The following is a 55,798-nucleotide window of genomic DNA, read 5'->3' on the forward strand; positions in this document are numbered from 1 at the left end:
AGCGTGCAGAGCAATGACGAGTTCGGCGAGCTGGCCGGCTCCTTCAACCAGTTCGTCGAGCGTATCCACGGCTCGATTCGCGAGGTGTCCTCGGCCACCGGCCAGCTCAACGAAGTGGCCAAGCTGGTGGTCAGCGCCTCCAACTCGTCGATGGCCAACTCGGATGAGCAGGCCACCCGTACCAACAGCGTGGCCGCCGCGATCAACGAACTCGGCGCCGCCGCCCAGGAGATCGCGCGCAACGCCGCCGATGCCTCGCACCAGGCCTCCGATGCCCGCGAGCTGGCGGAAGAAGGCAGCCAGGTTCTGCAGAAGACCATCTCGGCGATGAACGAGCTGTCGGAGAAGATCAGTGCCTCCAGCTCCAACATCGAGGCGCTGAACAGCAAGACGGTCAACATCGGCCAGATCCTCGAGGTGATCAAGAGCATCTCCGAGCAGACCAACCTGCTGGCGCTCAACGCGGCCATCGAGGCGGCCCGCGCCGGCGAGGCCGGACGCGGCTTCGCCGTGGTGGCGGACGAGGTGCGCAACCTGGCCCACCGCACCCAGGAGTCGGCGCAGGAAATCCAGAAGATGATCGAGGAGCTGCAGGTGGATGCCCGCGAATCGGTCACTACCATGACCGAGAGCCAGCGCTACAGCGAACAGAGCGTGGAGATCGCCAACAAGGCCGGCGAGCGCCTGGGCAGCGTGACCCTGCGCATCGGCGAGATCGACGGCATGAACCAGTCGGTGGCCACCGCCACCGAGGAGCAGACCGCCGTGGTCGAGGCGCTGAACATGGACATCACCGAGATCAACACCCTCAACCAGGAAGGCGTGGAAAACCTGCAGGCGACCCTGCGCGCCTGTGGCGACCTGGAGCAACAGGCCGCGCGCCTGCAGCAGCTGGTCGGCAGCTTCCGCATCTGAGTACGCCAGGCTCGGCCGGGCCAAAGCCCGGCCGGCAGCACCTTGGCTACCTTCTAGCGTGCACGCTTATCACCGTGCGAGCAGAGAGTGTTTGACATAACGGACTGGCTGTTTGACATAATTGACATCCAATTCCAAAGTCCGGCCCGCCGCAGGCGCTCGCCGGACAACTATCAGCGTTAGCGGGGACAAGATGATCGAGGTAACCGAGGTTTCCATTGCCGAGCTGCGCGCCGCGCTCGAATCCGGTCGCACCACGGCGGTAGAGCTGGTCAAGGCCTACCTGGCGAGGATCGATGCCTACGACGGCCCGAACACGTCCACCAAGCTCAACGCCGTGGTGGTGCGTAATCCCGAGGCGCTGGCCGAGGCCGAGGCTTCCGATGCCCGCCGCGCCCGTGGCGAGACCCTCGGCCCGCTGGACGGCATCCCCTACACCGCCAAGGACAGCTACCTGGTCAAGGGCCTCACCGCCGCCTCCGGCAGCCCGGCCTTCAAGGACCTGGTCGCCCAGCGCGACGCCTTCACCATCGAGCGCCTGCGCGCCGGTGGCGCCATCTGCCTGGGCAAGACCAACATGCCGCCCATGGCCAACGGCGGCATGCAGCGCGGTGTCTACGGCCGTGCCGAGAGCCCGTACAACGCCAGCTATCTGACCGCGCCGTTCGCCTCCGGCTCGTCCAACGGCGCCGGCACTGCCACTGCCGCCAGCTTCTCCGCCTTCGGCCTGGCCGAGGAAACCTGGTCCAGCGGTCGTGGCCCGGCCTCGAACAACGGCCTGTGCGCCTACACCCCGTCGCGTGGGGTGATCTCGGTGCGCGGCAACTGGCCGCTGACCCCGACCATGGATGTGGTGGTGCCCTACGCGCGGACCATGGCCGACCTGCTGGAAGTGCTCGAAGTGGTGGTTGCCGAGGACCCGGACAAACGTGGCGACCTGTGGCGCCTGCAGCCCTGGGTACCGATCCCGGCGGTCGCGGAAGTGCGCCCGGCCAGTTACCTGGCCCTGGCCAGCGGCGCGGCCGCGCTCAAGGGCAAGCGCTTGGGCGTGCCGCGCATGTTCATCAACAAGGACGAACTGGCTGGTACCAGCGAGAAGCCCGGCATCGGTGGCCCGACCGGCCAGCGCATCAATACCCGCGCCGCGGTGATCGACCTCTGGGAGGCCTCGCGCAAGGCCCTGGAAGCGGCTGGCGCCGAAGTGGTCGAGGTCGAGTTCCCGCTGGTGTCCAACTGCGAGGGCGACCGTCCGGGCGCCTCCACCGTGTTCAACCGTGGCATCGTCAGCCCGGAATTCCTGCATGACGAGCTGTGGGAGCTGTCCGGCTGGGCCTTCGACGACTTCCTCCGTGCCAATGGCGACCCCAAGCTGAACCAGCTGGCTGATGTCGATGGCCCGCAGATCTTCCCGCACGACCCGGGCACTTTGCCGAACCGCGAGGACGACCTTGCCGCGGGCATGGACGAGTACGTCAACATGGCCAAGCGCGGCATCAAGGCCTGGGACCAGATCGCTACCGTGCCCGACGGCCTGCGTGGCCTGGAAAAGACTCGCAAGCTCGACCTCGAGGACTGGATGGACCAGCAGGGCCTCGACGCCGTGCTGTTCCCCACCGTCGCTGACGTTGGCCCGGCCGATGCCGATGTGAATCTGCAGTCCGCCGACATCGCCTGGAGCAACGGTATCTGGGTGGCCAACGGCAACCTCGCCATCCGCCACCTGGGCGTGCCCACCGTCACCGTGCCGATGGGCGTGATGGCCGACATCGGCATGCCGGTGGGCCTGACCTTCGCCGGCCGTGCCTACGACGACGCCAAGCTGCTGAGCCTGGCGGCGGGCTACGAGGCCACCGGCAGCAAGCGCCTGGTGCCGCCGCGCACGCCGCCGCTGGCACGCGGCTGATCACGCGGGGAGGGCGCCTCGCCGCTGATCTCAGGCATGGCGAGGCGTCGCTGGCGCATGGGTTGCTGAAGCATGGATAGCCTGCTGCTGATCGTGGTGCTGGGTGCCGCGCTGGCGGGCTTCGTCCAGGGGCTGTCCGGTTCCAACTTCGGCCTGGTGGCCATGGCCGTCTGGGCCTGGGCGCTGGAGCCGACGTTGACCGGGCCGCTGGTGGTGTGCGGTTCGCTGACCGGGCAACTGCTGGCCGCCGGCGCGCTGCGGCGCATCTTCACTGCGCGGCATCTGCTGCCCATGGTCGCTGGCGGCCTGCTCGGCGCGCCGCTTGGCGTGCTGTTGCTGCATCAGGTCGACCCCACGCTGTTCCGCTTCGGCGTAGGTCTGCTGCTGGCCATCTGGTGCCCGCTCATGCTGCTGTCCGCCGAGCTGCCGCGCATCAGTCGCGGTGGTCCTGCGGCCGATGCGGGCGTCGGTGTGCTGGGCGGCATCATGGGTGGTCTCGGCGGGCTGACCGGTCCGGCGCCGGCGCTGTGGGCCACGCTCAAGGGTTGGGACCGTGATACCCAGCGTGCGGTGATCCAGGGCTTCAACCTGGCGCTGCAGGCGCTGGTGATGGTCACCTACCTGGTGTCCGGCACCATCACCCACGAAGCGCTCGGACTGTTCCCCGTAGTGATCGCCGCGACCCTGATTCCCACCCTGCTTGGCGTGCGCCTGTACCACCGCATCAGCGACCAGGCGTTCCGCCGTGTGGTGCTCGGCCTGCTGGCGATTTCCGGGCTGATCCTCGTCCTGCTGTCGTTGCCGCAGCTGCTCTAGGCAGCGCCATTGCTGGCTTGCAGGTGCCTGCGACCACCTGCCACTGCGACGGACCGGGTGGGCTGCTCTAGGCTCTGTGCACCTGGCCGCCGATGGTCGGCGCCACAGAATGCTCCAGGAGGTTCGATGAGCCGTTCAATCATCGAGGCGCAGCGCCTGCTGCAGGCGCGCATGGATGCTTTCACCGCTCTCAAGTCGTTCCTGCAGGAACATGGGCCTATCGACAACGCGGCCAAGCAGGCCGAGCTGGATCGCCTGCGCCGCCGCGCAGAGGCGGCGGTCCAGGCCTTCGAGGAGTCGTCCGCCGCCTAACGCTCGGCCCCGTCTGCCACGTTGCTCAGGTAGGCCCGGCGGATGCGCTCCACTTCACCGCTCTCCATCATCCTGCGCAGCGTCGCGTTCAGCGCCGGCAAGCGCTCGGCGTGGCGCTCCTGCAGCTTGATCACCAGCGGTGCCTCGCTGAGCTGGGCGCTGCGGGTGAAGCGCGCCGGATCGAGCTGGCGGGCGCTGAGCAGGTTGACGAACACGTCGTCGACCATGGCAATCGCGTCCACCCGTTCCCGCAATAGCAGGTCGAGTAGCACGGCGTCGTCCGAGGTCTCCACTTCCTTCAGGCGACCGCTGGCCATGGCCTCGCCGAGCAGCGGGTAGCTGTAGCCGCGCACGGTGCCGATGCGCAGCCCGTGCAGCCGCTCCAGCGGTTGCTGGCGCTCGGGATGTTCGGCGCGGAAGTAGAGGTACTCGCGCACCGTGAGGTAGGGCTGCGAGTAGACGAAGCGCTGGTCCGCCTGCGGGCCATTCCACAGCGGCGAGTCGGCGTAGTTGAGATCGAGGCTGCCGTTGTCCAGCAGCAGGTTGAGGCGGCGGGTGGGGTAGAACAGGAACTCCAGCTGCAGGTCGTTCTGCCTGGCCACCTGGCTGGCGATGTCGACGGCGATGCCACGGGCGTTGCCCTGGGCATCCTCGTAGCTGAAGGGCGGCCATAGCGTGCCGCCACTGCGCAGTGATTGCGCGTTACCTGCCGTACACCAGCACCCCAGCAACAGAGCGCAGCCATACAGCCAGCTGCGAAGTGTCATGACCATCTCGATCTTCCTGAAAAGCGGTCTCCAGTCTGGCGCATCGGTGTGGCAACGCGATGACCATCGGACATGAGCCTGCACTCGGATCGACGTGGCCGAAAGGCGAGCCCAGCAGGCTGTTGGCAGCCTGGAAAGGGCCGTTCCAGAACGAAATGGTGTTACGCGGCCTGGACTTTTTCCTTGCTGGCGCGGATGTCGAAGGCGCCGCCGGTGAAGGCGCCGTCCACCGTCACCTTGCCCTTGCCGGGCAGCAGCGGGAACACCAGTTCGGCGAAGCGATAGGCCTCTTCCAGGTGCGGGTAGCCGGACAGCACGAAGCTGTCGACGCCCAGCTCGGCGTACTCCAGCAGGCGAGCGGCCACGGTCTCGGGATCACCGACCAGGGCGGTACCGGCGCCGCCGCGCACCAGGCCGACGCCGGCCCACAGGTTGGGTGCGACTTCCAGCTTGTTGCGGTCGCCGCCATGCAGCTCGGCCATGCGCCGCTGGCCGACCGAATCCATCTTCGCGTAGTTGGCCTGGGCGGCGGCGATGGTGGCGTCGTCGAGGTGGCTGATCAGCTCATCGGCGGCGGCCCAGGCGGCCTCGTTGGTCTCGCGCACGATCACGTGCAGACGCACGCCGAAGCGCACGGTGCGGCCATGCTTGGCGGCGCGCTCGCGCACGTCGGCGATCTTCTCGGCGACGGCGGCGGGCGGTTCGCCCCAGGTCAGATAGGCGTCCACGTGCTTGGCCGCCAGTTCGTGGGCAGCAGGGGAGGAACCACCGAAGTACAGAGGCGGGTAGGGCTGCTGCACCGGCGGGAAGAAGTTCTGCGCGCCCTCGACCTTGAGGTGCTTGCCCTCGAAGTCGACGGTCTCGCCCTGCAGCAGGCGGCGCCAGATGGTGAGGAACTCGTCGGAGGCCTCGTAGCGCTCGTCATGCTTGAGGAATACGCCATCGGCGGCCAGTTCGGTGGCATCGCCGCCGGGCACCACGTTGAGCAGCAGGCGGCCATTGCTGGCCTGGTCCAGGCTGGCGGCCTGGCGCGCCGACGCAGTGGGGTTGCCCAGCGAGGTGCGCAAGGCCACCAGCAGCTTGATGCGCTGAGTGACCGGCACCAGGCTGGCGGCGGTCACCCAGGGATCCAGGCAGCTGGCGCCGGTGGGAATCAGCAGGCCGTCGTAACCGAGCTGGTCGGCGGCCACGGCGATCTGCCGCATGTAGGCGTTGGTCGCCGGCCGGCCGCTGGCCGAGTGGCCCAGGTAGCGGGTGTCGCCGGAGGTCGGCAGGAACCAGAAGATATCCAGACTCATTGTGTTGTCCTCGTTGCCATCGTCGATAGAAGGGGCGAAGTGCCCCGTAGGTGCACGCGTGGCATTGCTTGTTGTCGGTGTACTAGGCGGCGCGGTTCAGGCCGCCGCCGTCACGCTCTGTTGTTGGTCCAGGTTGGTGAGCAGCTCGATCATCGCCCTGGCCGCTGGCGACAGGCGGAAGCCGGTGCGGGTGACGATGCCGCAGCGCGCGCTGAGGCTGTCCACGTTGGTGGGCAGGTTGCGCAGGTACAGCTGCACCAGTTCGCCGCGCGCCAGCGGCTCGCTCAGGGCTTCGTGGGTGGCCACGCCAACGGCGTCGCTGCGGCGCACCAGCTCTTCCAGCAGGGGGAAGTGCTCGCACTCCAGCTGCGGATCGAAGCTGGTCTTGCCGCTCAGGTTGGCGAGCATCTTGCGCACGCCCATGGGGATGCGCGTGGCGGCCAGCGGGTAGTCGAACAGGTCGTTGGTCGACAGGCTCTCCTTGGCCAGCAGCGGGTGCCCGGGGCGGCAGAAGAACAGGCCGGGGCGCGGGCGCAGGGCCTGGGTCTGTACGCTGGGGTCGGATTCGAAGTGGCGGATGTCGGCGATGAAGAACTCGATCTCGTCGCGGCCCAGGCTGCGGCTCAGGCTCTCCCAGTTGTTCACCTCGAAGCGTGCGCGGATGCGCGGGTAGCGCTGCATGAACTGCAGCAGCGCCTCGGGCACCAGGCGCGCGGCCAGGGCCGGGCCGCAGCCGAAGCGCAGCTCGCCGGCGTCGAGCTTGGTCATCTGGTTGATCTCGTGGCTCAGGTTGCTGGCGCCGCGCACCAGCGCCAGCGCGTGCTGCAGCACCACCTGGCCTTCGGGGGTGGGGCGCAGGTCCTTGCTCGCGCGGTCCACCAGTACGCAGCCCAGCTCATGCTCCAGGCCCTGGATGCTGCGGCTGAAGGCCGGCTGGGTGATGCCCATGGCATCGGCTGCGCGCACGAAGCTGCGGTGCTCGTGGAGGGCGAGGAAGTAGCGGAGTTGGCGCAGATCCATGATGCGTTCCCGGCATTGAAAATATAGGCAGAAGGCATTTGTGACTTCCGTGGTGCAGGTTTTAAATGCAGGCTCTTATTCCGTCAATCTAAGTAAATTCATAAAATTAGATCCAAAAGGAATATAGATATGGCCGAGCAACCTGGGGGGAGAACCATGCAGATGCCGATTTCGCCGCGGTCCGCGCTTCGCTGTCGCTGACCCGCTCCTGAGCCGCCGCGCCGGCTCGCCTTCACCGTCAACACCGTTTCAGTCCATCGCGCTCGCCGCGCGATGCGGCCCGCTGCTGCCCGAATTCGGCAGCGCGCCACAGCCCAAGGAATACATCGATGAGTCATGCACGAACGTCGCAAGCCAGCACGCTGCAAGCCGTGGCCCGCCCGCTGTCACTGCAGCGGCTGGCCGCCCCCGAATACGCCCTGACCCTGCTGCTGGCGCTGGGCAGCCTGGCCGCGCCAGGCCAGGCCCATGCCGAGGAGGCCGCCGCCACGCCGGAAGCCGAGCAGGAGCAGGCCCTGAGCACCGTTACCGTCACCGCCGCCCGCCGCCGCGAGGAGAACGTGCAGGACGTGCCGACGCCGATCACCACGCTGAGCGGCGCCACCCTGGAGCAGCAGAAGGTCTACAAGGTGCAGGACCTGCAGCAGGTCCTGCCAAGCGTCAACGTCGCCTACATCCATGCGCGCCAGTCCAGCGTGGCGGTGCGCGGCATCGGCAACAACCCGGCCAGCGACGGCCTGGAAGGCAGCGCCGGGATCTACCTCGACAACATCTACCTCGGCCGCCCCGGCATGGCCGTGTTCGACCTGCTCGACGTCGAGCAGCTAGAGCTGCTGCGCGGCCCGCAAGGCACCCTGTTCGGCAAGAACACCACGGCCGGGGTGATCAACATCAGCACCCGCAAGCCGACCTTCACCCCCGAGCGCAACATCGAGATCACCGGCGGCGAGCGCGGCCTGTTCCAGGGCAAGGGCACCGTCTCCGGGCCGCTGACCGAGACTCTGGCCGGGCGTCTGTCGGCCTATCGTACTCGTGACGACGGCTACATCGACAACCAGCACGACGACCGCACCTTCGTCGGCGGCGAGCGCGAGGGCGCGCGCGGCCAGCTGCTGTTCGAGCCGAACGACGACTTCAGCCTGCGCTGGATCACCGACTACAACCAAGAGAACTCCAGCAACGGCGTGTGGGCCCTGTACGGCATCACCGACCGCTTCCGCGAGCGCGCCGCGCTGATCGGCGCCAACCCGCAGTACGACGTGAAGAAGCGCGAAGTGAACATCGACGGCGTGCAGTCGGTGAACGTCTTCCAGGGCGGCACCTCGCTGGAGGCCAACTGGAACCTGGATGGCGGCTACACCTTCACCTCCATCAGCGGCTACCGCTACTGGCACTTCATCCCGCGCAACGATGCCGACCTCACCGACGTCGAGGCCTTCACCCACAGTGGCGTGGAAGTGCACGACCGGCAGTTCTCCCAGGAATTCCGCCTGGCATCGCCCACCGGCGGCAGCTTCGACTACGTGCTCGGCGCCTACCTGTTCAACCAGAACCTGGGCAACAAGACCGTGCAGGACTTCGGCCCCTACGCCGACCTGTTCCTGACCGGTGCCAACAACGGCATTTTCAACAACGTGCGTACCCAGACCAACGGCAAGATCGAGACCGACAGCTTCGCCCTGTTCGCCCAGGGCAACTGGCACCTCACCGATCGCCTCGACTTCACCGCTGGCATCCGTGGCACCTACGAGGAGAAGACCGCGCGCCTGCATCGCTTCGCCCCCGAAGGCGGCGCGGACCTGTCCGGCATCCCGCCGCTCAACGCAGCGCGCGAGCGCCAGATGGGCGCCCTCGATACCGGCGACTTCGGCCTGCACAACGCCTCGCCGTCCGGCCTGCTCAGCTTGAGCTACCGCTTCACCGACGACCTGCTCGGCTACGCCACGCTGTCCCATGGCGAGAAGTCCGGCGGGGTCAACCTGACGGCGCCGGTGTTTGGCTACGGTTCCGACTCGTTGGTGGTTGGCCCCGAACGCGCCAACGACGCCGAGCTGGGCTTCAAGAGCACGCTGAACGACGGCCGCCTGCTGTTCAACGCCAACGTCTTCTGGACTGGCATCCACGGCTACCAGGCCACCACGCTGACCACCAACGCCAGCTCGCCGACCCCGGTGTCGGTGCTGGCCAATGCCGGCAGCGTGCGTTCGCGTGGCGTGGAGTTCGAGGCCACCTACCTGCCGATCCGCGGCCTGACCCTGAACTTCAACGGCTCGTACAACGACGTCACCTACCTGAGCTTCAAGGACGCGCCGTGCCCGGGCGAGGTCAGCACGGTCAACCCGACCGCCAAGTGCGACCTGACCGGCGAGCGCGTGGTCGGCGCCTCGAAATGGATCGGCAACGTCAACGGCGAGTACGCCTGGCAACTCGACGGCGGCCTGCGCCCCTACGTCAACGCTGGCTACTCCTACCGCTCCGAGGCCGAGGGCACGCTGGATAACTCCGACCTCTCGAAGATCGACGGCTACGGCCTGCTCAACCTGGCCGCCGGTGTGCGCGCCGACCTGGGCGAGGGCGAACTGGACACCTCGATCTGGGTACGCAACGCCACCGACGAGGACTACTACCTGACCGCCTTCGCCATGACCAACGGCGCTTACACCGCCTCCGTGGGCCAGCCGCGCACCGCCGGCGTGACCCTGCGTTACGACTTCTGATCGGGCGCGAATGACCGCGCTACGAACAACCGGCTGCCGTATAGCCAAACCTCAAGGAGAAACACCATGAGCAATGCCGCACTCGCCGTACAACCCATCGTACAACTCGACATCCACCCGGTCGCCGGCCGCATCGGTGCCGAGGTGCGCAACATCAGCCTGTCCGCCGAACTGGACTCTGCCACCGTGGAGGCCATCCAGGCCGCCCTGGTGGAACACAAGGTGCTGTTCTTCCGCGCCCAGAACCATCTCGACGACCAGGCCCAGGAGGCCTTCGCCAAGCTGCTCGGCGAACCGATCGCGCACCCCACCGTGCCGGTGCGCGAAGGCACTCACTACCTGCTCGAACTGGACGGCGCCCAGGGCCAGCGCGCCAACTCCTGGCACACCGACGTGACCTTCGTCGACGCCTATCCCAAGGCCTCGATCCTGCGTTCGGTAGTGGCGGCCAAGGCCGGTGGCGACACCGTCTGGGCCAACACCGAGGCGGCCTACCAGGACCTCTCGCCGGAGCTGCGCGAGCTGGCCGACAAGCTCTGGGCGGTACACAGCAACGAGTACGACTACGCCGGCGTGCGCCCCAACGTCGAGCTGGCCAAGCTGGAGGAGTACCGCAAGGTGTTCGCCTCCACCGTCTACGAGACCGAGCACCCGCTGGTGCGCGTGCACCCGGTGAGCGGCCAGCGCAGCCTGCTGCTCGGCCACTTCGTCAAACGCATCAAGGGCCTGTCGCGCGACGACTCGCAGCGTCTGTTCGAAGTCTTCCAGGGCCACGTCACGCGTCTGGAGAACACCGTGCGCTGGCGCTGGACCGAGGGCGACGTGGCCATCTGGGACAACCGCGCGACCCAGCACTACGCCGTCGACGACTACGGCCAGCAGGACCGCATCGTGCGCCGCGTGACCCTGGCCGGCGACGTGCCGGTGAGCATCGATGGCCGTCGCAGCCAAACCACCCGCAAAGGTTGAGGAAAACTCCATGAGCAGCAACGTTACCGCCCTGCGCCAGCCCGTCGACGGCCTGCACATCCAGCCCCTGGCCGCACCGCTGGGCGCCGAGGTGCATGGCCTCGATGGCCGCATCGACCCGACGCCGGAGCAGATCCTCGCCCTCAAGCAGGCCCTGCGTGATCACCACATCCTGATCTTCAAGGGCCAGCAGCTGGAGGACGAGCAGTTCCTGCGCTTCACCTCCTGGTTCGGCTCGGTGTTCCAGCCGCATCCGGACTTCGCCGTGCTGTCCTCCGGGGCCGACGGCAAGGCGCCGGACATCGTCAAGGTGGCCAATACCGGCGACGGCGAGCTGGGCAACTTCGCCCTGCCGGCGCACACTGACCACCAGTGGACGCCGACGCCGTCGGCCGGCTCGCTGCTCTACGCCCTGGAAGTGCCGGAGCAGGGCGGCGAGACCAGCTGGACCAACCTGGCACTGGCCTATAGCGCGCTGGATGAGGACACCCGTCGCGAGATCGATGGCCTCAGGCTGATCAATTACAACCCCTTCGTGCGCATCAAGAACGGCGGCTACGGCGGTGGCGGCTTCGTCACCTACCGCACCCCGGACATCGAGCCGATCCAGGGCACCGAGCACCCGCTGGTGCGCGTGCATCCGGAGAGCGGCAAGCGCCTGCTCTACCTTAGCGTGCACACCGAGGTGGAAATCCCCGGCTACGACCCGGAGCAGGGCGCCGCGCTGATCGGCCGCCTGCGCGAGCACCTGCAGGACCCGCGCTTCTACTACACCCACAAGTGGGAAGTGGGCGACATCGTGTACTGGGACAACCAGGCCACCCTGCATGCGCGCAATGCCTTCCCGGCCACCCAGCGCCGCCGTCTGAAACGCATCAGCCTGGCCGGCAGCCGGCCGTTCTAAACCGCTGCGAATCCCCGGCCGCCTGCTGGTGGCCGGGGAGGAGGGCGGCACGCCATTCGAGAGAACACAACCCATGACTTCCCTGTACATTTCCCCCGGCGCCTGCTCGCTGGCCTCGCACATCGCCGTGCACGAGCTGGGTCTGCCAATCCAGGTCGAGAAGGTTGCCCTGCGCACGCCGGACTCGCCAATCCACGCGATCAATCCGCTGGGCCGGGTGCCGGCCCTGCAGCTGGACGACGGCACGCTGATCACCGAGAACAGCGCGATCCTGCCGTACCTGGCCGACCAGGTGCCCGGCACACCGCTGTTCGCCGCGGCCGGCACTGCCGAGCGCGCACAGATCCAGAGCTGGCTCGGCTACCTGGCGGCGGAGGTGCACACCGCCTCGTTCCGCCCGCTCAACCGCCCCGAACGCTACTCGGCGGACGAGTCTGCGCACCCGGGCATCCGCGCCCAGGCCGTGCAGCAGCTGTACAAGGCCTTCGAACACATCGACACGCACCTGCAGGATCGCCAGTGGCTGGTCGGTGAGCGCTTCACCCTGGCCGACGTCTACCTCGGCGTGTTCGCCAGCTGGCTACTGCGCATCGGCAAGCCGTTCGACCAGCTCACTGCCGTGGCGCGCGTGGGCGAGCAATGGGCAGCACGTCCGGGCGTGCAGCAGGCGCTGCGGGCCGAAGGCCTGCTCTGAGGCGCGTGTGAGCGAGGTGCATACCATCGCCACCTGGGCCCAGGCCGTGAGCCGGGCCCTGGATGCCGAAGGCTTCGCCAGCACCGACTTGCTGCGCGAGGCCGGCATCGATCCAGCCTGGCTCGCCGATGGCGAGCGGCGCATACCGGTGGCGATGATGAGCCGCCTGTGGCGTGCCGCGCGGCGGGTCAGCGGCGATGACTGCTTCGGCCTGCGCGTGGCGCGGCACTGTTTCCCTACCGACTTCCACGGTCTGCTGTTCGCCATCCAGAGCAGCGTGACCATCGCCGAGGCATTGCAGCGCGTGGTGCGCTATTCGGCAGTAGTAACCACCTCGGCCAATCTCGAACTGATCGAGCAGGGCAGCCGCTACCGGCTGTTCTACCGGCCCATGCCCGGCGTGCAGGCAGAGCAGATCGCCACCGAGGCGCTGATCGCCTGCGCGGTGCGCCTGACCCGGCAAAGCTGGGCGGAGATGGAGTTCATCACCGCGGTGGAGCTGGCCCGTCCTCGCCCGGCCGACGTACGCCCCTGGGAGAACCTGCTCGGCTGCCCGGTGCGTTTCGATGCGCCATGCAACGCCATCGAATATGCCGCCCAGCCACTGGCCCAGGTGCTGCGCACCGGCAACCGCGAGGTGGCCAGCGGCCTCGACCGGGTGATGAACGCCTACCTGCAGCGCCTGTCGCCGCCGGATCTGGCCGGGCGCGTGCGCGATGCCATCGTGCGCCAGCTGCCGCATGGCGAGGTGCAGCAGGGCGTGGTGGCCGAGGCCCTGGGCATGAGCGTGCGCAACCTGCATCGGCACCTGCAGAAGCAGGCCACCAGCTTCAAGGAACTGCTCGACGACAGCCGCCGGCGCCTGGCCTTCGACTACCTGCGCGAAGCCGAATGCTCGGTGAACGAGGTATGCTACCGCCTCGGTTTCAACGAGCCGAGCAGCTTCAACCGCGCCTTCCGCCGCTGGACCGGAGAGACTCCCGGGCAGTGGCGCCGGCATGCCCTACAGCCGGCCACGCGCCTGCCCGGGGTACGTCGCGAGCAGCAGCGCGCGGCACTGGAGCTGGCCGTCTAGCACGGTATTTGTCCGCCGCGGACTATGGCTTGTCCGCCGAGGCCCATCCTCGCCCCCTGGCGCTCCCTAGCATCGGTATCAAGGCGAACCTGCGATTCGCCATCCCTCTGCCCGTGCCTAGGAGTACCCATGCACCCCATCGCCCATGGCCCGGCTGTCGCCGGCGCATTGTTGAAACCCTTGAGCCTGGCCCTGCTGCTGGCCTTGCCGCAAATGCTGCAGGCTGCCGAGAGCGAGGCTACGCAGGCAGCTGTCGATAGCGCCGAGGCCGCCGTGCCGACCCTCGACAAGATCACCGTCACCGCGCGTCGCCGCGCCGAGGATGCGCAGACGGTGCCGACGCCGATCACTGCCCTCAGCGGCGCCGACCTGGAGAGCCAGAAGGTCTACCGCATCCAGGACCTGCAGCAGGCGCTGCCCAGCGTCAACGTGGCGTACGTGCACGCTCGTGTCTCCAGCCTGGCGGTGCGTGGCATCGGCAACAACCCGGCCAGCGACGGCCTGGAAGGCAGCGCCGGGGTCTATCTGGACAATGTCTACCTGGGCCGCCCGGGTATGGCCGCCTTCGATCTGCTCGATATCGAGCAGCTGGAGCTGCTGCGCGGCCCGCAGGGCACCCTGTTCGGCAAGAACACCACTGCCGGCGTGCTCAACATCAGCACGCGCAAGCCGACCTTCACCCCCGAACGCACCCTGGAAGTCTCCGGTGGCGAGCGTGGTTACTTCCAGGGCAAGGGCTCGGTGTCCGGCGGGCTGACCGAGACCCTGGCCGGGCGCCTGGGCTTCTATCGCACCCGCGAGGACGGCTACCTGGAGAACGACCACGACGACCGCACCTTGCTCGGTGGCGAGCGCGAAGGCCTGCGTGGGCAGCTGCTGTTCCAGCCCGACGATGACTTCAGCCTGCGCTGGATCAGCGACTACAACGAGGAGAACTCCACTTCCGGCAGCTCGGTGATCTACGGCGGCGCGCAGAAATTCTGGGACCGCGCCAGCCTGGTCGGCGCCACGCCGCAGATCGGCCGCAGCAACATCGACGCGCGGCAGAACGTCAGCGTGCACCAGAACGGCCACTCGCTGGAGGCCAACTGGAACCTCGATGGCGGCTACACCCTGACCTCGATCAGCGCCTACCGCTACTGGCACTTCAACCCGGCCAACGACGCCGACCAGCTCGACGTGCCGGTGATCGACGACCTCGGCTACGAGGTGCACGACCGCCAGTTCTCCCAGGAGATACGCCTGGCGTCGCCCAGCGGTGGCGCCTTCGACTACGTGGTCGGCGCCTATGCCTTCAAGCAGGACCTGGGCAACCGCATCTTCACCGACCTCGGCCCGCTAGCCGACCTCAACCTGATCGGCTTCAACCTCGATGCGCTGAACAACGTCAGCACCAAGACCAACGGCAAGGTCGACACCAACAGCTTCGCCCTGTTCGCCCAGGGCACCTGGCACCTGACCGACAAACTCGACTTCACCGCCGGTGTGCGTGGCACCTATGAGGAGAAGCAGGCGCGCGTGCAGCGCTTCGCACCGACCGGCGGCGCACCGGTCGGCGGCCTGGCCGCGACCGTCCGCGAGGGGCAGGTCGGCGCCTACGACTCCGGCGACCTCAGCCTGTACAACGCTGCGCCCTCGATGCTGCTGAGCCTGAGCTACCAGTTCAATCCGGACCTGCTCGGCTATGCCTCGCTGTCGCACGGCGAGAAGTCCGGCGGGGTCAACCTGGCCGTGGGGTCCGCCCCGGCTGCCGGCGCCGACTCGCTGCTGGTCGGCCCGGAGCGCGCCAACGACGCCGAACTGGGCCTGAAGAGCGCCTGGCTGGACAACCGCCTGCAGGTCAACGGCAATATCTTCTGGACCGGCATCCACGGCTACCAGGCCACCACCTGGTACCAGCCGCCGGGCTCGCTGACCGGCTATCAGGTGCTGGCCAACGCCGGCAAGCTGCGTTCGCGCGGCCTGGAGTTCGAGGCCACCGCGCTGCCGCTGCGAGGCCTGACCCTGCGCTTCAACGGTTCCTACAACGATGTCACCTACCTGCGCTTCCAAGACGCGCCGTGCCCGGCGGAAGTCGCCACGCTGCCCGGTGCCCCGGCCACCTGCGACCTGTCCGGCGAACGCGTGGCGGGCGCCTCCAAGTGGATCGCCAACCTCAGCGGCGAGTACGCCTGGCAGCTGGAGAATCGCCTGCAGCCGTACGTGGCCGCCGGTTACTCCTACCGCTCCGAGGCCGAAGGCACGCTGGACAATTCCGACCTGTCGAAGATCGACGGCTACGGCCTGGTCAACTTCGCCGCCGGCCTGCGCACGGACCTCGGCGATGGCCAGCTGGATGCCTCGCTGTGGGTCAAGAACGCCACCGACAAGGAGTACTACCTGGCAGTTGGCTCCGCCGGCAACGGTCTGTACACCGGCTCGCTGGGCCAGCCGCGCACCGCCGGCGTCAGCCTGCGCTACGACTTCTGAGGTGGCCCATGAGTGATAGAAAGATTCGCCTGGGTGCCTTCCTGATGAGCAGCGGCCACCACCTGGCCGCCTGGCGCCACCCGCGCGCCTGGGCCGGTGGCGGCCTGGACTTCGAGCACTTCAAGCGCGTGGCGCAGAGCGCCGAACGTGGCAAGTTCGACGCCATCTTCTTCGCCGACAACCTGGCGCTGATGGGCCAGGCTGAGCTGTCCAGCCTGACCACCAGCGGCGACGTGTTCGACCCGCTGATCCTGCTCGCCGGCCTGGCGACGGTGACGCAACACATTGGCCTGATCAGCACGGTGTCGACCACCTTCAACGACCCGTACCTGCTGGCTCGTCGCTTCGCCTCGCTGGATCACCTTTCCGGCGGGCGCAGCGGCTGGAACCTGGTGACCTCGGCCATCGACCTGGAGGCGCAGAACTTCGGCCAGGAACGCATCGACGAACACGCCGACCGCTATGCTCGCGCCGAGGAGTTCATCGATATCGCCACCGGCCTGTGGGACAGCTTCGACGACGACGCCTTCGTGCGTGACAAGGCCAGCGGGCGTTTCTTCGACCCGGCCAAGGTGCATGTGCTCGATCACCGTGGCGAGCACTATCCGCGGGTGCGCGGCCCGCTGAACATCCCGCGCTCGCCGCAGGGCTACCCGGTGCTGGTGCAGGCCGGCTCGTCCGAGCCGGGCAAGGAGCTGGCCGCGCGCACCGCCGAAGTGGTGTTCACCGCCCAGCAGACCCTGGCCGGCGCCCAGACCTTCTACGCCGACCTCAAGGGGCGGCTGGGCAAGTACGGGCGCACGGCGGACGAGCTGAAGATCATGCCGGGCATCTCGCCGGTGCTCGGCGCGACGCAGGGCGAGGCGGAGGACAAGTTCGCCGAGCTGCAGGACCTGATCGATCCGCGCGTCGGCCTCGGCCTGCTGGCGGGCATGGCTGGCGGCTTCGACCTGTCGCAGTTCCCGCTGGACGGGCCGCTGCCGGAACTGCCGGAAAGCAACGCGATGAAGAGCCGCCAGGCGCTGTTCATCGACCTGGCGCGGCGCGAGAACCTGACCATCCGCCAGCTGTACCTGAAGATCGCCGGCGCGCGCGGGCACAACACGGTGATCGGCACGCCTCTGCAGGTCGCCGATGTGCTCGAAGAGTGGTTCACCCAGGGCGCGGCGGACGGCTTCAACGTGATGCCGCCGTTCCTGCCGGAGGGCCTCGACCAGTTCGTCGATCTGGTTGTGCCGGAGCTGCAGCGCCGCGGGCTGTTCCGCCGCGAGTACGAGGGCCAGACCCTGCGCGACAACCTCGGCCTGGCGCGGCCGCTCAGTCGCTACGCCGCAGGCGTCAGGGACACGGCATCGGCCTAACAGGGCAGCAACCCGCGGAGAGGACTGCGGGTTGTCTGTTTTCGCGGGAGGCGGGCGCGGCTTGAGGTACCATGCCGCGCCGAAATCCCTGCCCAACCCGCTGGCCGCCTATGTCCTCCAACGCGCTGTACACCGACCTGTCCGCCTACTACGACCTGATGTGCGCCGATATCGACTACCAGGCGCAGAGCCACAGCGTGCGTCGCCTGCACCAGCTGTTCGGCAATGCGGGGCGCAACCATCTGGACCTGGCCTGCGGCACCGGCCCGCACGTGCGGCATTTCCTCGACTTCGGCTACCGCAGCGCCGGCCTGGACATCAACCAGCCGATGCTCGACATCGCCCAGCAGCGCTGCCCCGAGGCGCAGTTCAGCCGGCAGGACATGGCCGACTTCAAGGTGGACGAGCCGCTGGACCTGATCACCTGCTTCCTCTACTCGATCCACTACAACGCCGGGCTGGCCAAGCTGCGCGAGTGCCTGGCCAGCGTGCATGCGGCGCTCGCGGAGGGCGGGGTGTTCTGCTTCAACGCGGTGGACAAGCACAAGATCGACAACCGCTCCTTCGTGCGCCACACGGTGGAGCATGAGGGCAGCCTGTTCGCCTTCGGTTCCGGCTGGTTTTACGGCGGGGAGGGCGAGCGCCAGGCGCTGCGCCTGAGCATCGAGAAGACCACGGCCGGCGTGACCCAGGCCTGGCAGGACGAGCACCCCATGGTCGCCCTGAGCTTTGCCGAGCTGCAGGCGCTGCTAGAGGTGCATTTCGAAGTGCAGGTGTTCGAGCACGACTACCAGCGCATCGAACCCTGGGACGGAGCCTCGGGCAATGCGCTGTTTGTCTGTGTGAAGCGCTAAAGGCCTAGTGCTTTTGCAGCTTGCGCTGCTGCTTGACCCGGTACATCTCGCGGTCGGCTAGTTTGATCGCCTCTTCCGTGGTCATGTTGTCCGGGATCACCGCCACCACGCCGACACTGGCGCCGGTGTAGTGCAGCGCGTCGAGGCCGTTGCCCAGCTCGTAGCGGCCGATGGTCGCGTTGGTCAGGCGCTCCTGCAGATGTTGTGCGGCTTCGCTCATGCCGACGGTCAGATCGGTATGGTCGGCCGGCGTGCCGAGGGCGATCACCACGAACTCATCACCACCGGTGCGGCCGAAGATGTCGCTGGCGCGCATGCCGTGCTGCAGCTGGGCGGCGACGCCGCACAGGAACTGGTCGCCAGCCAGGTGGCCATGGGTGTCGTTGATCTGCTTGAAACCATCCAGGTCGATGACCGCCGCCAGGATGTAGCGGCTCTCGCGCTGGGCCAGGGCGAACAGGTGGGCGAAGTCGCTGAGCACCGCGCGGCGGTTGGGTAGTCCGGTCAGGGCGTCGGTCAGGGCCAGCTTGGCCAGCTCGCTGTTGGCCACCTGCAGGCGCCCAACCAGGCGCTCACGCTCGAGGGAATAGCTCAGCAGCCCGGACAGCAGCATCAGCAGCGGCTCCACATCTGCAGCGCGCGCCACCTGGGCGGAGCTGGCGGCGCAGACGGTGCCCAGCACCTGGCCGTCCTGGGCGCGGATCGGTGCGCTCACATAGGTGCGGATGCCCAGGGCCGCGGCAGCCTCGGAGTCGCCCCAGCATTCGGCGACGTTGTCCGAGTACATGCGGTTCTCGTCCAGGGCGCGCTTGCACAGCGTATCCGCCCAGGGCACCACTAGCCCCTCGGGAATCTCCATGGTGCCGACGTTGCGGGCGAACTCGACGCGCTGCACGCCCTCGTCGGTGTTGATGGTGGTCAGGTAGGTCGACTCCATGCCGGTGACCTGGCCGAGCAGCGTGAGCAGGGGCCGCGTCAGCTCTTCCAGGTTGCGGGCTTTGGGGACGGTTTCGGAGAGAAGGGAAAGTATCTGATCCATGGGCGCACTTCGTTAGCGAACGGATATGCGGATTTTTAGCCAATTCATCGACGGCTGAACAGCTCTGGAGTGCCCGATGGTGACCCAGAGCTGATTACAGGATGTTGATGGTCGCGGCAGCTGCCATTGATGACGCCTGGCACGCCGGCTAAACGGCCGCCAGGCGTCGCTCAGCGCCGACTCAGTGCTGTTCGAAACGCTCACGTGCCGTGCGCAGGTGCGGTAGCGGCCAGGCCACCAGTGCCGCCACGGCCAGTAGCGCGGCGCCGAACAGCGGCAGCTGGGGCAGGCCGTAGTTGGCACTCAGCCACAGACCGCCGAGGAAGGCGCCGCTGGCGTTACCCAGGTTGAACGCCGCGTGGCTGAGGGTGGCGGCGAGGCTGGCGGATTCACCTGCCTGCTCCACCAGCAGCAGCTGCAGCGGCGAGGACACGGCGAAGCTGGCCACGCCCCAGGCGAACAGCAGCGCCAGGGTCAGCAGCTGGGAGGTGCCGAAGGCGTAGTAGACCAGCATGCACAGCAGGCCGCTGAACAGGGCCAGCGGGATGGCGTGGCGCACGCCACGGTCGGCCAGGCGCCCGCCGAGCAGGTTGCCGAGGGTCAGGCCGAGGCCGAACAGCAGCAGCGCGCCGTTGCTTTGCGACGGACTGAAGCCGCTGATGTCGCGCAGCAGCGGGGCGACGTAGGTGAACACGCTGAACAGCGCCACCGAGGTCAGGCTGCACACCGCCAGCGCATGCAGCACCGGTTTGCGCAGGATGCCGGACCAGGCGCCCTGGGCACCGTGCATCGGCGGCGCCACCTTGGGCAGCCACAGGGCCTGGGCGAGCAGGGCCAGCAGGCCGATCACCGCGACCACGGCGAAGGTCACCCGCCAGCTGGTGGCCTGGCCCAGCCAGGCACCCAGCGGCACGCCGAGCACGTTGGCGATGGTCAGGCCGCTGAGCACCAGGGCCATGGCAGAGGCGCGGCGATGCACGGGTGCCAGCTCTGCGGCCAGCAGGGTGGCGCAGCCGAAGAAGCCGGCGTGGCTGAAGGCGGTGAGCATGCGCATCGCCAGCAGCCAGTGATAGTCCGGTGCCAGGGCGCAGCCGAGGTTGCCCAGGGCGTAGGTACCCATCAGCCAGAACAGCGCCTGCTTGCGTGGCAGGCGGCCGAGCAGCGGGCCGAGCAGCGGTGCACCGATCACCACGCCCATGGCGTAGGCGCTGACCAGCAGGCCGGCATCGGACAGGCTCACGCCCAGGTCGGCGGCCACTTCGGGCAGCAGGCCCATGATGATGAATTCGCTGCTACCGACGACGAAGCCGCCGAGGGCGAGGGCCAGGAGGGGCAGGGAGAGCAGGGTACTGGGGTGCATGGACTATCCGGAAAGCGACGCCATCGCACGAAGGAGCGGGTCCTCGCGCGGGGCTGGGTACAAGGCAGGAAGGCGGCGATTATGCCTTATCACCCTCTTAAATGGACGTGTTCAAGCGCTTTCCCTGACCACCAACTGGCACTGCAGCAGGTTAAGGCGCTGCGGTTCGCCGTCTGTTTCCACCGCGCCGAGGCTCTGCAGCACACGCAGGGCGGCGATCTCGCCGATCTCGCGGGCCGGTGGGCGCACTGTGGTCAGGCTGGGTAGCAGCATCTCGGCAAAGGGATAGTCGCCGAAGCCGATCACCGCACACTCCTCGGGAATCTTCAGGCCGGCGCGCTGGCCGGCGAGCAGGGCGCCGGCGGCCAGGTTGTCGTTGGCGAAGACGATGGCGTCCGGGCGCGGGCTGCGCTTCATCAACGCGTCCATCGCCTGCTTGCCGGCCTCGAACGGCTTGGCGTCGGCGGTGGGCACGAACACCCAGGGTTCCAGCCCGGCTTCGCGTAGCGTCGCGGCATAGCCGTCGCGGCGCTCCAGGGCGCTGAAGTCGCCGGCGGCGCTGTTCTGCACGAAGGCGATGCGCCGGTAGCCCTGTTCCAGCAGGTGGCGGGTGGCGGTCACGCCCACCTCGTAGTGGAGGAAGCCGACCTGCAGCGGCGTGCGCTCGGGGCAGTAGTCCCAGATCTCCACCACCGGGATGTCGGCGTCGGCCAGCATCTTCTCGGTGCCGGCGCTGTGGAAGTGGCTGGTGACCACCAGCGCCGCCGGCGACCAGCCGAGGAAGGCGCGCACGGCGCTTTCTTCCTGTTCTTCGGAGAAATAGCTGGAAGCCAGCAGCAGCTGGTAGCCGTGTCTGGCCAGGGTGTCGCTGAAGCCCTGAATGGTGGCGGCGAAGATCGGCCCGGAGATGTTCGGGATGACCATGCCGACGATGCGCCCACGCGCCGAGGCCAGGCCGCCGGCCACCAGGTTGGGCACGTAGCCGAGTTCGGTCACCGCCGCCTGGATGCGCTCGCGCAGCTCGCCGGACACCTGTTCCGGCTGGTTGAAGAAGCGCGACACGCTGATCGCCGAGACACCGGCATGGCTGGCCACCTGGTTGAGGGTGACGCGCCCGGCGCCACGGCGTTTGCGTGGGTTTTCCTTGCTGCTGCTCACGGTGACGGTGGGTCCATTTGGGGCGAAAGGGGCTCACCATACTGCATTTGTTAGCGCTAACAAATACTTGCGAGGCGGCCTAAGGAAATTTCATTTATGGAATATAAAAGTAATTTTTAATTATTTGACGATCTATTACGTGTGCTTCGATACTGGCGATGTTAGCGCTAACAAAGCGTAACCACGCCGACCTTCACTGCCACTCGCACGAGCGAGACCAGACCGGTTACGGCGACCGAGAAAGGCCCCATAGCGGGCTCCGTCTGGTTCAACAGGGCAGAGAAGTAGATGCATATCGAGAATTCCCAGGTTTCCCCATTCCGCCTGCGCCGCACGCCGCTGGCCAGTGCCGTGCTGCTGGCTGTGCTCGGCCAACCCGCGTTTGCCGCCGAGGCACCTGCCACCGAGCAGACCGCCACGCTTGGCACCGTGACCGTCACTGCGACCCGCCGCGAGGCTTCGCTGCAGGAAGTGCCGGTAGCCGTATCGGTGATCGACGGCGAGCAACTCGAGCGCGGCAACCGCAACAACGTCGCCGCCATCGTCCAGGAGGTGCCGACGCTGAACTACCGCGCCGGCGCCTCGAACAAGGACACCTCGCTGTTCATCCGCGGCGTGGGCACCATCTCTACCTCGCCGGGCGTGGAGCCGACCGTGGCCACCGTGGTCGACGGCGTGGTGTTCGGCCGCCCCGGCCAGTCCACCCTGGACCTGCTCGACCTGCAGCGCATCGAGGTGCTGCGCGGCCCGCAGGGCACCCTGTTCGGCAAGAACGCCTCGGCCGGCGTGCTCAACGTGGTCAGCAAGGATGCGCCGGAAGAAACCAGCGGCTACGTCGACTACTCGCACTTCGGCGGTGGCAACGAGAACCGCCTGCGCTTCGGCATCGGCGGGCGCCTGACTGACACCCTCAAGGGCTCGCTGAGCACCCTGTGGGGCGACTACGACGGCAATGTCGAGAACGTCTACAACGGCCACGACGTCAACGGCTACGAGCGCAAAGGTGTGCGCGGCAAGCTGGAGTTCGAGCCGAACGAGGACTTCAAATTCACCCTGATCGGCGACTACATGGACGGCGAGGACACCCTGCCCAGCGGCGTGATCTCCTCCAGCGGCGCCGCCTTCGCCAACGTGCTGCGCCCGGTGTCGGTGAGCGACCACAACCGCAAGATCAACAGCGACTACAAGACCCACGTCGAGGACACCAACACCGGCCTGTCCGGCCAGGCCGACTGGAAGCTGGGTGACTTCACCCTGACCTCGATCACCGCCTGGCGCGGCTGGGACAACACCCAGTACCAGGACGGCGACCGCAGCGCCCAGCTGCCGCTGACCGCCTCCCACGACAAGGGCGAGGTGGACTACGACCAGTACTCCCAGGAACTGCGCCTGACCTCGCCCAAGGGCGAGTTCAACGAGTACGTGCTCGGCGCCTACTACTTCCACGGCAAGTCGGACGAGATCTACCAGCGCTGGTCGACCAACGCCGCGGTACTCGACCACGGCCGTGCCGACTACAGCGTGACCAACGACAGCGTGGCGCTGTTCGGCGAGAACACCTTCAACTTCACCGAGGACTTCCGTGGCCTGCTCGGCCTGCGCTGGACCCACGACGATCTGGAATACGACCACCGCCGCGTGTCCACCTCGGCCACGCCGGTCACCGGCATCCAGCCGTCGACCAGCAGCTCCGGGTCGGTGGATGAAGACGGCTTCAGCGGCCGCACCGGCCTGCAGTACGACTTCACCGACAACCTCACCGGCTACGTGACCTACTCGCGTGGCTACAAGGGCCCGGCCTACAACACCTTCTTCAACATGCAGCCGCGTGACACCGAGGCGCTCAAGCCGGAGACCTCCGACTCCTACGAGCTGGGCCTCAAGAGCACGGCCTGGAACAACCGTCTGACCGCCAACCTGGCCGTGTTCCACACCGACTACGACGACTACCAGGCCAACTTCTTCGACACCGTGGCCAACCAGGTGGTGACCCGCCTGATCAATGCCGGCAGCGTGAAGACCCAGGGCGTCGAGCTGGACGCCAGCCTGCAGGCCACCCGCCAGCTCAAACTGTCGGCGTCGCTGGCCTACACCAAGGCGCGCGTCGACCACTTCAACTGCCCGGTGGGCGCGGCCGCGACCTGCGACATCGACGGCGGCCGCCTGCCGTTCACCCCGGACTGGAAGAGCTACGTGCGCGCCGACTACAGCATCCCGCTGGACAACGGCCTGGATGTGGAGCTGAGCACCGACTACAGCTGGCAGGACGAGGTGCAGTTCAGCCTCGACCAGAACCCGGACACGGTGCAGGGCGCCTACGGCATCTGGAACGCCAGCATCGCCCTGGCCGACTACAACGCCGGCTGGCGCGTGGCCTTGCTCGGCAAGAACCTCGCCGACAAGTCCTACTCCCAGGCCCTGGCCAGTGGTGGCAGCTACATCTACCGCGCGGTGCCGCGTGACGACCAGCGCTACTTCGGCGTGCAGCTGCGCAAGGACTTCTGATCCAGCCCTTGCGTGCCCATCCACCCGCGCCGCCGCAGAGCGGCCGGGTGGCCTGCAAAGCCAACGTAAGGAACCCATTCGATGAGCGATTCCCCCCGTCAACTCAGCCTCGGCGCCTTCCTCATGGCCGGCGGCCACCACATCGCCGCCTGGCGCCACCCGGACGTGGTCGCCAACCCGCTGGACTTCGGCCAGTACCGCCGCGCGGCGCAGATCGCCGAGGCGGCCAAGTTCGATGCGCTGTTCGTCGCCGACAGCGTGGCCGCGTCCACCGATGCCATCGCCAGCCATACCTCGCGCTCGGTGTACTTCGAGCCGCTGACCCTGCTCTCGGCGCTGTCTGCCATCACCGAGCGCATCGGCCTGGTGAGCACGGTGACCACCAGCTACAACGAGCCGTACCACGTGGCGCGCAAGTTCGCCTCGCTGGACCACCTCTCCGGTGGCCGCGCCGGCTGGAACCTGGTGACTTCGGACGCCGCCGCCGAGGCCTTCAACTTCGGCCGTGACGCGCACATCCCGCATGCCGAGCGCTACTCGCGGGCCCGCGAATTCCACCAGGTGGTGCGCGGCCTGTGGGACAGCTGGGCCGACGACGCCTTCGTCCACGACCAGGCCGGCGGCCAGTTCTACGACCCGGCCAGGCTGCATGTGCTGAACCACAGCGGTGAACACTTCCGCGTGCAGGGCCCGCTCAACGTCGCGCGCTCGCCCCAGGGCCGGCCAGTGGTGGTGCAGGCCGGTTCCTCGGAGACCGGCCGCGAGCTGGCCGCCGAGACCGCCGAGGTGGTGTTCACCGCGCAGACCTCGCTGGCCAAGGCCCAGGCCTTCTACGCCGACCTCAAGGGCCGCCTGGCCAAGTACGGGCGTGGCGAGGACGAGCTGAAGATCATGCCCGGCGTGTTCATCGTGGTCGGCGCCAGCGAGGCCGAGGCCCGCGAGAAGTTCGAGCAGTTCCAGGAGCTGGTCGAGCCGGAGGTGGGCGTCGCATTGCTCGGGCGCATGCTCGGCAATTTCGACCTGTCCGGCTACCCACTGGATGGCCCGCTGCCGGAACTGCCGCTGACCGAGAATGGCCAGCAGAGCCGGCAGAAGCTGCTCACCGAACTGGCCGGCAGCGAACAGCTGACCCTGGCCCAGCTCGGCCGGCGCATCGCCGGCGGGCGTGGCCACCACAGCCTGATCGGCACGCCGACGCAGATCGCCGACGAGCTGCAGGCCTGGTTCGAGGGCCGCGGCGCCGACGGTTTCAACGTGCTGGTGCCGCACCTGCCGCTGGGCCTGGAAGACGTCGCCACCCAAGTGGTGCCCGAGCTGCAGCGCCGCGGCCTGTTCCGCACGGAATACCGCGGCCGCACCCTGCGCGAGCACCTCGGTCTGCCATATCCGCGTAATCCCTTCTTCACCTGATCCGGTCGGGCGGGGCGGCTGCATGTCGCCTCGCCGACTGCCGCAAGGAGTCCCATGAGCTACATCCCCGCCGCCAACCGCTACCAGCGCATCCCTTACCGCCGTGTCGGCCGCAGCGGCCTGCTACTGCCGGCCCTGTCCCTGGGCCTGTGGCACAACTTCGGCGATGCCACGCCGATCGACACCCAGCGCGCGCTGCTGCGCACCGCCTTCGACCTGGGCATCACCCACTTCGACCTGGCCAACAACTACGGCCCGCCCTACGGCAGCGCCGAGAGCAACTTCGGCCGTCTGCTGCAGGAAGACTTCAAGGCCCACCGTGACGAGCTGATCATCTCCACCAAGGCCGGCTGGGACATGTGGCCGGGGCCGTACGGGCAGGGCGGCAGCTCGCGCAAGTACCTGATCTCCAGCCTCGACCAGAGCCTGCAGCGCCTGGGCCTGGACTACGTGGACATCTTCTATTCGCACCGCTTCGACGCCGACACGCCGCTGGAGGAGACCGCCATTGCCCTGGCCGACATCGTCCGCCAGGGCAAGGCGCTGTACGTCGGCATCTCCTCCTACTCGGCGGGCAAGACCCGCGAGATCGCCGCGCTGCTGCGCGAGCTGAAGGTGCCGCTGCTGATCCACCAGCCGGCCTACAACCTGTTCAACCGCTGGATCGAGAAGGACCTGCTCGACGCTACCGATGAGCTGGGCGCCGGCGTCATCGTGTTCACCGCGCTGGCCCAGGGCCTGCTCAGCGACAAGTACCTCAACGGCATCCCGCAGGACGCCCGGGTCAACCGCCCCGGCGGCGCCTCGCTGCGCCCGGAACACCTATCCGAGGCCAACATCGCCCGCGCCCGCGCCCTCAACGAGATCGCCGCACGGCGTGGGCAGAGCCTGGCGCAACTGGCACTGGCCTGGACCCTGCGCGATCCGCGGGTCAGCTCGGCGCTGATCGGTGCCAGCAATCCTGCGCAGATCATCGAGAACGTCGCCGCGCTGGACAACCTGGCCTTCAGCGCCGAGGAGCTGGCCGAGATCGACCGCCATGCGGTGGAGGGCGGCATCAACCTCTGGGAAAAACCGTCCACCGACTGGGAGTGAACATGAAGAGCATTCGATTCGGCGCAGCCCTGCTGGCGCTGCTGGCCTTCACCGGCCTGGCCCGTGCGGCCGACCCCGAGGTGCTGCGCATCGGTTTCCAGAAGGGCTCCACCAGCCTGGTGCTGGCCAAGGAGCACGGCCTGCTGGAGAAGCGTTTCGCCAACGTGCGCGTGCAGTGGATCGAGTTTCCCGCCGGCCCGCAGATGCTCGAGGCGCTGAACATCGGCAGCCTGGATATCGGCTCCACCGGCGACATCCCGCCGCTGTTCGCCCAGGCCGCCGGCGCCGACCTGCTGTACATCGGCGCCGAGCCGCCGAAGCCGCAGGCCGAGGTGATCCTGGTGGCCAAGGACAGCCCGCTGCAGTCGGTGGCCGAGCTCAAGGGCAAGCGTGTGGCGCTGCAGAAGGGCTCCAGTGCGCACAACCTGGTGCTGCGTGCATTGGCGCGCGAGGGCCTGAGCTTCGCCGACATCCAGCCGATCTACCTGCCGCCGGCCGATGCCCGCGCCGCCTTCGAGCGTGGTGCCGTGGATGCCTGGGCGATCTGGGACCCGTTCTACTCGGCCATCGAGCTGGAAGGCCGCGCGCGGCTGCTGGCCAACGGCGAGGGCCTCGGCCTGAGCGGGCCCTTCGTGCTGGCGGCGCGACCATTCGCCGAGGCTCACCCGCAGTTCCTCCCCGAGCTGATCGCCGAGCTGAACCGCGCCGAGGCGCTGACCCGCAGCGACGAGGCCGCCAGCATCGCCGTGCTGGCCAAGGTCACCGGCCTGGGCGAGGCGGTGATCGCACGCGCCTTCAGCCACCGCCCGCCATCGCCGATCGGCCCGCTGACCGCCGAGATAGTCGCGGCGCAGCAGCACACCGCCGACCTGTTCGTGCAGAACCGCCTGTTGCCGCGCGCGCTGGATATCGGCTCGGCCATCTGGGCCGGAGCAGGGGAGAAGTCTGATATTCAATAAAAGAATAAAAAGATAATTAAACAGTATTTTTAGGAAATAAAAGATATCCGTAATCTGCCCCTCGACCGCAGCTTACCCAGCACGGTCCAGACAACCGTTCCGCGTGGTTGAGGATCCAATCGCGCATCTCTTTCCGAGACCTTCAAGATGAAGAAAAGCCTGCTCCTGACCGCCCTGGCCGCCGCACTCTCTGCCTCCCTGGCCCAGGCCGGAGAAAAGCTCATCATCGCCGCCACGCCCGTACCGCATGCGGAAATCCTCGAACTGATCAAGCCGCAACTGGCGAAGGAAGGCGTGGACCTCGACGTCAAGGTCTTCACCGATTATGTGCAGCCCAACCTGCAGGTCAGCGAGAAGCAGCTGGATGCCAACTACTTCCAGACCAAACCCTACCTCGACACCTTCAACAAGGACCGTGGCACCGACCTGGTGATCGTCAAGGGCGTGCACGTCGAGCCCTTCGGCGGCTACTCCAGCAAGTACAAGTCGCTGAAGGACCTGCCCAACGGCGCGACCATCGCCATCCCCAACGACCCGAGCAACAGCGGCCGTGCGCTGCTCCTGCTGCAGACCGCCGGCCTGCTGGAGCTGAAGGACCCGCAGAGCGTCAAGGCAACGCCCAAGGACGTGGTCAAGAACCCGCACAACTTCAAGTTCAAGGAGCTGGAGGCGGCCATCCTGCCGCGCGTGCTGGACCAGGTCGACCTGGCGCTGATCAACACCAACTACGCCCTAGAGGCCAAGCTCAACCCGACCAAGGATGCCCTGGTGATCGAGGGCGGCGATTCGCCCTACGTGAACTACCTGGTGAGCCGCCCGGACAACCAGGACAGCGCGGCGATCCAGAAGCTCTCCGCGGCGCTGACCAGCCCCGAGGTGAAGGCCTTCATCGAGAAGAAGTACTCGGGAGCCGTGTTGCCCGCGTTCTGATTTTTCACCCCGTGGCGGCTCTTTTTGTGTCGCAGCTGCCCATTTGTCCACGGTAGTGACGGTGCTTCGGCATCCTTGCTCTTCGCGCCGACCGGCTTGCCGGGTCGGCGTTTTTTTTGCCTGCTCGAAAGGCTCTGCAACGGGCCTTTCAGCCCGGCTTGGCGGATTTCGATGCCTTGCGAGCATATTTTTGATGCCCGCAAGGCATAGATATAAAAAATATCAATAAAATCAAATAGATAGAAATACATATTCCTTTAAAGAATTACAGTCTTATAAAAAGATACTTTAAGAAATAAGCAGTGCCGACAATCATTTGGGTCAAGCCATCGGGACCTGTCTGAAGCGGGGCCCGGCGTGATTTGAACCAAGGCCGGAACGAGGCCGGTCCCGTGATCCAGGAGCACTGCCAGATGGGCAACGTCCTCAAAGCCGACAACCTGAACCAGGTACTGCGGCGCAACCCCGGCGAGGTCCTCGACCTCGGCGTGCAGCTACGCCAGGCCCTCGGCCAGCAGCGCCACCAGCCCAGCCGCAGCACGCCGTTGCTGGGCCGCCGCGAGGCGGTATTGCTTGGCCTGTTTGCCCTGACCCTGCACGGCGCGGTGCTGTACTGGCTGGCCAGCCGGCCGGAGCCGGTGCTGCCGGAAGTGCCGGTGCAGGTGCCGCCGATGACCATCGAGTTCGCCGCGCCGCCACCGCCGCCCGAGCCGGTGATCGAGCCGCCGCCACCGCCTGTGGTGGAGGAGCTGGCGGTCAAGCCGCCACCCAAGCCCGAGCCGCCCAAGCCCAAGCCGCAGCCACCGAAACCCAAGCCCGCACCGAAACCGGTGGAGCCACCACCACAGCCGCCGAAGGCCGAGACGCCACCGCCGCCCGCCGCGCCGGTAGCCGCTCCAGCCCCGGTGGAGACGCCGCCCTCGGCCAACGCCGCGTACCTGAAGAATCCGGCGCCCGAGTACCCCAGCCTGGCCCAGCGCCGTGGCTGGGAGGGCACGGTGCTGCTGCGGGTGCGGGTGCTGGCCAGCGGCAAGCCCGCCGAGATCCAGGTGCAGAAGAGCAGTGGCCGTGAAGCCCTCGACGAGGCCGCCGTGCGCGCGGTCAAGCGCTGGAGCTTCGTACCGGCCAAGCGCGGTGACGTGGCCCAGGAAGGCTGGGTGACGGTGCCGCTGGACTTTCGTTTGAACTAGCTGGCGCTAGAGCGCCGTTTGAACTGAACCGAATTCGACTGAAAAACGAGGAACACAAAATGAATCTGTTGGTTGACTCCCCCCTGCAATCGGTCGAGCACGCGGTCATCTGGCTGCTGATCGGCTTCTCCGTCCTGACCTGGGGCCTGGCCCTGATCAAGGGCATCCAGTTCGCCCGCCAGCGCTACCAGGACCGCAAGTTCCTCAAGCTGTTCTGGAGTGCCACCAGCCTAGATTCCGCCGCCGAGCTGGGCCAGCAACACACCGGCGCGGTGGCCCACGTGGCCCAGGCCGGCTTCGCTGCAATCCAGGTGCACGACGGCCAGCAGCCCGGCGACCTGAGCCAGGCCATCAACCATCAGGACCGCCTCGAGCGCGCCCTGCGCCAGCAGATCCAGCGTGAACGCCGCTCCCTGGAATCCGGGCTGGCGGTGGTCGCCAGTATCGGCAGCACCTCGCCCTTCATCGGCCTGTTCGGCACCGTGTGGGGCATCATGGAGGCGCTCAAGGGCATCAGCGCGGCCGGCAACGCCAGCCTGGAAACCGTGGCCGGCCCCATCGGCGCGGCACTGGTCGCCACCGGCGTGGGCATCGCCGTCGCCGTGCCGGCGGTGCTGGTTTACAACTACTTCCTGCGTCGCCTCAAGCTCACCGCCGCCGACCTCGACGACTTCGCCCACGACTTCTACAGCCTGGCGCAGAAGAGCGCGTTCAAGGTCATTGCCCACCCCGGCGCGCGCAAGCCGCAGCAGCCGCAGAACGTGAAGGAGGCGATCTGACATGGCCTTCTCGACCCAGGATAGCGACGAGGTCCTCAGCGAGATCAACGTGACTCCGCTGGTGGACGTGATGCTGGTGCTGCTGGTGGTGTTCATCGTCACCGCGCCGCTGCTGACCAACTCCATCCCGATCAACCTGCCGAAGACCGAGGCAGTCGCCCCGGCGGACCAGAAGGACCCGCTGGTGGTGAGCATCGATGGTGACGGCAAGCTGTTCATCAACAAGGACGAGGTCCAGCCAGAACTGCTGGAAGCGCGCCTGAGCGAGGCCAAGGCCAAGGACGCCGAGGTCAAGGTGCAGCTGCAGGCCGATGATTCGGTGGACTACGGCGTGGTAGCCAAATCCATGGCCAGCATCGAGCGGGCTGGCATCACCAAGCTGGCGGTCATCACGGCACGCTGAGCTTGTGCGGTTACGGGGTCGTCCTTACCAGGCAGGGGGACGGCCCCTTTTTCTTTCCGACAGATTGATCGAACCCCTCCGACCTATCGCCCTCGAACCCTCATGACTCCAGATTGCGAGAGGTGGACCATGAGCTTGAAAGACTTCTTCCTGGCCCGACGGGATTCACAGGACGATGGCCGCAGCCTGCCGGGTATCGCGCCGAGCACGCAGCAGGTACGCCGCGAGCTGGGCTTCGACCCGGACTCGCCGGACCTCGGCGACCCGCAGATCGATCCGCCCTGGCCCGCGCGCATCCCGCAGGCGGGGCGCACGCCAGCCAAGCGTGCGCCGGGCGAGCAGTACCCGCCGTACGGCGGCTAGCGCCTACTTCAGGCGACGCAGCAGCTCCTCGCCGACCTGCTGGGCGGATGCCGGGTTCTGCCCGGTGATCAGCTCACGGTCGACCACCATGTGCGGGGTCCACGGCGAGGTATTGCTGCTGTAGCTGCCGCCGGCCTGCTGCAGGCCGGTCTGCGGGTAGAACTTCATCGCGCCGCCGTTCAGCGCCTGCTTGGCCTGTTCCTCTTCCTGATTGCTGATCACCGTCATCCGGTAGCCGGAGTAGATCCACTCCTGGCCGGCCTTGGCGGTGTTGTCGCGTTCCAGGCGCTGCACGTAGCCGGCTGCGTCGGGCAGGGCAGAGAGCAGGGCGATGGGGCCGTGGCAGACCAGCGCGGTGGTCTTGCCCTCGGCATGGAAGGCGCGCAGCAGCTTGCCCAGTTGCGGGCTGCGCAGCAGGTCCTGCATCGGCGCGTGGCCGCCGGGAACGTACAACGCATCGAAATGCGGGTAGCCGATCTGCTCGACGCGAGCCAGGCTGATCACCGGCGAGGCGTCGGCCTGGGTCAGGCGCAGTTTCTCCAACAGCGCCTTGTGCTCGGCCAGGTTGGCGGCATCGCCGCCGAAGTACTGGGCGTTGTCCGAGGTCACGTCCATGGTCGGCGCCAGGCCGTTGGGCGTGGCGAAGGTCACCGAGTGGCCGGCGTCGAGCAGCAGCTTGGTCGGCTGCATCAGCTCGTTGAGGAAGAAACCGGTGGGGTAGACCTTGCCGTCCTTGAGGTCGAGGTGGTCGGCGTCGGACAGCACCACCAGCACGTTGGCGGCCTGGGCGCCGAGACTGGCTGCAGCGAGAGCGGTGGCGAGGGCAATCTTGGCGAGGCTGGGCATCGCGATTCTCCGGGTAGGGAACAGGTGGAGAAACTGTATTGCCACCGCTGGCGGCGATAAACTCGCTACCACGGAAATTACCTGTGCTCTGGAGGCAAGAATGGCCCGGCGCTTCGATCACCTCGGCGACGTCGAGGCCTTTCTCTGCGTGGTCGAGCGCGGCTCGCTGAGCGCCGCATCCGTGAGCCTGGGCACCACGCCCTCGGTGATCAGCCGGGCCATCTCGCGTCTCGAGGCGCGTCTCGGCAGCCAGCTGCTGCGCCGCACCACCCGGCGCCTGAGCCTGACCGAGGATGGTCGTCTCTACCTGGAGCAGGCCCGCGCCGCCTTCGCCCTGATCGACGATGCCGAACGGCGCATCCAGGGCGGCGGCGAGGTTGCCGGGCGGGTGCGCCTGAGCGCGCCGACCACCTACGGCCACTATCGCCTGCCGCAGCTGCTGGCGCAGTTCGCCCTGGCCTACCCGCAGGTGCAGGTGGAGCTGGGCATCAGCAATCGCAATGTCGACCTGGTGGCCGAGGGCTACGACCTGGCGATCCGCCTCGGTCGCCTGCCGGACAGCGGCCTGGTCGGCCGTCGCCTGGAGGACGCACAGCTGTGCCTGGTCGCGGCGCCGAGCTATCTGGCCCGCGCCGGAGCGCCGGCCAGCCTGGCCGACCTCGAACAGCACGCCTGCCTGCCATTCATCATGCCCAGCAGCGGCAAGGTCGCGCCCTGGCTGTTCCGCGATGGCGAGCAGGAGCTGGACTGGCAGCCCAGGGGCCATGTGCAGGTCACCGACGACGTATTGGGCACGGTGTCGCTGGCCGAGGCCGGGCTGGGCATCTGCCAGTCCTACGCGTTCATCCTCCACGAACGCATCGAGCAGGGCCGCCTGGTGCGCCTGCTGCCGCAGCTGGAGGGGCGCAGCCGGCCGTTCTCGATCATCTATCCGCCGCATCGCCAACTGTCGCCGGCCTCGCGGGCGCTGATCGACTTTCTCGCCCACGCCGCGCAGGCCGGCGGCGCTGACGTAGAATCCGCCGCAGCAATCTGAATGGAGCGGTTCATGGGCGCCCGGTGGGACATCTTCTGCAGCGTGGTGGACAACTACGGCGACATTGGCGTGACCTGGCGCCTGGCCCGCCAGCTGGCGGCCGAGCATGGCCTGGCGGTGCGCCTGTGGGTGGACGAGCCGGCCGCCTTCCTGCGCCTGTGTCCGCAGGCCGCTGCGGGGCAAGAGTCATGGCTGCTGGCGGGTGTCGAAGTGCACCACTGGCCGAAGGACTTTCTCGCGGTGGAGCCGGCCGACGTGGTGATAGAGGCCTTCGCCTGCACGCTGCCGGAGAACTACGTGGCGGCGATGGCGGCGCGGGCGAGCAAACCGCTGTGGCTCAACCTGGAGTACCTCAGCGCCGAGGACTGGGTCGCTGGCTGCCATGGCCTGCCATCGCCGCAGCCGGGTGGGCTGCAGAAGTTCTTCTTCTTCCCCGGCTTCACCGAGGGCACCGGCGGCCTGCTGCGTGAGGCCGATCTGCTGCCGCGGCGGCGCGCCTTCCAGGCCGACGGCGCAGCGCGCCAGGCATTCCTCGACAGTCTCGGGATTCAACCGCTGGCCGGCGCCCGGCTGATCTCCCTGTTTGCCTACGAGAACGCCGGCCTGGCGCCCTGGCTGGACGCCCTGGCTGGCGCCGGCGAAGCGACCCAGCTGCTGGTGCCGCGCGGACGCATCGAGGCCGACCTGTGCCGCTGGCTGGGTGTCGACAGCCTGGAAGAGGGCGGCAGCTGGCGGCGCGGCAACCTGCAGCTGCACCTGCTGCCATTCCTCAGCCAGCCGGACTATGACCTGCTGCTGTGGAGCTGCGACTTCAACGCCATCCGCGGCGAAGACTCCTTCGTCCGCGCCCAGTGGGCGGGGCGGCCGCTGCTCTGGCACATCTACCAGCAGGAAGAGGGCGCGCACTGGGACAAGCTGGACGCCTTCCTCGATTGCTACTGTGGCTCGTTGTCGCCGCCGGCCGCCGCCGCGCTCAAGGCGCTGTGGCATGCCTGGAATGGCCAGGGCGACATGGGGGCGGCCTGGGCGGGGTTCCTGGCGCAGGAAAACCGCCTGACCGAGCATGCCGAGGCCTGGTGCGTGGCGCAGGCCACCCGTCCCGATCTCGCCGCGGCGCTGGTGCAGTTTCATCGAAATTGGCTATCATGCGCGGCCTAGAAATCTGTACCTCCATCTAAACCCGGATACACGTATGAAAACCGCACAAGAAATGAAGCCCAACAGCGTGGCTCTGATCGACGGCCACCCGTGGCTGATTCAGAAAGCCGAATTCACCAAATCCGGCCGTAACAGCGCCATCGTCAAGATGAAGCTGAAGAACCTGATCAACGGCTCCAAGACCGAGACCGTTTACAAGGCCGACGACAAGATGGAGCCGGTCATCCTTGAGCGCAAGGAAGTGACCCTGTCCTACATCAGCGGTGAGGACTACGTCTTCATGGATCCGGAGTACAACTCCTACGAGCTGCGCGCCGAAGATCTGGAAAGCGTTCTGCCGTTCATCGAAGAAGGCATGACCGACATCTGCGAAGCCGTGTTCTTCGAAGGCAAAGTGATCTCCGTCGACCTGCCGACCACCATCGTTCGCAAGATCGCCTACACCGAGGGCTCTGCCCGTGGCGATACTTCCGGCAAGGTCATGAAGCCGGCCAAGCTGAGCAACGGTACCGAAGTCAAGGTTGCAGACTTCTGCAACATCGACGACTGGATTGAGATCGACACCCGTGACGGTTCCTACAAGAGCCGTACCCAGGCGCCGTCGGCCTAAGGCCAACCGCCTCGCAAAAAGCCCGGCCCAGTGCCGGGCTTTTTGTTGCCCTCAGTTTCTGTTCAGACCGCGCTGCAGGGCCAGGTCCCAGGGCGGGGTGGGGCCGAAGCGCTGCTTGAGGAACTCCAGCAGCAGGCGCGTACGCGAGCTGGCCTCGCTGGCCAGGCGCAGGGCGTAGATGCCGCTGGGCTCGGCCGCCGGCAGGCCGCCGTCGCAGAGCAGCGGCACCAGCTCGCCGCGTACCAGGTAGTCGCTGATCAGCCAGGTCGGCAGGTGTGCGATGCCGAGGCCGGCCACGGCGCTGAACAACAGGGTCTCGGCATTGTTGGCGGTCAGGCGCAGGCGCCCGGGACGCAGCAGCTGCAGGCGGCCGTCGACTTCGAAGCGCCAGGCGTGTGGCGGCGACAGGGCGTCCCAGTCCAGACCGTCGTGTTCCGGCAGTTCGCGTGCATCGCGCAGCAGGCCGCGGCGCTTGATGTACTCGGGGCTGGCGCAGAGTACGCGGACCAGCGGCGCCAGCGGCGTGGCGACCAGGCGGGTGTCGGCCAGCGGGCCGATGCGCAGCACCAGGTCGACCTCGCCCAGGTGGTCGCCCTGCAGGTCGATGAAGCTGTCGATCAGGCGCAGCTGCACGTCCAGGCCCGGGTACAGGGTGAGGAACTCGGCGATGGCTGGTGCCAGGTGGCGGCGGCCGAACGGCGAGGGCGCATCGATGCGTATCAGCCCCTCCGGCGCACTGCTCAGCGACACCGCTTCGGCGCGCGCCTGGTGCAACTCGGTGAGGATGCGCCGGGCCCGCTCGGCGAAGGCCAGGCCCGCCGGGGTTGCCTTGACCGCGTGGGTGCTGCGGGTGAACAGCGCACAGCCGAGCGCGCGTTCCAGGGCGTCGATGCGCCGCGACACGGCCGAGGGCGTGAGCTGCTGGCGGCGCGCGGCGCCGGAGAAGCTGCCACTCTCCAGCACATCGAGGTAGAGGGCGAACTGGTCGGTGAGCTGATCGGTATTCATGGTCTGCCTTTGCGTAGCTCGCAAAAGCATTGTGCGTGCTTATGCATTTCCATGCCAGGCGCGACTGTCTAGCATGCGGCCACCCGAGGAGGTTTCATGAGTCCAATCGATCTGTTGTTGAACCTGTTGCTCGGTCTGGCGATGGGCACCGTGGGTGGCCTGTTCGGCATCGGTGGTGGCTTGGTGGCAATTCCCGCGCTGGGCGTGCTGTTCGGCCTGGACCAGCAGCTGGCCCAGGGCACGGCGCTGGTGATGGTGGTGCCCAACGTGGTGCTGGCGCTGTGGCGCTACAACCAGCGCAATCGCATCGAACCCAAGTACGCATTGCTGTTGGCGAGTACCGGCATCGTCTGCGCCTGGCTGGCCTCGCTGTATGCCGTCGAGCTGCACGCCGAGCGCATGCGCCTGGCCTTCGTCGTGTTCCTCGTGGTGTTGGCGCTGTACAACCTGGCGCGGCTGTTCATGCACACGCCTCCGGCCTCGACGGAGCTGCGCCATCCCTGGCCGTGGCTGGGCGTGGTGGGCGGCGCGGCGGGCGCGCTGGGCGGGCTGTTCGGCGTCGGTGGCGCGGTGCTGGCGGTGCCGGTGCTGACCAATGTGTTCGGCGCCGGGCAACTGATGGCCCAGGGCCTGTCGCTGGCCCTGGCGTTGCCCAGCACCGGCGTGACCCTGCTGACCTACGCGCTGCATGACCACGTTGACTGGGCCATGGGTGTTCCCCTGGCCGTAGGCGGCCTGCTCAGCATCACCTGGGGTGTGAAGCTGGCCCACGCCCTGCCAGAGAAGGTCCTGCGTGGTCTGTTCTGCGGCTTCCTGATCCTCTGCGCGGTCCTGTTGGTGCTGAAGTAAGGCTAGAGGCGGAAGCCCTCGGCGATGTGTTCGGCCAGGGTGTCGGTCACCTGCGACTGGCGCTCTGGGTGGCGGACCAGGGCGATGCTGGTCAGCGGCAGGCGTGGGAAGCCTTCCGCCTCGCCGAGCACGCGCAGGTCCGGGGTGATCAGGCTCTGCAGCTGGGCCGTCACTGCGAGGCCGGCGCGCACCACGGCGAACAGCGCCGACAGGCTGGGGCTGGTGTAGGCGATGCGGTAGGGGCGCTCCAGGGCGTCCAGCGCATTGCAGGCCCAGGCGCGGCAGAAGCAGTCGGCGTTGAACATCGCCAGTGGCATGGGGTTCTGCTCGTGCGGGCTGAAGCCCTGGGCCACCGCCCAGACGAAGCGCTCCTGGCGCAGCAGCTGGCCGATCTCCTTGCCCGGCTCGCGGGTGACGATGGTCAGGTCCAGATCCTGGCGTTGCAGGAGCAGGCCGGAAGGCTCGCAATGAACCTCGACCTGCACCAGCGGGTAGGCCTGGGCGAAGCGCGAGAGGATGTCCGGCAGGAAGCGCATCACGTAGTCGTCCGGCGTGCCGATGCGCACCGAGCCGACCATGTGCGGTTCGCGCAGGGTGTTGAGCACCTCGCCGTGCAGCTTGAGGATGCGCCGCGCATAGCCCAGCAGGATCTGGCCTTCGGGCGTCAGGCGCACCTGGCGGCCGTCGCGCTCGAACAGCGCGCGTTGCACCACGTCACCCTCCAGGCGCTTCATCTGCATGCTTACCGCGGACTGGGTGCGGTTGACCGCCTCGGCCGCACGGGTGAAGCCGCCGCTGTCGGCGATGGCGACGAAGCTGCGCAGCAACTCGGTGTCGATGCTGGGGTAGTGGGCCATTCATCAATCTCCAAGATGCAATGCATAAGAAACATTCGTTGGATTGATCTTATGCCGAGATGGAAACTGCCGCCAACCCCACAGGGAGGGCGTGATGATGAAAAGTCAGAAAGGGTACGCACTGGCAGGTTCGCCATCGTTTGCTGTCGCACTGCGCGGCATCGGCTGGAAGGCCTGGTGGATGCGGTTGAGGCGCTGGCGGGAGCTGGCGCGGCAGCGCAGGCAACTGGCGATGCTGGACGAGTCGGCGCTCAAGGACATGGGCCTGACGCGCGGTGATGTCATGCAGGAATGCGAGCGGCCGTTCTGGGATGATCCGCAACAACATTGAATCGAGGGTTTTGTGGTGCTGGTTTTAGGAGTCTGCGCATGAGTGCGTCGCGCAAGGGAGCCGATCTGTTCCTGTTCCAACTGATGCTGCTGTTGTGCGCCCTCTGGGGCAGCCAGCAGGTGGCGATCAAGCTGGCCGCGGCGGATATCGCACCGCTGCTGCAGGTAGTGCTGCGCTCGGCCATCGCCGCCGTGCTGGTCGGCCTGCTGCTGCTCTGGCAGGGCGGCTGGCGCGCCTGGCTGCCGAGCACCTGGCGCGGTGGCCTGCTGGCGGGCGTGCTGTTCGGCCTGGAATTCTTCTTCATCGCCGAGGGGCTGCGCTTCACCTCGGCGTCGCACATGGCGGTGTTCCTCTACACGGCGCCGATCTTCTCGGCCCTGGGCCTGCATTTCCTGCTGCCCAGCGAGCGCCTCAAGCCTGCGCAGTGGATGGGCATCGGCCTGTGCTTCGGTGGTGTGGTGCTGGCCTTTGGCGGCGGAGCGGACTGGGCGAATCTGGACCGACGCATGCTGCTCGGCGACCTGCTGGGCCTGCTCGCCGGACTGTCCTGGGGCCTGACTACCGTGGTTATCCGTGGCTCGCGGCTGTCCGAGGCACCGGCCGGTCTGACCCTGTTCTACCAACTGGCGGTGGCCTTCGTCCTGCTGCTGAGCTATGTGCTGTTCACGGGTCAGATCGGCCCGGTGAACTGGACGCCGGTGGCCATCGGCTCGGTGCTGTTCCAGGGCGTGGTGGTGGCCTTCTTCAGCTACCTGGCGTGGTTCTGGCTGCTGCGCCGTTACCTCGCCTCGAACCTGGCGGTGTTCGCCTTCATGACGCCGCTGTACGGCGTGACCTTCGGCGTGCTGGTGCTGGACGAGCCGCTGAGCCTGAATTTCGTGATCGGCGCCGGGCTGGTGCTGCTGGGGATCACCCTGGTCAGCAGCCATGCCTGGCTGAGCAAAAGACTACGCGCCGCCCGTGCCGGTGCCGAGGCCCGTTGAAGGAGATCGACATGGAGCGTTATCACCTGGCCCAGCTCAATATCGCCCAGCTGAAGGCGCCGCTGGACTCGCCGCAGCTGGCCGATTTCGTCGCCAACCTGGAGCGCATCAACGGCCTGGCCGAGGCGGCACCGGGCTACGTCTGGCGTCTGCAGGACGAAGCCGGCGACGCCACCGCCATCCGCCCCTTCGGCGACGAGGTGCTGGTCAACATGTCGCTGTGGCGCGATGTGCAGTCGCTCAGTGACTACGTCTACAAGTCGGCGCATACCGAGATGCTCAAGCGCCGCCGCGAGTGGTTCGACAAGGTCGAGCAGGCGCACCAGGTGCTCTGGTGGGTGCCGGCGGGGCACCGGCCGAGTGTGGCGGAGGCGGCCGAGCGCCTGGCCCACCTGCGCGAGCATGGCGCCACGGCCCATGCCTTCAGCTTCCGTCAGGCCTTCGCCGCGCCGGAGCAGGTTGTCGCGCCGTCCTGCTAGGCTGGGCGCATGACTCTTTCGCTCTCTCTCCCTGAGGCCCGGCGCCTGGCCCTGGCTGCCCAGGGCTTCACCCGCGCGCCGCGCGGCGCCATTGGCCAGCGCCAGCTGCGCGCGCAGATCGAGCGCCTCGGCGTGCTGCAGATCGACTCGGTCAACGCCCTGGTGCGCTCGCACTACCTGCCGGCGTTCTCGCGGCTCGGCCATTACGATCCGGCGTTGCTGGATGAGCTGGCCTGGGGCAAGCCGAAACGCCGCGGCCTGTTCGAATACTGGGGGCACGAGGCCTCGCTGCTGCCGCTGGAGCTGTATCCGCTGCTGCGCTGGCGCATGCGCCGTGCGGCGGACGGGCAGGGCATCTACCGCCAACTGGCCGAGTTCGGCCGCCAGCAGCAGGACGTGATCCAGCGTGTGCTGCAGACGGTGCGCGAGCAGGGCGCGCTTGGCGCCGGCAGCCTCAGCACTCGCAGCGAACGGGCCGGGCCCTGGTGGGACTGGAGCGCGGAGAAGCATGCGCTGGAATGGCTGTTCGCCGCTGGTGAGGTAACGGTGGCCGGGCGGCGTGGCTTCGAGCGCCTGTACGACTTGCCGCAGCGGGTGATTCCCGCCGCCCAGCTCGAACACCCCGAGATCGCCGAGGCCGAGGCGCAGCGCCAGCTGCTGCTGCGTTCGGCCGATGCCCTGGGCGTGGCCACCGAGCGTGACCTGCGTGACTACTACCGTCTGGACGCGAGCGACGCCAAGGCGCGTCTCGTCGAACTGGTCGAGGCTGGCGAACTGCTGCCGGTCACGGTGCAGGGCTGGAAACAAGCTGGCTACTGCCGAGGTGAGCCGAGCATTCCACGACGGGTGCGCGGCAGCGCCTTGCTCTCACCCTTCGATTCGCTGATCTGGGAACGCGAGCGCACCGAGCGGCTGTTTGGCTTCCGCTATCGCCTGGAGATCTACACCCCGCCGGACAAGCGCGTGTACGGCTACTACGTGCTGCCATTCCTGCACCACGAGCGCCTGCTGGCGCGGGTCGACCTGCGCAGCGAGCGCGCGCACGGGCGCCTGGCGGTGCATGCCGTGCATCTGGAGGAAGCGTTGCTGAGCGAGGAGGCGTTGCACTCCCTTGCCGAGGAGCTACGCGCGCTGGCGCAGTGGCTGGGGTTGGAGGCGGTGGCGCTGACCTGCCGCTCGCCGGCGGCCGCATTGCTGCGGCCGTTGCTGCAGGGCTGACCCGCCCACACCGGATGGCGCGAGCGGGTTGTGCGGCTTACTTCTCGGCGGCGATGCGCTGGCGGATGTGCGCGGCGCGGTCGGCCGAGCCCGGGTGGGAGTCGAACATGCTGCTGTCGCCGCCGCTCAGCTTGGCCAGCTTGTCGAAGGCGCTGGCCAGGCCTTCCAGCGGGATGCCGCGCTTCTTCAGCAGGTCGAAGGAGAAGTCGTCGGCGGCGCTTTCCTGGGATTGCGAGAACTGCGCGTTGACCAGTTCCTCGCCGAGGGCACCCAGCTGCGAACTGGACAGGGCAGAGACCGCGCCGTTGCCCGAGGAGGCCGCGGCACCACGCGCCACTGAAGTGGCGTAGGCGGCCTGCATGGCCTTCTTGGTGTGGCCGAGGGCAACGTGGCCCATCTCGTGGCCGAGCACGCCTTCCACTTCGTTGTCGTTCATCAGGTCCATCAGGCCGCTATAAACGCGCACGCAACCATTGGCCATGGCCCAGGCGTTGACCTCATCGGTCTGGTAGACCTTGTAGGTGACCGGGGTGCCATTGACCTGGCTGCCGAGGTTGGCGGCGATCTTCTCCAGGCGCTGGCTGTACTCGCTGCCGGCTGGGGCGATGGGCGCTTCGGCGTCCATCTGCACGCAGGCCTCGTCGGCCATGGCCTTCACTTCGGCGTCGCTGAGGGTGGCGGCCTGCATGGCCTGCATGCCGGTGGTGAGCATGGCGTCGGGGCTCATGTTCTGGCAGCCGCCGAGCAGGGTGGCCAGAGCGAGGGCGGAAAGGGAGAACTGCAGTTTCATGGTCATCGTCCTTGAAGGTTGAGGCAATGGAGGGCCAGAGGCGTCGGCATCCGGCCGGCGCGGCATTCTCGGTGATCGGGGCGGGAGGGGGCGTGAAGCGGGTCGCAGTACCGGCCGGCCAAGGCGCATCGGCTGATGCGCCAGGCGCGGGTGTCAGCCGAAGACCGGACGGAAGAACGAGCGTTCGTAGCTGAGGATGCAGCGGGTCTCTTCGGCATAGCGGAAGGCGGCCTGGCACTCGGCGTCTTCCATCGACTGCTGCCGGTAACGTTCGTACTCGGCCAGGCTGGCGAAGCTGAACATGGCCAGGGCGATGTTGTTGGCGCCCTCGGACGGCAGGAAGTAGCCGTGGTGCTGGCCGCCGAACTTCTCCACCAGCGGAATCCACAGCTTGCCGTAGTGCTCGAATTCCTTGAGCTTGTAGGGATCGATGACGTATTTCAGGTAGCAGGTGACCACGTGTCGCTCCTTGAGTGGGGGTAAGAAAACGGGGCCTTGTGGCCCCGTTGCGCTGCGTTGGTCAGGCCCTGGCCTGCTTCAGTGTCTCGGCGATCATGAAGGCCAGTTCCAGCGACTGGTCGGCGTTCATCCGTGGGTCGCAGTGGGTGTGGTAGCGGTCCGACAGGCCGTCCTCGGTGATCGGCCGCGAGCCGCCGATGCACTCGGTGACGTTCTGCCCGGTCATCTCGATGTGAATGCCACCGGCGTGGGTGCCCTCGGCGCGGTGCACCTGGAAGAACTGCTTCACCTCGGAGAGGATCTGCGCGAAGTCGCGGGTCTTGTAGCCGCTGGACGCCTTGATGGTGTTGCCGTGCATGGGGTCGGAGCTCCACAGCACCTGGCGACCTTCTTCCTTCACCTTGCGCAGCAGGCGCGGGAAGTTGGCCTCGACCTTGTCGGCGCCCATGCGCACGATCAGGTTGAGGCGGCCCGGATCGTTGTCCGGGTTGAGTACGTCGATCAGGCGGATCAGCTCGTCCGGGTCCATGCTCGGGCCGACCTTGACCCCGATCGGGTTCTCGATGCCGCGCATGAACTCGACATGGGCACCGTCCAGCTGGCGGGTGCGGTCGCCGATCCACAGCATGTGCGCGGAGCAGTCGTACCAACGCCCGGTGAGGCTGTCCTGGCGCACGAAGGCCTGCTCGTAATTGAGCAGCAGCGCCTCGTGGGCGGTGAAGAAGCTGACTTCGCGCAATTGCGGTGCGCTGTCCATGCCGACCGCACGCATGAAGGCGAGGGTCTCGTCGATGCGGTTGGCCAACTGGTGGTACTTCTCGCTCAAAGCGGAATTGGCGATGAAGTCCAGGTTCCACTGGTGCACCTGGTGCACATCGGCGAAGCCACCCTGGGCGAAGGCGCGCAGCAGGTTGAGGCTGGCGGTGGCCTGGTGGTAGGCCTGCAGCAGGCGGTCCGGGTCCGGCACGCGGCTGACGGCATCGAAGCCGATGCCGTTGACGATATCGCCGCGGTAGGCCGGCAGGGTGACGCCGTCGATGGTCTCGCTGCCCGAGGAACGCGGCTTGGCGAACTGGCCGGCCATGCGCCCGACCTTCACTACCGGGCAACCGGCGGCGAAGGTCATGACGATGGCCATCTGCAGCATCACCTTGAAGGTGTCGCGTATCTTCGCCGCACTGAACTCGGCGAAGCTCTCGGCGCAGTCGCCGCCCTGCAGCAGGAAGGCGCGGCCCTGGGTGACCTCGGCGAACTGGCGGCGCAGCTCACGGGCCTCGCCGGCGAACACCAGCGGCGGGTAGCCGGCCAGGGTCTGCTCCACGCGGGCCAGGTGGGCGGCATCGGGGTATTCGGGTTGCTGCTGGATGGGGTGCTTTCTCCAGCTTTCGGGGCTCCAGGCGTGCATCGGACTTCTCGCGGCTAGTCGGTTGCCGGCATGTTAACCCCGCCGGACGCGGCAGGTCAGCCGATAGCTGTGATTGAGCGGGTGCATGAGGGCAAGGAAGGAGCACCCGCAGAGGTCGGCCTGCCAACGAATACTCGGCTGCCGACAGGGAGACCCCTGCGGATACGTAACGACGCCAACGGCATCCCGAATGCACGGCTGGGATGGTCGCTGGCGTCGCCCCGGCTGGGCCGGGACGCGGCGCTCTTGTTGGCGTCTGATCTATCGAGGGCTGGCCCTCTAGCTAACCCTCACCGATGGGGGAGGCGAGGGATGAATCTTCAGGCGGTCGCCGGCTGGAAGCCGCGTACCGGCGCCGAGCGCGGCTGCACATCACGCCCCTGCAGGAAGCGTCCGTAGCCCTGGGCTTTGCCTAGGTCGGCCGGGAACTCCTGTTCGCGTCGATAGGCGATGCGGCCATTGATCAAGGTGGCGTCCACCGCGGCGTCGTTGCGTTTGACCACTCGCACCAGGCCGAGCACTTCCATCGGTGCCTCGCTCATGTCGTCTAGCTCGTCGGTGAGCCCAGCGGGATTGACGATCACCAGGTCGGCGCGGTCGCCGACGCGGATATAGCCGGCGTCGACGCCGATGAAGTCGGCCAGTTCGCCACTGCAGCGGCGCACCGCCTGGCCCAGCTCCATGAACGGGGTGCCGGCGATCTGGGCGTCACGCACGTACTTGAGGAAGCGCAGCGGGAAGTTGTATTGGGCGATGGAGCGCAGGTGCGCGCCGGAGTCGGCGAAGCCCGGCTGGGTCCAGGGGCTGGACAGCAGCTTGTGCATCACCGGCAGGCGCTGGTTGCCGTAGCAGGTGGTCCACTTCAGCGCCTCGCGGTACTGGCAGGCCAGCTCGAAGTAGGCGTCCACCGCGTCCAGGCCACGGGCCTGGCCGAGTTGCTTGAAGTTCTTGCCGACCATGGAGGCATCCGGGCACTCGGTCACCCAGCAGTCGGAGAAGTCGCGGTGCCACAGGCCCTTGGTCAGCACGGCCTTGACCTGCTTCTTGAACAGGGCGCGGAACTCCGGCTCCAGCACCTTGGCGTACAGCTCGTCCGGGTCCTTGATATTGCGCAGGATCTCGCCGGCACCGAACTCCTCGAAGGCGTTCACGTTGAGGCCCTCCAGGCGCAGGGTGAACGGCGCCGGCAGGGTCTGCCAGCGGAAGTTGCCGCGCAGCACCTTGTTCGCCAGCCAGCCGGAGAAACGGGTGAAACGGTGCAGCAGCGGCTGCGACTTGAGGTCCAGGGCGGTGAGCATCGAGCACTTGAGCGGGGTGCGGAACCAGCCGTGGGCCTGCCAGAGGAAAGCGAACACGTTGACCTTGGTCACCGCGTTCGGCGCGCCCTGCATCACCGCGCCGCGGCGACGGAGGATGGCGAACAGGCGGGAGAACTCCTTCCAGCTGGCGAAGGTCGAGGGCAGCGGGCTAGACCAGGCGCGGTCGCCGTCCATCTTGTCCAGGCGCGTGGTCATCACCGACAGGCCAATGCAGCCGGCATCCAGCGCCTCTTCCAGCAATTGTTCCATGCGTTGCAGCTCGGCCTCGGTCGGCACCACGTCCTGGGTGGCGCGCTCCAGGCCCATCACCGCCACGCGCAGCTCGGAGTGGCCGAGGAACGAGCTGACATTCGGCCCCAGCGCCAGCTGGTCATAGAAGGCGCGGTAGCCGGCGGCGTCGCGCCAGGTCTTCTTCTCCTGCAGGATCGGCAGCACGTACTCGCGCGGCACCGCCTCGACACGGGTGAACAGGTCCGAGCAGTCCTCGGCGTCGGCCAGCACCATGCTGATCGAGCAGGAGCCGATGGTTACGCTGGTCACGCCGTGGCGCACCGACTCCTTCAGCGCCGGAGCGGCGATCACCTCGGCGTCGTAGTGCGAGTGGATTTCCAGGAAGCCCGGGGTGACCCACTTGCCGGTGGCGTCCAGCACTTCACTGCAGCCGCTTTCATCCAGCGGGCTGAGGCTGACGGCATCGACCTTGCCATTGCGGATGCCGATATGACGCGGCACGCCGGGCGCGCCGCTGCCATCGAAGTACAGGCCGTTCTTGATGATGATGTCGTAGCTCATACGAGGCTCCAGGGGGCGAGCAGCAGCGTGCCGGTGACCAGCAGCAGGGCGTAGATGGCGATGCGGAAGTGGCGCTCATCGAAGCGCCGGTGCAGGTGTTCGCCCAGCCACAGGCCGACCAGCAGCAGCGGGGCGTAGGCCAGCACCTGGGGCAGGGCCGGTTGCAGGCGGCCGTCGACCAGGAAGGCGGCGGTAAGCAGGCTGTTGAGGGTGAACCAGACGCTGACCAGGGTGGCGCGAAAGCGCGCCTTGTCCAGCGTGGTGCCGGCCAGGCCGTAGACCAGCAGCGGACCGCCGGAGGCGAACAGGCCGTGGCTGAGGCCGGCGCCGAGGGTGAGCAGGCGGGTCAGCCACTGCGGCCGTACCGGCAGCGCCGCGGCATGGCGCAGGCGCCACAGCTCGCGCCCGGCGAACCACAGGATCAGCACGCCGAAACCGCGCTTGAGCAGCGCCGCGTCGAGATAGGGCAGCAGCAGGTAGCCCAGCGCCGTGCCGGCCACCATGCCCGGCAGGATGGTGCCGAGCAGCAGGCGGCGGTCGATCTGCGCGCGGTGGCGCCACACCAGGTAGCCGGTCATGCCGATATTCAGCGGCACCAGCACCGGCAGCAGCTGCTCGATGGGCATCAGCAGCGCACCCAGCGACAGGGCGATGACGATGCTGCCGAAACCGGTGACGGCTTCCAGGGTGTAAGCCAGCAGGATGAACGCGCCGAGGGCGTAGGAAGCACTCACGAGCTGGCCTCGCTGGCGTTCATCGGCGGTGGCAGCTCGCCGGCGAAGCGGCGGCTCATCTGCCGGTAGTACAGGCCGGGGGCGATGCGCCAGAGCAGGCTGGCCAGCCAGCTGCCACGGTCGGGGAACAGGCGCTCGCGGCCGCTTTGCAGGGCCTTGAGGATTTCCTCGGCCATCCAGGTGGCGCTGCGCACGCTGCCCAGGGTCGAGCGGGCGTGGCCGGCGGGCTTGCCGTCGGCGCCCAGGGCGTTGCGATCGATGGGCGTGTCGAGGAAGCTCGGGTAGACCATCAGCAGGCCCACGCCGTCCTGCGCCAGTTCGGCGCGCAGCACCTCGAAGCTCTGCGCCAGGGCGCTCTTCGCCGCGCAGTAGCCGGCGCGGCCGAGCACCGGCATCCAGCCGGCCATGGAGCCGATGGCGGCAACCTGGCCACCGCTTGCACGGAGCAGGTCGGCGGCGGCCAGGGTCAGCTCCAGCGGCGCGTGGTAGTCCACCGCCATCACCTTGCGTAGTACTTCGGGGCGGGTCAGCAGGGTCGGCGAGCGGTGGGTGATGCCGGCATTGTTGATCAGCAGGTCGAGGCGGCCGAATACCGTACGACAGGCGTCGACCAACTGGCGATGCAGCGCCGGGTCGGTGATGTCACCGGACAGGGCCTCGACCCGTTCGCTGTCGAGTTCGGCCACTCGTGCGGCCAGGCCGGCAGCGTCGATGTCGGTGAGCAGCAGGCTGTCGCCACGGGCGTGGCAGGCCTTGGCCAGCTCCCAGCCGAGGCCGCTGGCGGCGCCGGTGATCAGACTGACGCTCATCGTGCCACCTCGGCGGCAACGACCCCGGCCGGGGCGCGACGCGCCCACAGCAGGGCCAGCACCAGCCCGGCCAGCAGTTGCCAGCAGCCCCAGAACGCGGCGATCAGCAGCATGCCGCCGGCCTGCGGGAAGAAGGTGAAGATCAGCGCCATGCCCAAGGCCGAGTTGTGGATGCCGCTCTCCAGGGTCACCGCACGCACGTCGGCATCACTCAGGCGCCACAGCTTGGCGCACAGGTAGCCGAGGCCGAGTGCCAGAGTGTTGAGGGTGACCACCAGCCAGAAGAACAGGTGGAAGTGCTCGAGGAACTGGTCGAAGTTCTTCACGAAGGCGCCGCCGACGAAAGCCAGCAGCACCAGCAGGGAGAAGTGCCGCAGCGGCTTCTCCAGCTTGCGCGCCAGCAGCGGACGGCGCTTGCCCAGGGCCATGCCGGCAAGCATCGGCAGGATCAGCACCAGCACCACCATGGCCAGCAGGTCCAGCGGCTCGACATGGATCTCGGTGAGCAGCGCGCGGGTGTTGGGGTTGAGCCCGGCGTACAGGGCGAAGTTGAGCGGGGTGAAGATGCCGGCGGTGAGGCTGGACACCGCGGTGACGCTGGCCGAGACCGCGACGTTGCCGCGTGCCAGCCAGGTCATGATGTTGGAGAAGGTGCCGCTGGGGCAGGTGGCGACCAGGATCATGCCCAGCGCCAGCTGCGGGTCGATCGGCAGCAGCAACGTCAGCCCGCAGGTGGCCGCCGGCAGCAGCACGAACTGCACCAGCATGCCGATCACCGGCGCCTTGGGGGCGCGCAGGATGCGGCTGAAGTCGCCGGCGCGCAGCTCCAGGGACACTCCGAACATCATCAGGGCGATGATGGCGTTGAGGGCGATCATCGCCGAGGGCGAGAACTCAAGATTGACGCTGGGCATCGAGCCGCTCCTCGGTCTGGATGGTGGGGGCTAGGTCGTGGCGCAGCTCGGCGATGTGCGCCTTGAGCGCAGCGCGGTAGCTGTCCTTGTGCACGTAGTAGGCCATGCGTGGCAGCTTGAGGTAGGCGTAGCCACCGTCCAGGCGCTGGCCGGCACGCTCCAGCACGATGTCGCGGAAACGCTTGGCCGAGGCACTCTTGCGCTGCTGCTGGACGATGGCCAGGGCGACCAGTTCGGCCTGTTCGGCACGGCCCTGCCAACCCAGGCCCGAGGCCTCGATCATGCCGAGCATGAACAGGTCGTCGTGCAAGGGATGGAAGACGTTGAGGTACAGCTGTGGCGCGTCGGCCTCCAGCGGCCAGTTCAGCTCGGAACGGTCGATGAAGGGATAGTCCAGCTTGTAGCCGGTGGCCTGCAGGATCAGGTCGTACTCGGCGCTGTCGCCGTTGGCGAAGGTCACCCGCTTGCCGTCCACGGCGCGAATGTCGCCGCGCGGCTGGATATCGCCATGGCCGATATGGTGCAGCACCAGCGAGTTCATCACCGGGTGCGACTCGTACAGGCGGTAGTCCGGATCGGGCAGGCCGTACTGCGAAGGCTTGCCGAGCAGGGCGCGGACCATCAGGCCGTCGAGCAGCTGCTTGAAGCGGCGCGGCAGCTTGATCGCGCCGCCGAAGGTATCGGTCGGCTTGCCGAGGATGAACTTGGGCAGGAAGTGGTAGCCGCGGCGCACCGACAGGTCGACCGAGCTGGCGCGGTGCACGGCGTCCACGGCGATGTCGCAGGCCGAGTTGCCGCAGCCGATCACCAGCACCCGCTTGCCGGCGAAAATCTCGGCATTCTTGTAGGCCGAGGCATGCAGCAGTTCGCCGTCGAACCGCCCCGGCAGCGCCGGCTGGTTGGGCGTGTGCAGGGTGCCGTTGGCGATCAGCACGCCCTCGAACTGCCACTCGCGCTGCTTGCCGCCATGTTCGCTGACCAGGTGCCAGCCATGGCTCAGGCGCTCCAGGCGCACCACGCGGGTGGCGAACTGGTAGTGCTGGCGCAGGCCGAAGTGTTCGGCGTAGTCGCGGAAGTACTGGCCGATCTGGCTGTGCTGCGGGTAGGGCGGCACCTCGGCGGGCATCGGAAATTCGTCGAACTGGGTCATGCCCTTCGACGAGATCAGGTGCGCCGATTCGTACATGGTGCTGTGTGGATTGGCGATATCCCACAGGCCGCCGACATCACTATGCAGTTCGAAGCCGACGAAAGGGATACCATGGCGCTGCAACTGACGTGCAGCTGCCAGCCCCATGGGGCCGGCGCCGATGATGGCATGCATGCAAGGCAACTCATTGTTTTTCTGGTTATGTTCCGCAAGCATATGCAGCCATCCATGCGCCGTAACGGCTCAATCAGGACCTTATCCGGTTAATTCGGGACCCCATGAGCGCCACGCCTTCCGTCACCGTCCACTACGCCCAGGCCATCCTTCAGGCCGCCGAGCGCCTGGCCCTGCCGCTGCCGGCCGAGCTGCGCGAGCCGATCCGAGAGGCGCGCATCCCGCTGGCCCGCCAGGACGCCCTGTGGGAGGCCTTCTGCGCCGCCGCCCAGGACCCGCTGATCGGTCTGCGCCTGGGCAATGCCCTGCAGGTCGGCCACCTGGACATGGTCGGCGCGCTGCTGATGAGCTGCGAGACCATGGGCGAGGCGCTGGAAGCGCTGCTGGAGTACTACCCGATCGTCGGCGAGGGTGGTGAATTCCACCTGGATGAAGAGGGCGCCCAGCTGCGCCTGACCTACCAGCCGCATTACCAGGTGCGCCGTGAGGAGCGCGTGGAGGCGGTGCTGGCCAGCCTGGTGCACATGAGCCGCTGGATTACCGGCGAGCGCGTGCAGCCGCTGGAGCTGCATTTCACCCATCCGGCACGGGCCGCCGAGGCGCGTTACATCGAGCTGCTGGGTTGCCCGCTGCAGTTCGGTTGCGCTGACAACGTCCTGCTGTTTGATCGTGCCGACCTGGAGATTCCGCTGATCCAGGCCAACCCGCTGATGCGCGAGCACTTGCGTGGTTTGGCCGACAGCCTGCTCGAACGCCTGGGCCTGCAGAGCCTGGCCGCGCGCGTGCAGCAGCTGCTGCGTGCCCAGCCGCGCTGGGGCAAGGAACGCGTCGCCGAGCAGCTGGAGCTGAGCGGGCGCCACCTCAATCGCAAGCTGGCCGAGGAGGGCACCAGCTTCAAGCTGCTGCGCGACCAGGTGCTGCATCAGATGGCCGAGCAGCGCCTGCGCGAGTCGCCGCGGGTGGCCGAGGTGGCCGAGGGGCTCGGTTTCTCCGACGAGAGTTCGTTCGCCAAGGCGTTCCGTCGCTGGAGCGGCATGACACCGGGGCAGTTCCGCCAGGGGCTAGGCCAATGAGCGAGCTGCACGACGACATCATGCTGGAGGAAGTGCACGACGCCTGGGGCGTGATCCGCGTGTTCGAGGTGGGCGACTACCGCTTCCTCGAATTCGGCGAGGCCATCGAGCAGAGCTGCACCTATACCCGCGACCCGGCCTGGCTGGAGTACGACTACACCCGCGCCATGCTGATCGGCGCGCTGTGCCACGAGGCGCCGGAGTCGGCGCTGTTCCTTGGCCTGGGTGGCGGCACCCTGACCCAGGCCTGCCTGAAGTTCCTCGAGCTGGACGACGTCGAGGTCATCGAGCTGCGCCCCGACGTGCCGCGCCTGGCCATGCAATACCTGGGGCTGGCCGACGACCCGCGCCTGACCGTGCGCATCGGCGATGCCCTGGAGCTGCTCGACAGCGCCGAGACCGCCGACCTGATCTTCGTCGACCTCTATACCGACACCGGGCCGGCACCCGGCCACCTGGCCTGGCGCTTCCTGGAGAACTGCCAGAAGCGCCTCAACCCCGGCGGCTGGCTGGTGATCAACCAGTGGGGTACCGACGACGGTCGCCCGCTCGGCGCGGCCCTGTTGCGCGGGCTGTTCCATCGCCACTACTGGGAGATTCCGGTCAAGGAGGGCAACGTCACCCTGCTGGTGCCGGCCGACCTCGACCAGGTGCTGGATATCGAGGGCCTGACGGCGCGCGCCGAGGCGCTGAAGCCGCGTCTGGGCTACTCGCTGCAGCCATTGCTGGACGTGTTGCGTCCGGCCAGCTGAAGCGCCGTTCGGCCAGCTGGTGCAAAATCCCACCCCGGAGTCAGCTTTTTCCTGTATGATTCGCGCCCGGCCAAAATCGGCCACGTTCAGGTAAGCATCTACGAAGCGCTGCTTCGCTGCTGGTCCGCCCTTGCGGACTATCCTTGAGCTCAATCCATCACGTCTTCGCAAATCCCCACAGCAAGGCTGCCAGGGCGACCCACAAGGTCCTTCATGGCATGAGCAGCCTTTGCAACCCGGGTCTTTGCGGATGCACTTTCGAGGCAGACCCATGACCCAGGAAACCGGCACCTTTGCCGATCTCGGCCTTCATCCTTCCATTCTTGCTGCGCTGACCGCCGTAGGTTACGAAGAGCCGTCCCCCATCCAAGCCCAGGCGATCCCGATGATCCTGGCCGGCCACGACATGATCGGCCAGGCCCAGACCGGTACCGGCAAGACCGCCGCCTTCGCCCTGCCGATCCTGTCCAAGATCGACCCGGCCAAGCGCGAGCCCCAGGCCCTGATCCTGGCGCCGACCCGCGAGCTGGCCCTGCAGGTAGCCACTGCGTTCGAGACCTACTCCAAGCAACTGCCCGGCGTGTCCGTGGTGGCTGTATACGGCGGCGCGCCCATGGGCCCGCAGCTGAAGTCCCTGCGCATGGGCGCCCAGATCATCGTGGCCACCCCGGGCCGCCTGGTCGACCACCTGAGCCGCAACGATCAACTGCTGTCGACCATTCGCCACCTGGTGCTGGACGAGGCCGACGAGATGCTCAAACTCGGCTTCATGGATGACCTGGAAGTGATCTTCCAGGCCATGCCGGCCACCCGCCAGAGCGTGCTGTTCTCCGCGACCCTGCCGCACTCGATCCGCGAGATCGCCGAGAAGCACCTGCGCGAGCCGAAGCACGTCAAGATCGCGGCCAAGACCCAGACCGTCTCGCGCATCGAGCAGGCGCATCTGATGATCCACGCCGATCAGAAGATCAACGCCGTGACCCGTCTGCTGGAAGTCGAGGACTTCGACGCCCTGATCGCCTTCGTGCGTACCAAGCAGGCCACCCTGGACCTGGCCAGCGCCCTGGAAGCCAAAGGCTACAAAGCCGCTGCGCTGAACGGTGACATCGCCCAGAACCAGCGTGAGCGCGTGATCGAGTCGCTGAAAGACGGCCGCCTGGACATCGTGGTTGCCACCGACGTCGCCGCCCGTGGTATCGACGTGCCGCGCATCACCCACGTGCTCAACGTCGATATGCCGTACGACCCGGAGTCCTACGTGCACCGTATCGGCCGTACCGGTCGTGCCGGTCGTGAAGGCCGTGCCCTGCTGCTGGTGACCCCGCGTGAGCGTCGCATGCTGCAGGTGATCGAGCGCGTCACCGGCCAGAAGGTCGGCGAGGTCAAGCTGCCCAACGCGCAGCAGGTGCTGGACGCCCGCATCAAGAAGCTGACCACTGGCCTCACCCCGTTGGTCGCTGACGCCGAAGCCAGTCACGGCGCCCTGCTGGACCGCCTGATCGCCGACATCGGCTGCAGCCCGCGCGCCCTGGCCGCGGCCCTGCTGAAGAAGGCTACCGGTGGTCAGGCGCTGGATCTGGCCAGCGTCGAACGCGAGCAGCCGCTGGTGCCGGGCGTTGGTGCCCCGCGTGAGCGCCGCGAGCGTGATGGTGATCGTCCGGAGCGTTCCTTCGATCGCGGTGAGCGTGGTGAAGTCCGCGATCGCCGCCCGATGGCTGCGCCGAGCGAAGGCAAGGTGCGTTGCCGTACCGCCCTGGGTGCTCGCGACGGTATCGCCGCGAAGAACCTGCTGGGCGCCATCCTCAACGAGGGCGGCCTGCAGCGCGATGCCATCGGCCGCATCCAGATTCGCGAGGCGTTCAGCCTGGTCGAGCTGCCGGAAGACGGCCTGGATCGCCTGCTCGGCAAGCTCAAGGACACCCGCGTTGCCGGCAAGGCCCTGAAGCTGCGTCGCTATCGCGAGGACTGAGTCCGCGCCGAAATGAAAAGGCCCCGCTCATGCGGGGCTTTTTTATGGCTGCCGTTAAACCGATCGACGCCGGGACAGCAGCACGGCCACGGCGGCCAGAGCGATGGCCAGGCTGTAGGCGAACAGGCCCAGGTTGATGCCGAAGATCATCTTCTCCGAGCCGTCGGACAGCACCATGGAGCCGCCGTAGCTGTGGCGCAGGGCGTAGGCCAGCAGGAAACCGCCGGTGACGAACAGGGTCAGCAGGCTGCTCAGGCGGATTTCATTTCTGGCCCAGACCAGCCACAGGCTGAAGGCGCCCAGCGCGCAGTTGGTGGCCAGCTGCCAGACCTCGTGCAGGCGGGCGTGGGCCTCCCAGCCCGGATTGAACACGTGGCTGGCGTTGATCTCGAGGATCGGCACCACGACGGCGTAGAAGACGATTCCTACGGTGACCAGCAGTCTGGCGAGCATGCGGCAGTCCTTGTCCGGTAGAGGGAGGCGCCACTCTAACGGCAGGCTGGCAAAAGTGCAGTACTGGCGCTTGGGCGTGGAACTCTGCCCGTGTGCGCCGCGGGGCGGTCCACTGTCGCGTGCCGAGCGGGGCGTCAGGCGAAGCTGTAGATGTCCATGCCCAGGGCGCCGTAGGTGAAGCCGCTGTGCTCGATATGGAACTCGTCGCCGGCGCCGAGGGTGAAGTACAGCGGCAGCAGGTGCTCGTCGCTGGGGTGGCTGCGGCGGGCATGGGGCGCCTGTTTGCGGTAGTCGAGCAGGGCGGGGCGGTCAGCGGCGCGCAGCTTTTCCACCATCCAGTCGCGGAATTCGGCGGCCCAGGGTGTGATCGCCTCGGGGCCGGCGCGCCAGTCCAGCTCGCCCAGGTTGTGGGTGATGCTGCCGGAGCCGAGCAGCAGGACGCCCTGTTCGCGCAGTTCCGCCAGAGCCTGGCCGACGCGTATCTGCAGCTCGGGGCCGGCGTGGCTGGGCAGGGACAGTTGCAGCACCGGCACATCGGCCTGCGGGTACATCAGCGACAGGGGCACCCAGGCGCCGTGATCCAGCGGTCGTTGCGGGTCCAGGCTGCTGCTCAGACCGGCAGCGCCGAGCAGGCGCTGCACTTCGAGTGCCAGCTGCGGTGCGCCCGGAGCCGGGTATTGCACGGCATACAGCGGTGCGGGGAAGCCACCGAAGTCGTGCCAGGTGGCTGGCTGCGGCGAACTACCGATCCGCAGCTCAGGACTTTCCCAATGCGCAGACACCACCAGAATGGCGCGCGGCCTGGGCAGCTGCGCTGCCAGACGCGCCAGGGCGGGGCCGCTGGCGCCTGGCTCGAGGGCGAGCATGGGGGAGCCGTGGGAGATGAACAGGGCGGGCAGCATGGAACAATCCTCTGAAGCGATGCTGCCTATGGTGGGTGCCAGAAATATCTAAATCCAATATAAATTACTGGAAATATTTATCTAAATACCTGGCTATATCTGCTCGGATTCGAGGTTGGCCTTGGCTGCCAGCTCGTCGAACACTTCTGGCGTCAGGGCCGCCTCGTTGGCGCCGTCGAGCACCTCGCGCGGGTGTTCGCTGCCCGGGATGCTGCTGTCGAGCATGCTCAGCAGCTGGGCGCCGCGGGGTGTGAGGATGAAGTTCTCGCCGTTGCCGCCATCTTCTTCCGGCCGCGGTGCGATGAAGCCGTTTTCCAGCAGCAGCGATTCGTAGCGCGTGGCTTCGGCGCGGAAGTGGTCGAGGTTGTCGATGTGCTCGCCAGCGCGGCCCAGTTCATCGGCCAGCTCCTCGGCGTACTGGCGTGGTGCAAAGGGTTTGCCGGCGGAGTTCTGCGCTTCGTGCAGCAGGCGTTCGATCAGATCCCATTGGTAAACGGCCATGGTGTCTCTCCCGTAGGCGGTTGGGCTTACAGGTTCCGACTGGCGAGCGGGTTGCAAGGTTCGAGCTATTTCGCGGGCAATAAAAAAGGCGATCCGTGGATCGCCTTTCTCATCAGGGCTGCTGTCAGCCGCGACGGCGCAGGGCCTCGATGCGGTCTTCCAGCGGCGGGTGGGTCATCAGCAGGCCGGCCAGGCCGTTCTTCAGGCCACCGTTGATGCCGAAGGCGGTCATGCTGCTCGGCATCTGCACCGGCACGCCCTGTTCCGCGCGCAGGCGCTCCAGGGCGGCGATCATGGCGCCGGTGCCGGCCAGGCGGGCGCCGGCATCGTCGGCCTTGAACTCACGGCGACGGGAGAACCACATGACGATGATGCTGGCCAGGATGCCCAGAACCAGTTCAGCGAAGATGGTTGCAACGATGTAGCCGATACCGTGGCCATCCTCGTTCTTCAGGATCACCTTGTCGACGAAGTTGCCGAAGATGCGCGCGAAGAACATCACGAAGGTGTTCACCACGCCCTGGATCATCGCCAGGGTGACCATGTCGCCGTTGGCCACGTGGCCGATTTCGTGGGCCAGCACCGCTTTCACCTCGTCGGGCGAGAAGCGCTCCAGCAGGCCCTGGCTGACGGCCACCAGGGCGTCGTTCTTGTTCCAGCCGGTGGCGAAGGCGTTGGACTCGTAGGCCGGGAAGATGCCCACTTCCGGCATCTTGATGCCGGCATCACGGGACAGCTCTTCGACGGTCTGCAGCAGCCACTGCTCGTGGCGGGTGCGCGGCTGGGTGATGATTTCGGTGCCGGTGCTCATCTTCGCCATCCACTTGGACATGAACAGCGAGATGAAGGAGCCGACGAAGCCGAACACGGCACAGAAGGCCAGCAGGCTGCCGTAGTTCTGGCCGGTGAAGCGGTCGACTCCGAGCAGCTTCAGGGTGACGCTGGCGATCAGCAGCACCGCC

Annotated in this window: 52 protein-coding genes and 1 pseudogene (1 of these 53 cut by a window edge); 32 read left to right on the forward strand and 21 right to left on the reverse strand. The window is 67.3% G+C overall.

The genetic code is table 11. The features are described from left to right. The 4 genes from PTT45_RS02295 to PTT45_RS02310 form a co-directional block, all read left to right on the forward strand. The coding region (locus PTT45_RS02295; protein WP_273811320.1) for a methyl-accepting chemotaxis protein at window positions 1-915 on the forward strand (915 nt) is incomplete at its 5' end. Between the two features lie 193 nt (window positions 916-1,108). After that, window positions 1,109-2,818, forward strand: a complete 1,710-nt coding sequence (locus tag PTT45_RS02300; RefSeq protein WP_273811321.1) for an amidase — start codon at window positions 1,109-1,111, stop codon at window positions 2,816-2,818. Window positions 2,819-2,890: 72 nt separating this feature from the next. Continuing rightward, complete coding sequence (locus tag PTT45_RS02305) at window positions 2,891-3,634, forward strand: sulfite exporter TauE/SafE family protein (RefSeq protein ID WP_273811322.1); 744 nt, start codon at window positions 2,891-2,893, stop codon at window positions 3,632-3,634. Window positions 3,635-3,760: 126 nt separating this feature from the next. Continuing rightward, window positions 3,761-3,946 carry a hypothetical protein gene (locus PTT45_RS02310; protein ID WP_273811323.1) on the forward strand — a complete coding sequence of 62 codons (186 nt, stop codon included), beginning with the start codon at window positions 3,761-3,763 and terminating at the stop codon, window positions 3,944-3,946. Here PTT45_RS02310 and PTT45_RS02315 read toward each other — a convergent pair. From PTT45_RS02315 to PTT45_RS02325, 3 genes are all read right to left on the reverse strand, one after another. Next, window positions 3,943-4,713 carry a substrate-binding periplasmic protein gene (locus tag PTT45_RS02315; protein WP_273811324.1) on the reverse strand — a complete coding sequence of 257 codons (771 nt, stop codon included), beginning with the start codon at window positions 4,711-4,713 and terminating at the stop codon, window positions 3,943-3,945. The genes PTT45_RS02310 and PTT45_RS02315 overlap by 4 nt on opposite strands. A gap of 161 nt (window positions 4,714-4,874) precedes the next feature. After that, window positions 4,875-6,011 carry an FMNH2-dependent alkanesulfonate monooxygenase gene (gene ssuD / locus PTT45_RS02320; protein WP_273811325.1) on the reverse strand — a complete coding sequence of 379 codons (1,137 nt, stop codon included), beginning with the start codon at window positions 6,009-6,011 and terminating at the stop codon, window positions 4,875-4,877. Window positions 6,012-6,107: 96 nt separating this feature from the next. After that, entirely contained in the window at window positions 6,108-7,031 is a 924-nt protein-coding gene (locus tag PTT45_RS02325; RefSeq protein ID WP_273811326.1) for a LysR family transcriptional regulator, read from the reverse strand. A 329-nt stretch (window positions 7,032-7,360) separates the two neighbouring features. Here PTT45_RS02325 and PTT45_RS02330 point away from each other — a divergent pair, with 329 nt between their 5' ends. The 8 genes from PTT45_RS02330 (at window position 7,361) to PTT45_RS02365 (ending at window position 18,074) form a co-directional block, all read left to right on the forward strand. Then, window positions 7,361-9,748, forward strand: a complete 2,388-nt coding sequence (locus PTT45_RS02330) for a TonB-dependent receptor (RefSeq protein ID WP_273811327.1) — start codon at window positions 7,361-7,363, stop codon at window positions 9,746-9,748. 66 nt (window positions 9,749-9,814) lie between these two features. Then, window positions 9,815-10,717 (forward strand): TauD/TfdA dioxygenase family protein, encoded by a 903-nt coding sequence (locus PTT45_RS02335; RefSeq protein ID WP_273811328.1) that lies wholly within the window; start codon window positions 9,815-9,817, stop codon window positions 10,715-10,717. 10 nt (window positions 10,718-10,727) lie between these two features. Further along, complete coding sequence (locus tag PTT45_RS02340) at window positions 10,728-11,621, forward strand: TauD/TfdA dioxygenase family protein (protein WP_273811329.1); 894 nt, start codon at window positions 10,728-10,730, stop codon at window positions 11,619-11,621. 73 nt (window positions 11,622-11,694) lie between these two features. Beyond that, window positions 11,695-12,315 (forward strand): glutathione S-transferase C-terminal domain-containing protein, encoded by a 621-nt coding sequence (locus PTT45_RS02345; RefSeq protein ID WP_273811330.1) that lies wholly within the window; start codon window positions 11,695-11,697, stop codon window positions 12,313-12,315. Between the two features lie 7 nt (window positions 12,316-12,322). Further along, a complete protein-coding gene (locus PTT45_RS02350; RefSeq protein ID WP_273811331.1) occupies window positions 12,323-13,390 on the forward strand; it encodes an AraC family transcriptional regulator in 1,068 nt (355 codons plus the stop codon). Between the two features lie 129 nt (window positions 13,391-13,519). After that, on the forward strand, window positions 13,520-15,859 hold the full coding sequence (locus PTT45_RS02355; RefSeq protein WP_273811332.1) for a TonB-dependent receptor: 2,340 nt from the start codon (window positions 13,520-13,522) through the stop codon (window positions 15,857-15,859). An 8-nt stretch (window positions 15,860-15,867) separates the two neighbouring features. After that, window positions 15,868-17,220, forward strand: a complete 1,353-nt coding sequence (locus tag PTT45_RS02360; RefSeq protein WP_273811333.1) for an LLM class flavin-dependent oxidoreductase — start codon at window positions 15,868-15,870, stop codon at window positions 17,218-17,220. Window positions 17,221-17,330: 110 nt separating this feature from the next. Further along, window positions 17,331-18,074, forward strand: a complete 744-nt coding sequence (locus PTT45_RS02365; protein ID WP_273811334.1) for a class I SAM-dependent DNA methyltransferase — start codon at window positions 17,331-17,333, stop codon at window positions 18,072-18,074. 4 nt (window positions 18,075-18,078) lie between these two features. Here PTT45_RS02365 and PTT45_RS02370 read toward each other — a convergent pair whose 3' ends face one another. The 3 genes from PTT45_RS02370 to PTT45_RS02380 form a co-directional block, all read right to left on the reverse strand. After that, on the reverse strand, window positions 18,079-19,113 hold the full coding sequence (locus PTT45_RS02370) for a sensor domain-containing diguanylate cyclase (protein ID WP_273811335.1): 1,035 nt from the start codon (window positions 19,111-19,113) through the stop codon (window positions 18,079-18,081). A 181-nt stretch (window positions 19,114-19,294) separates the two neighbouring features. After that, window positions 19,295-20,473, reverse strand: coding sequence for an MFS transporter (locus PTT45_RS02375; RefSeq protein WP_273811337.1), 1,179 nt, complete (start codon window positions 20,471-20,473; stop codon window positions 19,295-19,297). 111 nt (window positions 20,474-20,584) lie between these two features. Beyond that, window positions 20,585-21,631 (reverse strand): LacI family DNA-binding transcriptional regulator, encoded by a 1,047-nt coding sequence (locus tag PTT45_RS02380; RefSeq protein ID WP_273811338.1) that lies wholly within the window; start codon window positions 21,629-21,631, stop codon window positions 20,585-20,587. Between the two features lie 288 nt (window positions 21,632-21,919). On the opposite strand from PTT45_RS02380, the gene PTT45_RS02385 reads away from it, so the two are divergent. From PTT45_RS02385 to PTT45_RS02425, 9 genes are all read left to right on the forward strand, one after another. Next, window positions 21,920-24,136, forward strand: coding sequence for a TonB-dependent receptor (locus PTT45_RS02385; protein ID WP_443218142.1), 2,217 nt, complete (start codon window positions 21,920-21,922; stop codon window positions 24,134-24,136). Window positions 24,137-24,217: 81 nt separating this feature from the next. After that, a complete protein-coding gene (locus PTT45_RS02390; protein ID WP_273811340.1) occupies window positions 24,218-25,546 on the forward strand; it encodes an LLM class flavin-dependent oxidoreductase in 1,329 nt (442 codons plus the stop codon). A 54-nt stretch (window positions 25,547-25,600) separates the two neighbouring features. Further along, a complete protein-coding gene (gene mgrA, locus PTT45_RS02395; protein WP_273811343.1) occupies window positions 25,601-26,641 on the forward strand; it encodes an L-glyceraldehyde 3-phosphate reductase in 1,041 nt (346 codons plus the stop codon). A 2-nt stretch (window positions 26,642-26,643) separates the two neighbouring features. After that, window positions 26,644-27,600: an aliphatic sulfonate ABC transporter substrate-binding protein gene (locus tag PTT45_RS02400; RefSeq protein ID WP_273811344.1), complete on the forward strand. Its 957-nt coding sequence runs from the start codon at window positions 26,644-26,646 to the stop codon at window positions 27,598-27,600. Between the two features lie 147 nt (window positions 27,601-27,747). Next, entirely contained in the window at window positions 27,748-28,530 is a 783-nt protein-coding gene (locus PTT45_RS02405; RefSeq protein WP_273811345.1) for a MetQ/NlpA family ABC transporter substrate-binding protein, read from the forward strand. A 413-nt stretch (window positions 28,531-28,943) separates the two neighbouring features. Beyond that, a complete protein-coding gene (locus tag PTT45_RS02410; RefSeq protein WP_273811346.1) occupies window positions 28,944-29,720 on the forward strand; it encodes an energy transducer TonB in 777 nt (258 codons plus the stop codon). Between the two features lie 59 nt (window positions 29,721-29,779). Continuing rightward, window positions 29,780-30,499 carry a MotA/TolQ/ExbB proton channel family protein gene (locus tag PTT45_RS02415; RefSeq protein ID WP_273811347.1) on the forward strand — a complete coding sequence of 240 codons (720 nt, stop codon included), beginning with the start codon at window positions 29,780-29,782 and terminating at the stop codon, window positions 30,497-30,499. A gap of 1 nt (window position 30,500) precedes the next feature. After that, on the forward strand, window positions 30,501-30,902 hold the full coding sequence (locus tag PTT45_RS02420; RefSeq protein WP_273811348.1) for an ExbD/TolR family protein: 402 nt from the start codon (window positions 30,501-30,503) through the stop codon (window positions 30,900-30,902). 129 nt (window positions 30,903-31,031) lie between these two features. Then, complete coding sequence (locus PTT45_RS02425) at window positions 31,032-31,265, forward strand: DUF6021 family protein (protein WP_273811349.1); 234 nt, start codon at window positions 31,032-31,034, stop codon at window positions 31,263-31,265. Window positions 31,266-31,268: 3 nt separating this feature from the next. On the opposite strand, the gene PTT45_RS02430 is transcribed toward PTT45_RS02425, so the two are convergent. Next, window positions 31,269-32,111 (reverse strand): type 1 glutamine amidotransferase domain-containing protein, encoded by an 843-nt coding sequence (locus tag PTT45_RS02430; RefSeq protein ID WP_273811350.1) that lies wholly within the window; start codon window positions 32,109-32,111, stop codon window positions 31,269-31,271. Window positions 32,112-32,211: 100 nt separating this feature from the next. On the opposite strand from PTT45_RS02430, the gene PTT45_RS02435 reads away from it, so the two are divergent. The 3 genes from PTT45_RS02435 to efp are packed head-to-tail and all read left to right on the forward strand — an operon-like array spanning window position 32,212 to window position 34,915. After that, window positions 32,212-33,147: a LysR family transcriptional regulator gene (locus PTT45_RS02435; protein WP_273811351.1), complete on the forward strand. Its 936-nt coding sequence runs from the start codon at window positions 32,212-32,214 to the stop codon at window positions 33,145-33,147. A gap of 12 nt (window positions 33,148-33,159) precedes the next feature. Beyond that, on the forward strand, window positions 33,160-34,305 hold the full coding sequence (gene earP / locus PTT45_RS02440) for an elongation factor P maturation arginine rhamnosyltransferase EarP (RefSeq protein WP_273811352.1): 1,146 nt from the start codon (window positions 33,160-33,162) through the stop codon (window positions 34,303-34,305). A gap of 34 nt (window positions 34,306-34,339) precedes the next feature. Further along, window positions 34,340-34,915: an elongation factor P gene (gene efp / locus PTT45_RS02445; RefSeq protein ID WP_273811353.1), complete on the forward strand. Its 576-nt coding sequence runs from the start codon at window positions 34,340-34,342 to the stop codon at window positions 34,913-34,915. Window positions 34,916-34,966: 51 nt separating this feature from the next. Here the strand turns inward: efp and PTT45_RS02450 are convergent, their stop codons facing one another. Beyond that, the gene (locus PTT45_RS02450) at window positions 34,967-35,923 is read right to left on the reverse strand and encodes a LysR family transcriptional regulator (protein WP_273811355.1); all 957 of its coding nucleotides are present in this window, start codon (window positions 35,921-35,923) and stop codon (window positions 34,967-34,969) included. Between the two features lie 96 nt (window positions 35,924-36,019). On the opposite strand from PTT45_RS02450, the gene PTT45_RS02455 reads away from it, so the two are divergent. Beyond that, window positions 36,020-36,772: a sulfite exporter TauE/SafE family protein gene (locus PTT45_RS02455; protein ID WP_273811356.1), complete on the forward strand. Its 753-nt coding sequence runs from the start codon at window positions 36,020-36,022 to the stop codon at window positions 36,770-36,772. A 2-nt stretch (window positions 36,773-36,774) separates the two neighbouring features. Here PTT45_RS02455 and PTT45_RS02460 read toward each other — a convergent pair whose 3' ends face one another. Beyond that, entirely contained in the window at window positions 36,775-37,629 is an 855-nt protein-coding gene (locus tag PTT45_RS02460; protein WP_273811357.1) for a LysR substrate-binding domain-containing protein, read from the reverse strand. 97 nt (window positions 37,630-37,726) lie between these two features. Between PTT45_RS02460 and PTT45_RS02465 the strand changes: the two genes are divergently transcribed. The 4 genes from PTT45_RS02465 to PTT45_RS02480 are packed head-to-tail and all read left to right on the forward strand — an operon-like array spanning window position 37,727 to window position 40,640. Beyond that, entirely contained in the window at window positions 37,727-37,960 is a 234-nt protein-coding gene (locus PTT45_RS02465) for a DUF1127 domain-containing protein (RefSeq protein ID WP_273811388.1), read from the forward strand. Window positions 37,961-37,998: 38 nt separating this feature from the next. Further along, window positions 37,999-38,943 carry a DMT family transporter gene (locus PTT45_RS02470; protein ID WP_273811358.1) on the forward strand — a complete coding sequence of 315 codons (945 nt, stop codon included), beginning with the start codon at window positions 37,999-38,001 and terminating at the stop codon, window positions 38,941-38,943. Window positions 38,944-38,954: 11 nt separating this feature from the next. Further along, window positions 38,955-39,422, forward strand: a complete 468-nt coding sequence (locus tag PTT45_RS02475; protein WP_273811359.1) for a DUF3291 domain-containing protein — start codon at window positions 38,955-38,957, stop codon at window positions 39,420-39,422. Window positions 39,423-39,431: 9 nt separating this feature from the next. Next, window positions 39,432-40,640, forward strand: coding sequence for a winged helix-turn-helix domain-containing protein (locus PTT45_RS02480; protein WP_273811360.1), 1,209 nt, complete (start codon window positions 39,432-39,434; stop codon window positions 40,638-40,640). A gap of 37 nt (window positions 40,641-40,677) precedes the next feature. Here the strand turns inward: PTT45_RS02480 and PTT45_RS02485 are convergent, their stop codons facing one another. From PTT45_RS02485 to PTT45_RS02520, 8 genes are all read right to left on the reverse strand, one after another. After that, complete coding sequence (locus PTT45_RS02485) at window positions 40,678-41,430, reverse strand: M48 family metallopeptidase (RefSeq protein ID WP_273811361.1); 753 nt, start codon at window positions 41,428-41,430, stop codon at window positions 40,678-40,680. Between the two features lie 153 nt (window positions 41,431-41,583). After that, on the reverse strand, window positions 41,584-41,889 hold the full coding sequence (locus PTT45_RS02490) for an NIPSNAP family protein (protein WP_273811363.1): 306 nt from the start codon (window positions 41,887-41,889) through the stop codon (window positions 41,584-41,586). A gap of 61 nt (window positions 41,890-41,950) precedes the next feature. Further along, a complete protein-coding gene (locus PTT45_RS02495) occupies window positions 41,951-43,294 on the reverse strand; it encodes a class II 3-deoxy-7-phosphoheptulonate synthase (RefSeq protein WP_043309870.1) in 1,344 nt (447 codons plus the stop codon). A gap of 320 nt (window positions 43,295-43,614) precedes the next feature. Next, window positions 43,615-45,405, reverse strand: a complete 1,791-nt coding sequence (locus PTT45_RS02500; RefSeq protein ID WP_273811365.1) for an N-acyl-D-amino-acid deacylase family protein — start codon at window positions 45,403-45,405, stop codon at window positions 43,615-43,617. After that, window positions 45,402-46,139 (reverse strand): sulfite exporter TauE/SafE family protein, encoded by a 738-nt coding sequence (locus PTT45_RS02505; RefSeq protein WP_273811366.1) that lies wholly within the window; start codon window positions 46,137-46,139, stop codon window positions 45,402-45,404. Before PTT45_RS02505 ends, PTT45_RS02500 begins: the two co-directional genes overlap by 4 nt. Next, on the reverse strand, window positions 46,136-46,948 hold the full coding sequence (locus tag PTT45_RS02510; protein WP_273811368.1) for an SDR family NAD(P)-dependent oxidoreductase: 813 nt from the start codon (window positions 46,946-46,948) through the stop codon (window positions 46,136-46,138). Before PTT45_RS02510 ends, PTT45_RS02505 begins: the two co-directional genes overlap by 4 nt. Beyond that, a complete protein-coding gene (locus tag PTT45_RS02515) occupies window positions 46,945-47,862 on the reverse strand; it encodes a bile acid:sodium symporter family protein (protein WP_252275569.1) in 918 nt (305 codons plus the stop codon). The genes PTT45_RS02510 and PTT45_RS02515 overlap by 4 nt, the downstream gene beginning before the upstream one ends. Continuing rightward, window positions 47,843-49,186, reverse strand: coding sequence for a flavin-containing monooxygenase (locus PTT45_RS02520; RefSeq protein WP_273811370.1), 1,344 nt, complete (start codon window positions 49,184-49,186; stop codon window positions 47,843-47,845). Before PTT45_RS02520 ends, PTT45_RS02515 begins: the two co-directional genes overlap by 20 nt. A gap of 104 nt (window positions 49,187-49,290) precedes the next feature. Between PTT45_RS02520 and PTT45_RS02525 the strand changes: the two genes are divergently transcribed. The 3 genes and pseudogenes from PTT45_RS02525 to PTT45_RS02535 all read left to right on the forward strand — a co-directional run bounded on the left by PTT45_RS02525 (window position 49,291) and on the right by PTT45_RS02535 (window position 52,980). Then, window positions 49,291-50,259 (forward strand): AraC family transcriptional regulator, encoded by a 969-nt coding sequence (locus PTT45_RS02525; protein WP_273811371.1) that lies wholly within the window; start codon window positions 49,291-49,293, stop codon window positions 50,257-50,259. Then, the gene (locus tag PTT45_RS02530; protein WP_273811372.1) at window positions 50,256-51,011 is read left to right on the forward strand and encodes a spermidine synthase; all 756 of its coding nucleotides are present in this window, start codon (window positions 50,256-50,258) and stop codon (window positions 51,009-51,011) included. Before PTT45_RS02525 ends, PTT45_RS02530 begins: the two co-directional genes overlap by 4 nt. A gap of 218 nt (window positions 51,012-51,229) precedes the next feature. Further along, window positions 51,230-52,980: pseudogene (locus tag PTT45_RS02535) on the forward strand (DEAD/DEAH box helicase). A 54-nt stretch (window positions 52,981-53,034) separates the two neighbouring features. Here the strand turns inward: PTT45_RS02535 and PTT45_RS02540 are convergent. The 4 genes from PTT45_RS02540 to htpX all read right to left on the reverse strand — a co-directional run. Continuing rightward, window positions 53,035-53,433 carry a hypothetical protein gene (locus PTT45_RS02540; protein WP_273811373.1) on the reverse strand — a complete coding sequence of 133 codons (399 nt, stop codon included), beginning with the start codon at window positions 53,431-53,433 and terminating at the stop codon, window positions 53,035-53,037. Between the two features lie 134 nt (window positions 53,434-53,567). After that, entirely contained in the window at window positions 53,568-54,335 is a 768-nt protein-coding gene (locus tag PTT45_RS02545; RefSeq protein ID WP_273811374.1) for a DODA-type extradiol aromatic ring-opening family dioxygenase, read from the reverse strand. A gap of 93 nt (window positions 54,336-54,428) precedes the next feature. Beyond that, window positions 54,429-54,836, reverse strand: a complete 408-nt coding sequence (locus PTT45_RS02550) for a transcriptional regulator (RefSeq protein WP_273811375.1) — start codon at window positions 54,834-54,836, stop codon at window positions 54,429-54,431. 124 nt (window positions 54,837-54,960) lie between these two features. After that, a protein-coding gene (gene htpX, locus PTT45_RS02555) for a protease HtpX (RefSeq protein WP_273811376.1) crosses the window boundary here: on the reverse strand, window positions 54,961-55,798 show its 3' portion. The gene runs 35 nt beyond the window's last position; the window shows 838 of its 873 coding nt (coding positions 36-873); its start codon lies off the right edge, out of view; it ends in the stop codon at window positions 54,961-54,963.

The organism is Pseudomonas sp. Gutcm_11s, from assembly GCF_028649395.1.
In the GTDB taxonomy this organism is placed as follows: domain Bacteria; phylum Pseudomonadota; class Gammaproteobacteria; order Pseudomonadales; family Pseudomonadaceae; genus Aquipseudomonas.

Excerpts from the sequence above, each read along its gene's own strand:
- efp (WP_273811353.1), top strand. The coding sequence starts at position 34,340 with ATGAAAACCGCACAAGAAATGAAGCCCAACAGCGTGGCTCTGATCGAC.
- PTT45_RS02325 (WP_273811326.1), bottom strand. The coding sequence starts at position 7,031 with ATGGATCTGCGCCAACTCCGCTACTTCCTCGCCCTCCACGAGCACCGC.
- PTT45_RS02335 (WP_273811328.1), top strand. The coding sequence starts at position 9,815 with ATGAGCAATGCCGCACTCGCCGTACAACCCATCGTACAACTCGACATC.
- PTT45_RS02345 (WP_273811330.1), top strand. The coding sequence starts at position 11,695 with ATGACTTCCCTGTACATTTCCCCCGGCGCCTGCTCGCTGGCCTCGCAC.
- PTT45_RS02530 (WP_273811372.1), top strand. The coding sequence starts at position 50,256 with ATGAGCGAGCTGCACGACGACATCATGCTGGAGGAAGTGCACGACGCC.
- PTT45_RS02405 (WP_273811345.1), top strand. The coding sequence starts at position 27,748 with ATGAAGAAAAGCCTGCTCCTGACCGCCCTGGCCGCCGCACTCTCTGCC.
- PTT45_RS02425 (WP_273811349.1), top strand. The coding sequence starts at position 31,032 with ATGAGCTTGAAAGACTTCTTCCTGGCCCGACGGGATTCACAGGACGAT.
- PTT45_RS02435 (WP_273811351.1), top strand. The coding sequence starts at position 32,212 with ATGGCCCGGCGCTTCGATCACCTCGGCGACGTCGAGGCCTTTCTCTGC.
- PTT45_RS02500 (WP_273811365.1), bottom strand. The coding sequence starts at position 45,405 with ATGAGCTACGACATCATCATCAAGAACGGCCTGTACTTCGATGGCAGC.
- PTT45_RS02455 (WP_273811356.1), top strand. The coding sequence starts at position 36,020 with ATGAGTCCAATCGATCTGTTGTTGAACCTGTTGCTCGGTCTGGCGATG.
- PTT45_RS02360 (WP_273811333.1), top strand. The coding sequence starts at position 15,868 with ATGAGTGATAGAAAGATTCGCCTGGGTGCCTTCCTGATGAGCAGCGGC.
- PTT45_RS02465 (WP_273811388.1), top strand. The coding sequence starts at position 37,727 with ATGAAAAGTCAGAAAGGGTACGCACTGGCAGGTTCGCCATCGTTTGCT.
- PTT45_RS02410 (WP_273811346.1), top strand. The coding sequence starts at position 28,944 with ATGGGCAACGTCCTCAAAGCCGACAACCTGAACCAGGTACTGCGGCGC.
- earP (WP_273811352.1), top strand. The coding sequence starts at position 33,160 with ATGGGCGCCCGGTGGGACATCTTCTGCAGCGTGGTGGACAACTACGGC.
- PTT45_RS02450 (WP_273811355.1), bottom strand. The coding sequence starts at position 35,923 with ATGAATACCGATCAGCTCACCGACCAGTTCGCCCTCTACCTCGATGTG.
- PTT45_RS02460 (WP_273811357.1), bottom strand. The coding sequence starts at position 37,629 with ATGGCCCACTACCCCAGCATCGACACCGAGTTGCTGCGCAGCTTCGTC.
- PTT45_RS02415 (WP_273811347.1), top strand. The coding sequence starts at position 29,780 with ATGAATCTGTTGGTTGACTCCCCCCTGCAATCGGTCGAGCACGCGGTC.
- PTT45_RS02385 (WP_443218142.1), top strand. The coding sequence starts at position 21,920 with ATGCATATCGAGAATTCCCAGGTTTCCCCATTCCGCCTGCGCCGCACG.
- PTT45_RS02375 (WP_273811337.1), bottom strand. The coding sequence starts at position 20,473 with ATGCACCCCAGTACCCTGCTCTCCCTGCCCCTCCTGGCCCTCGCCCTC.
- PTT45_RS02475 (WP_273811359.1), top strand. The coding sequence starts at position 38,955 with ATGGAGCGTTATCACCTGGCCCAGCTCAATATCGCCCAGCTGAAGGCG.
- PTT45_RS02485 (WP_273811361.1), bottom strand. The coding sequence starts at position 41,430 with ATGAAACTGCAGTTCTCCCTTTCCGCCCTCGCTCTGGCCACCCTGCTC.
- PTT45_RS02305 (WP_273811322.1), top strand. The coding sequence starts at position 2,891 with ATGGATAGCCTGCTGCTGATCGTGGTGCTGGGTGCCGCGCTGGCGGGC.
- PTT45_RS02525 (WP_273811371.1), top strand. The coding sequence starts at position 49,291 with ATGAGCGCCACGCCTTCCGTCACCGTCCACTACGCCCAGGCCATCCTT.
- PTT45_RS02310 (WP_273811323.1), top strand. The coding sequence starts at position 3,761 with ATGAGCCGTTCAATCATCGAGGCGCAGCGCCTGCTGCAGGCGCGCATG.
- PTT45_RS02355 (WP_273811332.1), top strand. The coding sequence starts at position 13,520 with ATGCACCCCATCGCCCATGGCCCGGCTGTCGCCGGCGCATTGTTGAAA.
- PTT45_RS02340 (WP_273811329.1), top strand. The coding sequence starts at position 10,728 with ATGAGCAGCAACGTTACCGCCCTGCGCCAGCCCGTCGACGGCCTGCAC.
- PTT45_RS02520 (WP_273811370.1), bottom strand. The coding sequence starts at position 49,186 with ATGCATGCCATCATCGGCGCCGGCCCCATGGGGCTGGCAGCTGCACGT.
- PTT45_RS02400 (WP_273811344.1), top strand. The coding sequence starts at position 26,644 with ATGAAGAGCATTCGATTCGGCGCAGCCCTGCTGGCGCTGCTGGCCTTC.
- mgrA (WP_273811343.1), top strand. The coding sequence starts at position 25,601 with ATGAGCTACATCCCCGCCGCCAACCGCTACCAGCGCATCCCTTACCGC.
- PTT45_RS02495 (WP_043309870.1), bottom strand. The coding sequence starts at position 43,294 with ATGCACGCCTGGAGCCCCGAAAGCTGGAGAAAGCACCCCATCCAGCAG.
- PTT45_RS02390 (WP_273811340.1), top strand. The coding sequence starts at position 24,218 with ATGAGCGATTCCCCCCGTCAACTCAGCCTCGGCGCCTTCCTCATGGCC.
- PTT45_RS02550 (WP_273811375.1), bottom strand. The coding sequence starts at position 54,836 with ATGGCCGTTTACCAATGGGATCTGATCGAACGCCTGCTGCACGAAGCG.
- PTT45_RS02470 (WP_273811358.1), top strand. The coding sequence starts at position 37,999 with ATGAGTGCGTCGCGCAAGGGAGCCGATCTGTTCCTGTTCCAACTGATG.
- PTT45_RS02430 (WP_273811350.1), bottom strand. The coding sequence starts at position 32,111 with ATGCCCAGCCTCGCCAAGATTGCCCTCGCCACCGCTCTCGCTGCAGCC.
- ssuD (WP_273811325.1), bottom strand. The coding sequence starts at position 6,011 with ATGAGTCTGGATATCTTCTGGTTCCTGCCGACCTCCGGCGACACCCGC.
- PTT45_RS02420 (WP_273811348.1), top strand. The coding sequence starts at position 30,501 with ATGGCCTTCTCGACCCAGGATAGCGACGAGGTCCTCAGCGAGATCAAC.
- PTT45_RS02330 (WP_273811327.1), top strand. The coding sequence starts at position 7,361 with ATGAGTCATGCACGAACGTCGCAAGCCAGCACGCTGCAAGCCGTGGCC.
- PTT45_RS02315 (WP_273811324.1), bottom strand. The coding sequence starts at position 4,713 with ATGACACTTCGCAGCTGGCTGTATGGCTGCGCTCTGTTGCTGGGGTGC.
- PTT45_RS02480 (WP_273811360.1), top strand. The coding sequence starts at position 39,432 with ATGACTCTTTCGCTCTCTCTCCCTGAGGCCCGGCGCCTGGCCCTGGCT.
- PTT45_RS02300 (WP_273811321.1), top strand. The coding sequence starts at position 1,109 with ATGATCGAGGTAACCGAGGTTTCCATTGCCGAGCTGCGCGCCGCGCTC.
- PTT45_RS02370 (WP_273811335.1), bottom strand. The coding sequence starts at position 19,113 with ATGGATCAGATACTTTCCCTTCTCTCCGAAACCGTCCCCAAAGCCCGC.
- PTT45_RS02545 (WP_273811374.1), bottom strand. The coding sequence starts at position 54,335 with ATGCTGCCCGCCCTGTTCATCTCCCACGGCTCCCCCATGCTCGCCCTC.
- PTT45_RS02540 (WP_273811373.1), bottom strand. The coding sequence starts at position 53,433 with ATGCTCGCCAGACTGCTGGTCACCGTAGGAATCGTCTTCTACGCCGTC.
- PTT45_RS02510 (WP_273811368.1), bottom strand. The coding sequence starts at position 46,948 with ATGAGCGTCAGTCTGATCACCGGCGCCGCCAGCGGCCTCGGCTGGGAG.
- PTT45_RS02515 (WP_252275569.1), bottom strand. The coding sequence starts at position 47,862 with ATGCCCAGCGTCAATCTTGAGTTCTCGCCCTCGGCGATGATCGCCCTC.
- PTT45_RS02365 (WP_273811334.1), top strand. The coding sequence starts at position 17,331 with ATGTCCTCCAACGCGCTGTACACCGACCTGTCCGCCTACTACGACCTG.